The 57,671-nt window shown below is 65.8% G+C and carries 51 protein-coding genes and 1 pseudogene (2 of these 52 only partly in view); 23 read left to right on the top strand and 29 right to left on the bottom strand.

What is annotated here, in order from left to right:
* The 8 genes from FOS14_RS18655 to FOS14_RS18620 form a co-directional block, all read right to left on the bottom strand.
* Positions 1-2,113 carry the 5' portion of an NADH-quinone oxidoreductase subunit G gene (locus FOS14_RS18655; protein ID WP_143772319.1) on the bottom strand. The gene continues 356 nt to the left of window position 1, outside the view, so only the first 2,113 of its 2,469 coding nucleotides appear in the window; it begins with the start codon at positions 2,111-2,113; its stop codon lies beyond the left edge, outside the window.
* Positions 2,110-3,399, bottom strand: coding sequence for an NADH-quinone oxidoreductase subunit NuoF (nuoF, locus tag FOS14_RS18650; RefSeq protein ID WP_143772318.1), 1,290 nt, complete (start codon positions 3,397-3,399; stop codon positions 2,110-2,112). Before nuoF ends, FOS14_RS18655 begins: the two co-directional genes overlap by 4 nt.
* Position 3,400: 1 nt before the next feature.
* Positions 3,401-4,180 (bottom strand): NADH-quinone oxidoreductase subunit NuoE, encoded by a 780-nt coding sequence (gene nuoE / locus FOS14_RS18645; protein ID WP_143772317.1) that lies wholly within the window; start codon positions 4,178-4,180, stop codon positions 3,401-3,403.
* Positions 4,180-5,529, bottom strand: a complete 1,350-nt coding sequence (gene nuoD / locus FOS14_RS18640) for an NADH dehydrogenase (quinone) subunit D (protein ID WP_143772316.1) — start codon at positions 5,527-5,529, stop codon at positions 4,180-4,182. The genes nuoE and nuoD overlap by 1 nt, the downstream gene beginning before the upstream one ends.
* Complete coding sequence (locus tag FOS14_RS18635) at positions 5,529-6,194, bottom strand: NADH-quinone oxidoreductase subunit C (RefSeq protein WP_143772315.1); 666 nt, start codon at positions 6,192-6,194, stop codon at positions 5,529-5,531. The genes nuoD and FOS14_RS18635 overlap by 1 nt, the downstream gene beginning before the upstream one ends.
* Entirely contained in the window at positions 6,191-6,745 is a 555-nt protein-coding gene (locus FOS14_RS18630) for an NADH-quinone oxidoreductase subunit B family protein (protein ID WP_143772314.1), read from the bottom strand. The genes FOS14_RS18635 and FOS14_RS18630 overlap by 4 nt, the downstream gene beginning before the upstream one ends.
* Before the next feature lie 50 nt (positions 6,746-6,795).
* Positions 6,796-7,155, bottom strand: coding sequence for an NADH-quinone oxidoreductase subunit A (locus tag FOS14_RS18625; protein ID WP_143772313.1), 360 nt, complete (start codon positions 7,153-7,155; stop codon positions 6,796-6,798).
* A gap of 95 nt (positions 7,156-7,250) precedes the next feature.
* Complete coding sequence (locus tag FOS14_RS18620) at positions 7,251-7,679, bottom strand: response regulator transcription factor (RefSeq protein WP_143772312.1); 429 nt, start codon at positions 7,677-7,679, stop codon at positions 7,251-7,253.
* 231 nt (positions 7,680-7,910) lie between these two features.
* Between FOS14_RS18620 and FOS14_RS18615 the strand changes: the two genes are divergently transcribed.
* From FOS14_RS18615 to FOS14_RS18595, 5 genes are all read left to right on the top strand, one after another.
* Positions 7,911-9,497 (top strand): FMN-binding glutamate synthase family protein, encoded by a 1,587-nt coding sequence (locus FOS14_RS18615; RefSeq protein ID WP_143772311.1) that lies wholly within the window; start codon positions 7,911-7,913, stop codon positions 9,495-9,497.
* Positions 9,498-9,561: 64 nt separating this feature from the next.
* The gene (locus FOS14_RS18610; RefSeq protein ID WP_143772310.1) at positions 9,562-13,479 is read left to right on the top strand and encodes an AAA domain-containing protein; all 3,918 of its coding nucleotides are present in this window, start codon (positions 9,562-9,564) and stop codon (positions 13,477-13,479) included.
* Between the two features lie 18 nt (positions 13,480-13,497).
* A complete protein-coding gene (locus FOS14_RS18605) occupies positions 13,498-14,580 on the top strand; it encodes an ATP-dependent DNA ligase (RefSeq protein ID WP_143772309.1) in 1,083 nt (360 codons plus the stop codon).
* Entirely contained in the window at positions 14,577-15,581 is a 1,005-nt protein-coding gene (gene ligD, locus FOS14_RS18600) for a non-homologous end-joining DNA ligase (RefSeq protein WP_143772308.1), read from the top strand. Before FOS14_RS18605 ends, ligD begins: the two co-directional genes overlap by 4 nt.
* 565 nt (positions 15,582-16,146) lie before the next feature.
* Positions 16,147-16,347, top strand: coding sequence for a CsbD family protein (locus FOS14_RS18595; protein WP_255450452.1), 201 nt, complete (start codon positions 16,147-16,149; stop codon positions 16,345-16,347).
* Between the two features lie 85 nt (positions 16,348-16,432).
* Here FOS14_RS18595 and FOS14_RS18590 read toward each other — a convergent pair whose 3' ends face one another.
* Both FOS14_RS18590 and FOS14_RS18585 read right to left on the bottom strand, forming a co-directional pair.
* Positions 16,433-16,822 (bottom strand): VOC family protein, encoded by a 390-nt coding sequence (locus FOS14_RS18590; RefSeq protein ID WP_143772306.1) that lies wholly within the window; start codon positions 16,820-16,822, stop codon positions 16,433-16,435.
* A 55-nt stretch (positions 16,823-16,877) separates the two neighbouring features.
* Positions 16,878-17,642 carry an NRDE family protein gene (locus FOS14_RS18585; RefSeq protein ID WP_143772305.1) on the bottom strand — a complete coding sequence of 255 codons (765 nt, stop codon included), beginning with the start codon at positions 17,640-17,642 and terminating at the stop codon, positions 16,878-16,880.
* Positions 17,643-17,719: 77 nt separating this feature from the next.
* Here FOS14_RS18585 and FOS14_RS18580 point away from each other — a divergent pair.
* From FOS14_RS18580 to FOS14_RS18560, 5 genes and pseudogenes are all read left to right on the top strand, one after another.
* A pseudogene (locus FOS14_RS18580) lies at positions 17,720-18,858 on the top strand (LLM class flavin-dependent oxidoreductase).
* A gap of 2 nt (positions 18,859-18,860) precedes the next feature.
* Positions 18,861-19,595 (top strand): CE1759 family FMN reductase, encoded by a 735-nt coding sequence (locus FOS14_RS18575; RefSeq protein ID WP_143772304.1) that lies wholly within the window; start codon positions 18,861-18,863, stop codon positions 19,593-19,595.
* 18 nt (positions 19,596-19,613) lie between these two features.
* The gene (locus tag FOS14_RS18570; RefSeq protein ID WP_255450451.1) at positions 19,614-20,381 is read left to right on the top strand and encodes a thioesterase II family protein; all 768 of its coding nucleotides are present in this window, start codon (positions 19,614-19,616) and stop codon (positions 20,379-20,381) included.
* Complete coding sequence (locus FOS14_RS18565) at positions 20,378-21,799, top strand: SDR family NAD(P)-dependent oxidoreductase (protein ID WP_143772303.1); 1,422 nt, start codon at positions 20,378-20,380, stop codon at positions 21,797-21,799. The genes FOS14_RS18570 and FOS14_RS18565 overlap by 4 nt, the downstream gene beginning before the upstream one ends.
* Positions 21,800-21,829: 30 nt before the next feature.
* A complete protein-coding gene (locus FOS14_RS18560; RefSeq protein ID WP_143772302.1) occupies positions 21,830-23,326 on the top strand; it encodes a glutamate-cysteine ligase family protein in 1,497 nt (498 codons plus the stop codon).
* On the opposite strand, the gene FOS14_RS18555 is transcribed toward FOS14_RS18560, so the two are convergent.
* Genes FOS14_RS18555 through FOS14_RS24815 form a run of 3 tightly spaced genes read right to left on the bottom strand, consistent with a single transcriptional unit; the run spans position 23,308 to position 25,572 of the window.
* A complete protein-coding gene (locus FOS14_RS18555; RefSeq protein WP_143772301.1) occupies positions 23,308-24,072 on the bottom strand; it encodes a MerR family transcriptional regulator in 765 nt (254 codons plus the stop codon). The genes FOS14_RS18560 and FOS14_RS18555 overlap by 19 nt on opposite strands.
* Positions 24,073-24,103: 31 nt before the next feature.
* Positions 24,104-24,625 carry a hypothetical protein gene (locus FOS14_RS18550; protein ID WP_185981828.1) on the bottom strand — a complete coding sequence of 174 codons (522 nt, stop codon included), beginning with the start codon at positions 24,623-24,625 and terminating at the stop codon, positions 24,104-24,106.
* On the bottom strand, positions 24,622-25,572 hold the full coding sequence (locus FOS14_RS24815; protein WP_185981827.1) for a ferritin-like domain-containing protein: 951 nt from the start codon (positions 25,570-25,572) through the stop codon (positions 24,622-24,624). The genes FOS14_RS18550 and FOS14_RS24815 overlap by 4 nt, the downstream gene beginning before the upstream one ends.
* Before the next feature lie 114 nt (positions 25,573-25,686).
* On the opposite strand from FOS14_RS24815, the gene FOS14_RS18545 reads away from it, so the two are divergent.
* The 3 genes from FOS14_RS18545 (at position 25,687) to FOS14_RS18535 (ending at position 29,182) form a co-directional block, all read left to right on the top strand.
* The gene (locus tag FOS14_RS18545; RefSeq protein WP_143772299.1) at positions 25,687-26,751 is read left to right on the top strand and encodes a nucleoside hydrolase; all 1,065 of its coding nucleotides are present in this window, start codon (positions 25,687-25,689) and stop codon (positions 26,749-26,751) included.
* A 136-nt stretch (positions 26,752-26,887) separates the two neighbouring features.
* Positions 26,888-27,790, top strand: a complete 903-nt coding sequence (locus FOS14_RS18540; RefSeq protein ID WP_143772298.1) for an amidohydrolase family protein — start codon at positions 26,888-26,890, stop codon at positions 27,788-27,790.
* 39 nt (positions 27,791-27,829) lie between these two features.
* A complete protein-coding gene (locus FOS14_RS18535) occupies positions 27,830-29,182 on the top strand; it encodes a wax ester/triacylglycerol synthase family O-acyltransferase (RefSeq protein ID WP_143772297.1) in 1,353 nt (450 codons plus the stop codon).
* 7 nt (positions 29,183-29,189) lie between these two features.
* Here FOS14_RS18535 and meaB read toward each other — a convergent pair whose 3' ends face one another.
* The 3 genes from meaB to mutA form a co-directional block, all read right to left on the bottom strand.
* Positions 29,190-30,188, bottom strand: coding sequence for a methylmalonyl Co-A mutase-associated GTPase MeaB (meaB, locus tag FOS14_RS18530; RefSeq protein ID WP_143772296.1), 999 nt, complete (start codon positions 30,186-30,188; stop codon positions 29,190-29,192).
* 62 nt (positions 30,189-30,250) lie between these two features.
* On the bottom strand, positions 30,251-32,509 hold the full coding sequence (gene scpA, locus FOS14_RS18525) for a methylmalonyl-CoA mutase (protein WP_143772295.1): 2,259 nt from the start codon (positions 32,507-32,509) through the stop codon (positions 30,251-30,253).
* Positions 32,506-34,356 (bottom strand): methylmalonyl-CoA mutase small subunit, encoded by a 1,851-nt coding sequence (gene mutA / locus FOS14_RS18520; RefSeq protein ID WP_255450450.1) that lies wholly within the window; start codon positions 34,354-34,356, stop codon positions 32,506-32,508. The genes scpA and mutA overlap by 4 nt, the downstream gene beginning before the upstream one ends.
* Before the next feature lie 72 nt (positions 34,357-34,428).
* Between mutA and FOS14_RS18515 the strand changes: the two genes are divergently transcribed.
* Genes FOS14_RS18515 through FOS14_RS18505 form a run of 3 tightly spaced genes read left to right on the top strand, consistent with a single transcriptional unit; the run spans position 34,429 to position 36,296 of the window.
* Positions 34,429-35,142 (top strand): TVP38/TMEM64 family protein, encoded by a 714-nt coding sequence (locus FOS14_RS18515; RefSeq protein WP_255450449.1) that lies wholly within the window; start codon positions 34,429-34,431, stop codon positions 35,140-35,142.
* 60 nt (positions 35,143-35,202) lie between these two features.
* The gene (locus FOS14_RS18510) at positions 35,203-35,787 is read left to right on the top strand and encodes a hypothetical protein (protein ID WP_143772294.1); all 585 of its coding nucleotides are present in this window, start codon (positions 35,203-35,205) and stop codon (positions 35,785-35,787) included.
* Positions 35,784-36,296 carry a hypothetical protein gene (locus tag FOS14_RS18505; RefSeq protein WP_143772293.1) on the top strand — a complete coding sequence of 171 codons (513 nt, stop codon included), beginning with the start codon at positions 35,784-35,786 and terminating at the stop codon, positions 36,294-36,296. The genes FOS14_RS18510 and FOS14_RS18505 overlap by 4 nt, the downstream gene beginning before the upstream one ends.
* Positions 36,297-36,299: 3 nt before the next feature.
* On the opposite strand, the gene FOS14_RS18500 is transcribed toward FOS14_RS18505, so the two are convergent.
* The 3 genes from FOS14_RS18500 to FOS14_RS18490 form a co-directional block, all read right to left on the bottom strand.
* Positions 36,300-37,451 (bottom strand): SPFH domain-containing protein, encoded by a 1,152-nt coding sequence (locus FOS14_RS18500; RefSeq protein WP_143772292.1) that lies wholly within the window; start codon positions 37,449-37,451, stop codon positions 36,300-36,302.
* On the bottom strand, positions 37,451-37,882 hold the full coding sequence (locus FOS14_RS18495) for an NfeD family protein (RefSeq protein WP_143772291.1): 432 nt from the start codon (positions 37,880-37,882) through the stop codon (positions 37,451-37,453). Before FOS14_RS18495 ends, FOS14_RS18500 begins: the two co-directional genes overlap by 1 nt.
* 95 nt (positions 37,883-37,977) lie before the next feature.
* On the bottom strand, positions 37,978-38,796 hold the full coding sequence (locus tag FOS14_RS18490) for a DUF3097 domain-containing protein (protein ID WP_143772290.1): 819 nt from the start codon (positions 38,794-38,796) through the stop codon (positions 37,978-37,980).
* Between the two features lie 67 nt (positions 38,797-38,863).
* Here FOS14_RS18490 and FOS14_RS18485 point away from each other — a divergent pair, with 67 nt between their 5' ends.
* Positions 38,864-39,658, top strand: coding sequence for a hypothetical protein (locus FOS14_RS18485; RefSeq protein ID WP_143772289.1), 795 nt, complete (start codon positions 38,864-38,866; stop codon positions 39,656-39,658).
* Here the strand turns inward: FOS14_RS18485 and FOS14_RS18480 are convergent, their stop codons facing one another.
* The 8 genes from FOS14_RS18480 to FOS14_RS18445 all read right to left on the bottom strand — a co-directional run bounded on the left by FOS14_RS18480 (position 39,659) and on the right by FOS14_RS18445 (position 48,428).
* Complete coding sequence (locus tag FOS14_RS18480; protein ID WP_143772288.1) at positions 39,659-40,693, bottom strand: ferrochelatase; 1,035 nt, start codon at positions 40,691-40,693, stop codon at positions 39,659-39,661.
* Between the two features lie 8 nt (positions 40,694-40,701).
* A complete protein-coding gene (gene inhA, locus FOS14_RS18475; RefSeq protein WP_143772287.1) occupies positions 40,702-41,538 on the bottom strand; it encodes an NADH-dependent enoyl-ACP reductase InhA in 837 nt (278 codons plus the stop codon).
* Positions 41,539-41,598: 60 nt separating this feature from the next.
* A complete protein-coding gene (fabG1, locus tag FOS14_RS18470; protein ID WP_143772286.1) occupies positions 41,599-42,318 on the bottom strand; it encodes a 3-oxoacyl-ACP reductase FabG1 in 720 nt (239 codons plus the stop codon).
* Positions 42,319-42,360: 42 nt separating this feature from the next.
* Positions 42,361-43,356 (bottom strand): VWA domain-containing protein, encoded by a 996-nt coding sequence (locus FOS14_RS18465; RefSeq protein ID WP_143772285.1) that lies wholly within the window; start codon positions 43,354-43,356, stop codon positions 42,361-42,363.
* A 106-nt stretch (positions 43,357-43,462) separates the two neighbouring features.
* The gene (locus tag FOS14_RS18460; RefSeq protein WP_255450454.1) at positions 43,463-44,359 is read right to left on the bottom strand and encodes a DUF58 domain-containing protein; all 897 of its coding nucleotides are present in this window, start codon (positions 44,357-44,359) and stop codon (positions 43,463-43,465) included.
* Positions 44,360-44,463: 104 nt separating this feature from the next.
* Positions 44,464-45,633 carry an AAA family ATPase gene (locus tag FOS14_RS18455; RefSeq protein WP_370512259.1) on the bottom strand — a complete coding sequence of 390 codons (1,170 nt, stop codon included), beginning with the start codon at positions 45,631-45,633 and terminating at the stop codon, positions 44,464-44,466.
* 208 nt (positions 45,634-45,841) lie between these two features.
* Positions 45,842-47,419 (bottom strand): NlpC/P60 family protein, encoded by a 1,578-nt coding sequence (locus tag FOS14_RS18450; RefSeq protein WP_370512258.1) that lies wholly within the window; start codon positions 47,417-47,419, stop codon positions 45,842-45,844.
* A 394-nt stretch (positions 47,420-47,813) separates the two neighbouring features.
* Positions 47,814-48,428, bottom strand: coding sequence for a DUF6676 family protein (locus tag FOS14_RS18445; protein WP_185981825.1), 615 nt, complete (start codon positions 48,426-48,428; stop codon positions 47,814-47,816).
* Between the two features lie 289 nt (positions 48,429-48,717).
* Between FOS14_RS18445 and acnA the strand changes: the two genes are divergently transcribed.
* Together acnA and FOS14_RS18435 are read left to right on the top strand one after the other, a co-directional pair.
* Positions 48,718-51,519: an aconitate hydratase AcnA gene (acnA, locus tag FOS14_RS18440; protein ID WP_143772283.1), complete on the top strand. Its 2,802-nt coding sequence runs from the start codon at positions 48,718-48,720 to the stop codon at positions 51,517-51,519.
* A gap of 131 nt (positions 51,520-51,650) precedes the next feature.
* Positions 51,651-52,238, top strand: coding sequence for a TetR/AcrR family transcriptional regulator (locus FOS14_RS18435; RefSeq protein ID WP_143772282.1), 588 nt, complete (start codon positions 51,651-51,653; stop codon positions 52,236-52,238).
* Between the two features lie 93 nt (positions 52,239-52,331).
* Here the strand turns inward: FOS14_RS18435 and FOS14_RS18430 are convergent, their stop codons facing one another.
* Together FOS14_RS18430 and FOS14_RS18425 are read right to left on the bottom strand one after the other, a co-directional pair.
* Entirely contained in the window at positions 52,332-52,556 is a 225-nt protein-coding gene (locus FOS14_RS18430) for a helix-turn-helix domain-containing protein (RefSeq protein WP_143772281.1), read from the bottom strand.
* Between the two features lie 92 nt (positions 52,557-52,648).
* The gene (locus FOS14_RS18425; protein ID WP_143772280.1) at positions 52,649-54,280 is read right to left on the bottom strand and encodes an ABC-F family ATP-binding cassette domain-containing protein; all 1,632 of its coding nucleotides are present in this window, start codon (positions 54,278-54,280) and stop codon (positions 52,649-52,651) included.
* 112 nt (positions 54,281-54,392) lie between these two features.
* Between FOS14_RS18425 and FOS14_RS18420 the strand changes: the two genes are divergently transcribed.
* The 4 genes from FOS14_RS18420 to FOS14_RS18405 all read left to right on the top strand — a co-directional run.
* Positions 54,393-55,154, top strand: a complete 762-nt coding sequence (locus FOS14_RS18420) for an SDR family oxidoreductase (protein WP_143772279.1) — start codon at positions 54,393-54,395, stop codon at positions 55,152-55,154.
* Positions 55,155-55,244: 90 nt separating this feature from the next.
* Positions 55,245-56,408, top strand: coding sequence for a lycopene cyclase family protein (locus tag FOS14_RS18415; protein WP_143772278.1), 1,164 nt, complete (start codon positions 55,245-55,247; stop codon positions 56,406-56,408).
* The gene (locus tag FOS14_RS18410; RefSeq protein WP_143772277.1) at positions 56,405-57,316 is read left to right on the top strand and encodes a Ku protein; all 912 of its coding nucleotides are present in this window, start codon (positions 56,405-56,407) and stop codon (positions 57,314-57,316) included. The genes FOS14_RS18415 and FOS14_RS18410 overlap by 4 nt, the downstream gene beginning before the upstream one ends.
* A gap of 23 nt (positions 57,317-57,339) precedes the next feature.
* A protein-coding gene (locus tag FOS14_RS18405; RefSeq protein ID WP_143772276.1) for an SRPBCC family protein crosses the window boundary here: on the top strand, positions 57,340-57,671 show its 5' portion. The gene runs 133 nt beyond the window's last position; only the first 332 of its 465 coding nucleotides appear in the window; it begins with the start codon at positions 57,340-57,342; the stop codon falls past the right edge of the window.

Below are 57,671 nucleotides of genomic sequence, written 5' to 3'. Positions count from 1 at the left end.
CGAGCACCGCTTGACCGCGGCGAAGCGTAGGCCGCGGAGCCGATTCGGCGGTCGGTGCGGGCGGTCGGGCGCCGTCCCAGGCGCCCAGCGCGGCGAGTTCGGCGCGGGCGGCCGCAGCAGTCGGAATCCCGAGCGCCAAACCCATCTCGTCGGCGAGCGCCGACAGCACACGCAGATCCGACATGGCACCGGGAACTCGCAGTGCCTCGGGAAACTCGCGCAGCCTCCCCTCCCAGTCCATGAACGTTCCAGCCTTGTTGACCACGGCGGCGACCGGAAGCACCACGTCGGCGAGATCGGTGACGGCACTGCGCCGCAACTCGAGGCTGACCACGAATCCCGCGGCGTCTACGGCTGCGGCGGCGGCTGCTGGATCAGGCAAGTCGGCCAGCTCGACGCCACCGACAACCAACGCCTCGAGATCCCCACTGGCAACTGCCTCGAGGATCCCGGCGGTGTCACGACCGGGATCGACCGGCAGCGGTACACCCCAAACCTGCTCGACCTGTTCGCGGGCGGCGGAGTCGCTGACCGGCCTGCCGCCCGGCAGCAGCGCCGGCAACGCACCCGCTTCGAGCGCGCCCCGCTCACCCGCCCGTCGCGGCACCCAACCGATCCGCGCGCCGGTTTGCGCACACAGCCGAGAAACCGCGGCAAAGCCGCCGGGACTGGCCGCGACTCGCTCACCGACCAGCACCACCGCCCCCGACTTGCGCATCAACCCGGCAAGCTCGGGATCGTCCAGCGCCGCGTCGAGCGCTGCCGGTTCGCCACCGGGTGGCGATTTGATCAGTCGGCCGTACAGCTTTTCGAGCCCGCGGCTGGCGAAGGACGCGATCGAATAGACAGGCAACGCGCGGCTGCGCGCGGCCTTGCGCAGGCGCAGAAAAACGATCGGCGATTCGTCCTCGGGCTCGAACCCGACCAGCACCACCACGGGTGCAGCCGCAAGATCGGCGTAGGTCAGCGTCATCGGTTGGCCGGCGACGTGGGCGGCCAGGAACTGCGCTTCCTCGTCGGAGTGCGCCCGGCTACGGAAGTCGATATCATTGGCGCGCAGGGCAATTCGAGCGAATTTGGCGTACGCGTAGGCGTCCTCGAGGGTGCTGCGTCCCCCGACCAGCACCCCGGTGCGCTCACGGGCCGCCAGCAAACCTTGCGCCGCGACCGCCAGCGCCTCCGACCACGACGCTGGCGCCAACTCACCGTTCGCCCCGCGAACCTGCGGAGTCGTGATCCGGTCAGGTTGGGTGGCGTAGGTGAAGGCCCACCGGCCCTTGTCGCAGTTCCATTCCTCGTTGACGTCCGGGTCGTCGCCGGCGAGACGACGCAGCACATAGCCGCGTCGATGATCGGTGCGCTGCGCACACCCGCTCGCGCAGTGCTCGCACACGCTCGGGGTGGACACCAGGTCGAACGGGCGGGCGCGGAACCGGTAGGAGGCGCCGGTCAGCGCACCGACCGGACAGATCTGCACAGTGTTACCCGAAAAGTACGACTCGAACGGCTCCGCGTCCGGCGTCACCCCATGCGACTCGAGGCCACCCGCGTAGATGCCGACCTGCTGCTGCGCGCCGCGCTCCACCATGTCGATGAACGGATCGCCGGCGATCTGCTGGGAGAACCGGGTGCACCGCGCGCACAGCACACACCGCTCCCGGTCCAGCAGCACCTGTGCGGAAATGCTGATCGGCTTGGGAAACGTGCGTTTGACGTCGACGAACCGCGATTCGGCGGAACCGGTCGACATTGCCTGGTTCTGTAGCGGGCACTCGCCGCCCTTGTCGCACACCGGACAGTCCAGGGGGTGGTTGATGAGCAGCAACTCCATCACCCCGCGCTGCGCCTTCTCCGCGGCCGCCGAGGTGAACTGGGTGTGCACCACCATCCCGTCGGTCGCGACAGTGGTGCACGACGCCAACGGTTTTCGCTGTCCCTCCACCTCCACGAGGCACTGCCGGCAGGCTCCGACCGGATCCAGCAGGGGGTGATCGCAGAACCGCGGGATCTGGACGCCAATCTGCTCGGCAGCACGAATCACCAACGTGCCCTTGGGTACCTGCAGTTCGACCCCGTCAATGGTAATGGTCACCAGGTCATCGGCCACCGTCATGCACCCCCGCTCAACATCGACCGTGCCGGATCGAACGGACACCCACCGTCGAAGTGCGCGAGATACTCCTCGCGAAAATACTTCAGCGAGGACATGATCGGGCTCGCGGCGCCGTCACCGAGTGCGCAGAACGACTTACCCAGGATGTTGTCCGAAACGTCGAACAACTTCTCCAGGTCGGCGTCATCAGCCACCCCGCGCTCGACCCGTTCCAGGATCTGCACCAGCCAGTACGTGCCCTCGCGACACGGCGTGCATTTACCGCAGGACTCATGCGCGTAAAACTCCGTCCAACGCAACACCGCCCGAACCACACACGTCGTCTCGTCGAAGATCTGCAATGCCTTGGTGCCCAGCATCGAACCGGCAGCGCCGACGCCCTCGTAGTCGAGCGGGACATCGAGGTGCGCCGTGGTCAAGATCGGCGTGGAGGAACCACCCGGCGTCCAGAACTTCAACCGGTGCCCCGCCCGCACCCCACCGGCATAGTCGAGAAGTTCGCGCAGCGTGATGCCAAGCGGCGCTTCATATTGCCCGGGCCGGGTGACGTGCCCGGACAGCGAGTAAATGGTGAATCCCGGCGACTTCTCGGTGCCCATGGAGCGGAACCAGTCCATACCGTTGCGCAGGATGAACGGCACGCTGGCAATGGATTCCACGTTGTTGACCACCGTCGGGCACGCGTAGAGCCCGGCGACCGCGGGGAACGGCGGGCGCAATCGCGGTTGGCCGCGGCGACCTTCGAGCGAATCCAGCAGCGCTGTTTCCTCACCGCAAATGTACGCGCCCGCGCCAGCATGCACGACAATGTCGAGGTCGAAGTCGGAGCCGAGCACCGATCGACCGAGATAGCCTGCCGCGTAAGCCTCGGCAACGGCTTGCTGCAGTCGGCGCAGGACCGGGACCACCTCGCCGCGCACGTAGATGAACGCCTGATGACACCCGATCGCGTAGGCGGCGATGACCACACCCTCGATCAATGTGTGCGGACTGGCCATCAGCAGCGGAATGTCTTTGCAGGTCCCCGGTTCGGACTCGTCGGCATTGACCACGAGGAACCGTGGCTTGGCAATGTTTTTCGGGATGAACGACCACTTGGTTCCAGTCGGGAATCCGGCGCCGCCGCGGCCGCGTAACCCGGCGTCCTTGACGGTGGTCATGACCTCGTCGGGGGTCATTGTCAGCGCCGTGCGCAAGCCGTCGTAGCCGCCGTGGTTCTGATAGGTCTGCAGCGTCCAGGATTGCGGGGAGTCCCAGTGCCGGGTGAGGACGGGGGTCAGCGGCACGTCACGCTCCTTCCCTCTTGGGAGGATTCGGGGCAGCCATGCCGCGTTCGTGCGCAACCTCGAGCCCGGCCAGCGTGGCCGGGCCTGCCGTGTGCTGCTCCTCCGCGCGTCCGTCGGGGAAGCCGGCCAGCAACCGCGCGGTCTCCCGGAACGTACACACCGCAGCACCCCGACTCGGGCTTACCTGCTCGCCCGAACGCAGCGAATCCACCAGCGCGCGAGCTGATTCCGCAGTCTGATTGTCGAAGAACTCCCAGTTGACCATCACCACCGGGGCGTAGTCGCAGGCCGCGTTGCATTCCACGTGATCCAGCGTGATGGCACCGTCATCGGTGGTCTGCCCCGGCTCGATGTTCAGGTGTTGTTGCAAGGCAGTCAGTATCGCGTCGCCGCCCATGATCGCGCACAGCGTGTTGGTGCACACGCCCACGTAGTACGTGCCCGTCGGCTCTCGGCGGTACATGGAGTAAAAACTCGCGACAGCGGTAACCTCCGCCGCGGTCAAACCCAGTTGGGTCGCACAGAATTCCATGCCGGCCGGCGTGAGATAGCCGTCTTCGGACTGCACCAGGTGCAACAGCGGCAGCAGTGCCGAGCGACGGGCCGTCGGTGGGAGGCCGGGTTCGGTGCCGGACGGGTATCGAGCGAGGATTTCCTTGGCGTCCACCTCGAGTCGGGCCCGCACGTCGGCCGGGTAGCTGCGTGGCGCATCGACCGGTGGCCGGGTGCCGAGTTCCACGAAGACCGGCCCGCTCGGGCCCGCATTCTGATTGTGCGGCATCAGCGATCCACCCCGCCCATCACTGGGTCGATACTGGCCACCGCCGCAATGACATCGGCAACCATCCCGCCCTCGCACATCGCCGCTACCGCTTGCAGATTCGTGAACGACGGGTCACGGAAGTGCACGCGATACGGCCGGGTGCCACCGTCACTGACCATGTGCACGCCGGTCTCGCCGCGGGGTGATTCGACCGCCACGTACACCTGTCCCGCCGGCACTCGCAGGCCCTCGGTGACCAGCTTGAAGTGATGGATCAGCGCTTCCATCGAGGTACCCATGATGGTGCGGATGTGGCTGAGCGAGTTGCCCAATCCATCCGGACCCAACGCCAGATCTGCCGGCCAGGCGACTTTCTTGTCATCGATCATCACCGGCCCAGGCCGTAGCCGGTCCAGGCACTGCTCCACAATCTTCAGCGATTCGTACATCTCCTTGATCCGAATGAGATAGCGCCCGTAGGCATCACAGCCCTGATCAGTGATCACGTTGAACTCGTAGTTCTCATATCCGCAGTAGGGCTGCGACTTTCGCAGATCGTGCGGCAGGCCGGTGGCCCGCAGAATCGGCCCGGTGACGCCGAGCGCCATACAACCGGTCAGATCCAGGTACCCGATGCCCTGGGTGCGCGCCTTCCAGATGTAGTTCTCGTTGAGCAGATTCTCCATGTCCCGCAGGCGCTTCGGCATCAGCTCCAGCAGGTCGCGCACCTTGCGCACCCCGTCGGGCGGCAGGTCCTGCGAGAGCCCGCCGGGGCGGACGTAGGCATGATTCATCCGCAGGCCGGTGATGGTTTCGAACACGTCGAGCACGAGCTCGCGTTCCCGGAAACCGAACAGCATCGCGGTGACCGCGCCGAGTTCCATTCCGCCGGTGGCCAACGCGACCAGGTGCGAGGAGATCCGGTTGAGCTCCATCATCATCACCCGGATCACCGTGGCCCGCTCCGGGATTCGATCCGTGATGTCGAGCAGCTTTTCGACGGCCAGGCAGTAGGCGGTCTCGTTGAAGAACGGTGAAAGGTAGTCCATCCGAGTCACGAACGTGACGCCCTGAATCCAGTTTCGGTACTCGAGGTTTTTCTCGATCCCGGTGTGCAGGTAGCCGATTCCGCATCGCGCCTCGGTGACGGTCTCGCCTTCGATCTCGAGGATCAACCGCAGCACGCCGTGGGTGGAGGGGTGCTGCGGACCCATGTTGACGACGATCCGCTCCTCGCCTGCCGCGGCGTCGACAATCTCGTCCCAGTCTTGTCCGATAGAGGTGTAAGTGGTGGCGCCTGAACTGGGCGCTGCCGGGTCGGCAGCTGTCCGCCCCGGCACCGCGGGGTCACGTGGTTTTTCGCTCATCAGTTGTAAGCCCTCCGCTCATCGGGCGGCGGGATCTGAGCGCCCTTGTACTCCACCGGGATACCGCCCAGCGGGTAGTCCTTGCGCTGCGGATGACCGTCCCAGTCGTCGGGCATCTCGATCCGCACCAGCGCCGGATGGCCGTCGAAGACGATGCCGAAGAAGTCGTAGGTTTCCCGTTCGTGCCAGTCGGTCGTCGGATACACCGAATACAGGGACGGCATATGCGGGTCGGCATCCGGCACGGCCACCTCGAGGCGCACCCGCCGGTTGTGGGTGATGGACATCAGCGGATACACCGCGTGCAGCTCGCGTCCGGTTTCCTCCGGGTAATGCACGCCGCTGACACCGAGGCACAGTTCGAAACGTAGGTCCGGGTGATCGCGCAAAGTCTGTGCGACGAGCGGGAGACGTTCCGGACGGACGTAAAAGGTGATCTCATCCCGGAAGACGAGGGTCTTCTCCAGGGCGTCGGAAGCTTCGGCCTGCTCCAGCGCCGCCTCCAGCACATCGGCAATCTCGTCGAAGTATCCGCCGTAGGGCCGTTCGGTGCCGCCGGGCAGTTTCACCGGCCGGACCAGGCGGCCGTAGCCGGAGGTATCGCCGGTGTCCCGCGCGCCGAACATGCCCCGCCGGACGCCGATCACTTCGCCGTCGTCACTCATCGCAACAACCCGCGCATCTCGATGGTGGTCGGCGACTGCAATGCCGCTGCTTCGGCGGCCTTGACGGCTTCGGCGCGATCGACGCCGAGCGGTGCATGGGCAATCTTTTCGTGCAGCATCAGGATCGCGTTCAGCAGCATTTCCGGCCGCGGTGGGCAACCGGGCAGGTAGATGTCGACCGGCACCACGTGGTCGACGCCCTGCACGATCGCGTAGTTGTTGAACATTCCGCCCGAAGATGCGCAAACGCCCATAGCGAGCACCCATTTCGGCTCGACCATCTGGTCGTAAATCTGGCGCAGCACCGGCGCCATCTTCTGGCTGACCCGCCCGGCCACGATCATCAGGTCCGCCTGCCGCGGGGACGCGCGGAACGCCTCCATGCCGAAGCGCGCGATGTCATAGCGACCGGCGCCTGTCGCCATCATCTCGATGGCGCAGCACGCCAGGCCGAACGTCACCGGCCACAGCGAGCCCTTACGGACATAGCCGGCCAGCGACTCCACCGTGCTCAACAGGATGCCGCTCGGAAGTTTCTCCTCCAGACCCATGACCGCCCGCGCTCACTCTCTCCTGACCCGACGCCGCCACACCGTGCTGCTCATTCCCAACTGAGCCCTCCCCGCCGCCACTCGTAGGCGTAGGCAACCGACACGTTGACAATGAACAAGATCATCGCGACGAGACCGAAGGTGCCGAGCGCATCGAAATGCACCGCCCACGGGTACAGGAAGACGATTTCGATGTCGAAGATGATGAACAGCATGGCGGTCAGGTAGAACTTGACCGGAAATCGGCTCGCGCCTACCGGCTGGGGCGCGGGTTCGATGCCGCACTCATAGGCCTCGAGTTTGGCACGGTTGTACCGCTTAGGCCCGACGAGTGAGGCAACGACGACCGAAAAGACAGCAAAGCCCACCGCGACCGCACCGAGCACCAAAATGGGCACGTACACGTTCATGCGTTGCTCCTGCTCCGACGCCTGTGTCGTCACACGAACTGCCAGTTACACGAACCGCTGAGATCACCTGCGTCAGGTGATCTCTAACACACACCCTACGGCGAAGTCGTTCGCCTCGCTTCTCTTTCGTCCGGCGCGTCCGACGCCGTCAAAACGCCTACTACGGCGTCGGTCAGCTCGATCGGATCGAGGGGATGCGGCACCGCGGCGTCGGCGCGCGACCACCGAGCCAGCCAGGCGTCGTCGCGCCGGCCGGTCAGCACCACGATCGGCGGACAGGGATCCAGCTCGTCGCGAAGCTGCTTGGCCAGTCCCATTCCACCCGTAGGCGTGGCCTCACCATCCAAAATCGCCAGGTCGACACCGCCGGCATCCATGTGCTCGATGACGACCGGCCCGGTGGCCACCTCGAGGTACTCGAACTCGCCGAGCCGCTGATCGGGGCGCTTGCCGAGCGCAAGCTTCACCTGTTCGCGGGTCTGGGCGTCGTCGCTGTAGACAAGAACGCGAAGCGTTGCGGTCACGACGCCGATGCTAGTGACGGTGCACCCGACGCGCGCTGTTTCGCCGCCACCCGCTGTGTCGCGGTCGCCGCGCGCTGCTTTGCGCCGCCGCAGATATGCCACGACATGCGCCTGCGCAATGTCGCGCGCGGCGGCCACCCGACGCCGGATCGCAACCTCAACCGGCCAGGCAACCGCGCCTGGCCGACTACCGTGGCAACGTTCGCAGCGTCGTTGGGCAAGGATTGAGTCGTGCTGAGGTTTCTCGTTGTCGGTTTTGCCGCGGTCGCGCTACTTGTCGTAGGGGTTGCCGCGGCGATCGGATCGTGGGCCTGGTGGCTGCTCCTCGCGCTGCTGGCGGGCCTGGTCGCGACCGGCATCTATGACCTGGTGCAGCGCCGCCACTCGGTGCTGCGCAACTATCCGGTCCTGGGCCACCTGCGATATCTGCTGGAGAGCCTGCGACCGGAATTGCAGCAGTACTTCATCGAGCGGAATTTCGACGGCCGCCCGTTCGACCGCGACACCCGAACCGTCATTTACGAGCGGGCCAAGGGAATTCACGGGGAACTGTCCTTCGGCACCGAACGCGACATCGAGGTCGTCGGTTATGAGTACCTGGTTCATTCCACGTTGCCGGTTCCGCAACCCGAGCAGCCACCGCGGGTACTCATCGGCGGCCCGGACTGTACGCAGCCCTATTCGATGTCGTTGCTGAATGTGTCGGCCATGAGCTTCGGAGCGCTGTCCGCAAATGCCTTGCAGGCGTTGAACCGCGGCGCCGCACTCGGTGGCTTCGCCCACGACACCGGCGAGGGCGGCCTCACGCCGTATCACCTCTCCGGCGGCGGTGATCTGGTATGGGAGATCGGCTCCGGCTACTTCGGCACACGCACCGACGACGGCCGGTTCGATCCTGCACAGTTCGCCGAGAAGGTCTCACACGACCAGATCAAGGCGGTGTCGCTGAAATTGAGCCAGGGAGCCAAGCCCGGCGTCGGCGGTGTTTTGCCGGCCGCGAAGGTCAGCGCGGAGATCGCCCGCTACCGCGGCGTGCCACAGGGCGAGAAATGCGTGAGCCCGGCATGGCATTCGGCATTCAGTACACCGCGCGAGATGGTGCAGTTCGTGGCGGAGATGCGCAACCTTGCCAACGGTAAGCCGGTGGGCATCAAGCTGTGCGTCGGCTCGCGGGTCGACGTCCTTGCGATGTGCAAGGCCATGATCGCCGAGGGCACCGCACCCGACTTCATCATCGTCGATGGCGCCGAAGGCGGCACTGCCGCAGCGCCGCTGGAGTACGAGGATCATGTCGGGCTACCGCTGACCGACGGCCTGATGACGGTGCACAATGCCCTCGTCGGAACCGGATTACGCGATCGGATCAAGATCGGCGCGAGCGGCAAAGTCGCGGCCGGAAACGACATCGTGAAGCGACTGATTCAGGGCGCCGACTACACCAACGCGGCGCGGGCCATGATGATGGCCATCGGATGCATCCAGGCACAGCGCTGCCACACCAATACCTGCCCGGTCGGGGTGGCGACCCAGGACCCCAAGCGCACCCGCGCACTCGATGTCGCCGACAAAAGCGTGCGAGTTCAGCGGTACCACGCCAGCACGGTGGCGCAGGCCATGCAGTTGATGGCGTCACTCGGCGTCTCCGACCCCGCGCAGCTGAGCCCATACATGTTGCGCAAGAAGGTGACTGCGACCGTTGTGCGGTCCTACGCGGAACTCTACGAATGGCTCGAGCCGGGACAATTGCTCGACGACCCGCCACTGAACTGGCGTACCGACTGGCAATTGGCCGACCCGGACAGTTTCCGACCGGCCTGACCGGCACGGCGAGCTCGAGCGACTCCCCTGCCCCGCCGGGCGCACCGATCGTAGGCTTGCTCGGGTGGAGACAGCAGGCCAGTCGTCGAGTCGACGTGCCGACCTCGTTCGCGCCGCCGTGGGCACGTGGCGCGGCCAGTTGATCGACCTCAGCTGGCGCAACCAACTGCTCTATTACCGCGATCTGCGCTACGGCACGCTCGACCTCGCGGACGCGGATTTCGTGATGGTCGAGCAACTGTTGGGCGGCAAGTCCGTGCGTCTTTCCCGGATGTTTCGGCGCAGCCTGTTCGCGGATCGACTCAAGCGGGCCCGGACCATCCGCAACAAGGCCCGCGAGGCGTCCGAGGAACGCGGCATAGCGATCGGTTACCTCGCCGTGGGTATGGCGACGTGGACCAACCCCCAGGGCGCCGCGGTACCGGCCGCACCAATCCTGTTGCAGGAGGCGGTCATTACTGCAACCGGTGCGGCCGAGGACGACTTCGAGATAGACCTCGCCGGCGATCCGCACGTCAATCCCGCACTGGTGCACCTGCTCGACGAGCAATTCCATGTGCGGCTGGAGGCAACCGCTGTGCAGGGCGCGCTCGAGGACGGAATCGCCAGCCCGGCAGCGATTTTCGACATCATCAGGGTTGCTGCGGCGGAGGTACCGGGATTCTCGATCGGCGAGCGGCGGGTGCTCGGGACCTTTTCCTACACCAAGCTGCCCATGGTTCACGACCTCGCGAACAACGTCGATGCCCTGATCCGCCACGACGTCGTCGCCGCCATCGCCGGTGATCGCGCTGCCGCCGACGCGATCGCGGCTGCCGGAGCCGACGTGGAACTCGACGAACCGGACCGGCTGTCACCCGATGACGAGTACCTGGTGCTCGATGCCGACTCATCGCAGAGCTACGTGATCAACGCCGCGGTGGCGGGTCAATCGATGGTGGTGTCCGGGCCGCCGGGAACGGGCAAGAGCCAAACTATCGCCAACCTCATCGCCACGCTGGTCGCGCAGGGGCAAAGCGTGCTGTTCGTCGCCGAGAAACGGGCGGCCATCTCGGCGGTGCTGGATCGGCTCGGCCGAGTCGGACTGGGCGACATTGCCTTCGATGTCCACGACGGCGGCGGTGCACGGGCCGCCATGATCGCCGCGCTCACCGCCGGCTTCACGCGTCCACCCCGCGCGAATGCGTCCGTCGGTGCGCAACTGGAGGTCCGCCGCCGCCAGCTCAACGCTCATGACACCGCCATGAACGGTCCCCGATCACCCTGGGGGATCAGTGTTTTCGCCGGGCACGAGGCGCTGCTGGGACTCACCGAGCGATTCGGCAATGCGGCGGTCACCGAGATTCGTTTCGGCCCGCGCGAAATCGTGGCTATGGACGAGGCCACCGCTTCAATCGTTCGCGAGGAGCTGCGCGAATACGCGAACCTCGGCGGGTTGAGCTTGTCGGTTCGCGATTCGCCGTGGGCCGGCGCACCGGTGGTCACCACCGAGCAGGCCGAGCACGCCCTGCAGGTGGCCACCCGCCTGCGCAGCGCGACCGTGCCCGAAACCTGGCAGGCGCTCGACGAGGTCGCCGCCCAGAGCGGACTGCGGCCGCCGGCCACACTCGCCGGCTGGCGAACGCTGCTGCAGCTCTTCGACCGGACCGCGGAGATCCTCACCACGCTGGACACGGTCGTGTGGTCGACAGACCTGGCACAACTGGTGGCGGCGACGGCGTCACGAAGTCAGCGACGCGCGCTGGGCGACTTCGACGGCAAGGTCGGCGAGTTGCGCGCTGCCGCGAACCGGCTGTGGTTGTTGCCGGACAAGCCGCCGCGCAAGCAATTGCACCGCACACTTGTCCGCGCGCACGAGCTGGCGACCGAGTGGTCCGGCGTGACGACCGCGGGGGTGCCGAAGCTGCCCACCGCATTGCCCACCGCCACCGCCAAGTTTGCCGAACTCGACAGCGAGCTCGACGAGCTCGCCGCGCTGTTGCCGTGGCTGGACATGACGCACCTGCCCCGCCCGCAATTGGCCCAGACGGTCGAGGCGCTCGCCCACGATGCGCGCACGTTGCATGCGCTGCCGCGGATGAACACCTTGGCGGCCACGTTCAGTGCGCTCGGCATGGATCCACTGCTGGCCCAGATGCGTTCGCGCCGTGCCGATCCCGACCTTGCCGTGGCAATGTATGACAGTTGCTGGTTTTCGTCCGTCCTCGATCAGGTCAGCTTCGACGATCCGGTGGTCGCGACATTCAACGGCGCGCTCCACGACCTGCACGCCGAGCAATTCCGCGCCGCCGACGCAGCGCACATCCGGACGTCGGCGGCCCGGGTGCTCGACAAGGCCGTGCGGCATCTGGAAACTGTTGCCGCCCAGCACCCGGAGCAGCAGCGGGTCGTCACCGGCCAGGCCGCCCGCAAGCGTGGTCACCTCTCACTGCGGCAATTGTTCAGTGCCGCACCGGACATGCTGACGGCACTCAAGCCATGCTGGGCGATGAGCCCACTGGTGGTGAGTCAGCTGCTACCCGGTGATCGGCCCTACTTCGACGTGGTCGTCTTCGACGAAGCCAGCCAAATCGTGCCCGCCGACGCCATTTCCGCGATTTCACGGGCCCGCCGGGTGATCGTCGCCGGAGACAACAAGCAGCTGCCGCCGACGCAGTTCTTCGCGGTGGACAGTGAAGACAAGGCCGAACAGGTGATCAACGACGACGGCAGTATCAACCTTGCGCTGACAATCGGTTTCGAATCGATCCTCGATGTCCTCACCGCAGCGTTGGGCGCGACCCGAGTCCGCTCGCTCACCTGGCACTATCGCAGCCGCGACGAACGGCTGATCGCGTTCTCCAACTCGTGGGTGTACGGCAATTCGCTCACCACCTTCCCCGGGGTCTCCGGAAGCGATTGCCTCAGCCACGAATTGGTGCGCCAGCAGCGCGGCGGCGCGGATGAGGACAGCGCCGCCGCCGAGGTCGAGCGGGTGGTGGCCATGGTGTTGCAGCACGCCAAGACGCGACCGCACGAATCGCTGGGCGTGATCACCATGGGCATCAACCACATGGAACGCATCGATGCGCGCCTCCGCGAGAAATTGCGTGCGCGGCCGAGCCTGCGCGGGTTCTTCGACGAACCCGCCGGCGAACCGTTCTTCGTGAAGAATCTCGAGCGCGTTCAGGGCGACGAGCGCGACGCGATCATCTTGTCGATCGGTTATGCAAAGCGCGCAGACGGTAGCCTGAGCCACAACTTCGGCCCGCTCAATCAGGAAGGCGGCCATCGGCGTTTGAATGTCGCCATCACTCGCGCCCGGTCGCGAATGACGCTGGTCAGCTCGTTCAGCCACACCGACATGGATCCCGAACGCAGCACCGCTCCGGGGGTCGCGATGCTGCGTGCCTACCTGCGCTACACGCGAAACCGCGGCGAAGTAGGCAACGAAACAGCAGAGCATGCCACGCAATTGAGCCCGTTCGAGGTATCTGTGCGGGACAAGCTCACGGCCGCGGGTATGCCCGTCGTGCCGCAGTACGGGGTGGCCGGCGATCACATCGGCTTCGCGATCGCCGACTCACGCCGGCCCGACGCGATGGTCCTCGCGGTGGAAGCAGACACCGCCGCCTATCACTGCGCGGCCACCGTACGCGATCGGGACAGGTTGCGACAGGAGCAGCTACAGCGACTCGGCTGGGGCTATCACCGGTTCTGGTCGGCGGACTGGTTCATCGACTCCGCCGGTTGCGTGGCGCGGGCGCAGGCGGCGTACGTGCGCGCGCTCGGCACCGAAGTGGCACCGGGTCGCCCGGTCACCGACTACACCGACGGTGAGTTGGTGCTCATCCTGCAAAACATCGTCGCGGACGGTAAGCCGCGCACCGATGATGAACTGTTCAAGGAATTCATGGCGGCACTGGGATTCGCCAAGAAGGGACAGCGAATCAGGGCTGCCTTCGAACGCGCAGCCGGTTATGCCCGGATCGGCCGGGGCTGAGGGCATAGCATCGACGTCGTGCAGCTACCAGTGATGCCGCCCGTGAAACCGATGCTGGCCAAGGCCACGCCGGAGGTGCCACGCGAACCCGGCCTGTGCTACGAACCGAAATGGGATGGATTCCGGTGCATCGTGTTTCGCGACGGCGACGAAATCGAGCTCGGCTCCCGCAACGACCGGCCCTTGACCCGCTACTTCCCGGAACTCGTGGACTTGCTGGCCGAAGCGCTGCCGCAGCGCTGCGTGGTGGACGGCGAGATCGTCATCGTCACCGAGCGCGGCCTCGACTTCGACCTCCTGCAAAACCGCCTGCATCCAGCCGCGTCCCGGGTGAACAAACTGGCGAAAGAAACGCCGGCCAGCTTCGTCGCGTTCGACCTGCTGGCCCTCGGTGACGAGGATCTGACGCCCCGGCCGTTTTCCGAACGTCGCCAACGGCTCTCGGAGATCCTCGACGACAAGCTGGCGCGGGTGCACCTCACGCCGATCACCGATGACCCGGACGTGGCCCAGGACTGGTTCACCCGCTTCGAGGGCGCCGGCTTCGACGGCGTCATGGTCAAAGCCGCCGATCAGCGTTACCAGCAGGACAAGCGGGTGATGCTCAAGGTCAAACACGAGCGCACCGCCGATTGCGTCGTGGCCGGCTTCCGCTGGCACAAGGACGGCGCCGGCGTCGGCTCGCTGCTGCTGGGCCTCTACGACGACGCGGGACGGCTCAATCACGTGGGTGTGGCTGCCAGTTTCACCGCGGCCTACCGGCGCAAGCTGGTGGACGAGCTGGCGCCGCTACGGGAAAACGCCCTGGACGGACATCCGTGGCGGGAATGGGCCGACGCCCAGGCACACGCTTCCGGGCGGCTTCCCGGTGGCGTCAGTCGGTGGACCGGCGACAAAGACCTGTCCTGGCAACCGCTGCGGCCCGAACTGGTGGCAGAGGTGCGCTATGAGCACCTGCAGTCCGGACGGTTCCGCCACGGTGGCCGACTGGTCCGGTTCCGGCCCGACCGGCAACCGGAATCGTGTACCTATGCCCAACTCAACGAGGTGGCGCCAGCTGAACTGGCCGACATCTTCGGCACCAGCGGGCTCGCGCGATGACCGACGCGGTGACCATCGCCAGCGATGGCGTCGAGGTCGCTATCTCGAACCCCGACAAAGAGTATTTCAGCGCACGTGGCGAAACGAAGCTCGACCTGGTGCGGTTCTACCAGTCCATCGAGAAGCCGTTGCTGACGGCGCTCGGCGGACGTCCACTGCTCATGGAGCGCTATCCCGAGGGCGCGAGCGGAAAGTCGTTCTTCCAGAAGCGAGTTCCCAAGTCCGCACCCGATTGGCTGGAAACCACGGTGGTTTCCACCCCGAACGGCACTACCAGCGACGCGCTCGTCGCGAAAGACCTTGCCCACATTTTGTGGGCAGTCAACCTGGGCTGCATCGGTTTTCACGTCTGGCCCTACCACGCGGCCACGCCGGAGTCGACCGACCAGCTGCGCATCGATCTCGATCCCTCACCAGGGGTCGGTTACGAACAGTTGCGCGCGGGCGCCTGGAAAACGAAGGCATTGCTGGACGAGCTCGGAATTACCGCCCACATAAAGACATCCGGGTCCCGCGGTCTGCACATCTATGCGGCACTACAGCCTGGCTGGGACGGGTTTGCGGTGCGAGCGGCGGCCGTGGCGCTGGCCCGCGAGCTCGAACGTCGCCACCCTGATGAGATGACGGCCCAGTGGTGGAAGGAAGAACGCGGCACGCGCGTATTCGTCGACTTCAACCAGAACGCGCCGCACAAAACGGTTTTCGGCGCCTGGTGTGTGCGCCCGCGAGTCGGCGCACAAGTGTCGACGCCGATCGCCTGGGACGAACTCGATTCGGTCGATCCGGCAGAGCTCACGATCGCGACCGTTGGTCAACGCGTGGCCGAGCACGGTGACCCCTGGGCACAGATGTCGGCAGATCCGCAATCCATCGAACCGCTGTTGGAAATGTCGGCGCGCGACATGGCCAACGGCATGATGGACGCGCCGTGGCCGCCGGTGTACCCGAAGATGCCGAACGAGCCACCGCGCGTGGCACCGAGTCGGGCCAAGAAGATCTGAGCACCTCCAGCGTGCCGCTGGGACCGCACTAGCTTCCCCCTCCGGTCCCAGCGGCACTGGTGTGCATCGGCGTTGACCGATGCGAGCCTTATCGTCCTGCCGACAGGCAGTCCCAGCGTTTGCCCCGGCACGCCCCCGATCGACCGCGCCAGGGATCCAAGCCGCTGCGACTACCCGCGACACTCGCCGTATGCAGCGGCAAGACGTCGAGCAAGAGCGAGCCACGTGGTAGTAGCTGCTGATTTGCTCGAAGTCCAATGTAAAGACGGTCTTTACTCGGCTCAAGCAAATGTGCGGGCACTAACGACGCGAGGCGTATCGTGCGCGGCGTCACAATTGCGCTCACGCCCGCCAGCCACCATCTCGCGTGCCGCAACTGAGCGAACGAAAGTTCTTGCTATAGACGAGATCCCGTCGATCGACCCGACTCTTGTTGGATCTGTTGCACGAGGGGCAGGGCCGGCACTTTTAGGTCGCGACGACCAGGTGTTTGCGTTTCGACGCGATTGGGAACAGTCGTTACGGGCAGTGAAGGATCTGTCCATACGCAACGAGAGGACACATCGTGAGCGCATTTTCGGACAAGGCAGAAGAGTTCAAGGGCCGCGCCAAGGAAGCCGCGGGTGATGTCGCGGGCGACAGCGACCTCAAGTCCGAGGGCAAAACGGATCAGGCGTCCTCGAACGTCAAGCAGAAGATCGGGGACGTGGCTGACAAGGCAAAGGACGCCGCCGACTCGGTGCGAGACAAGCTGAGCGGCAACTAGATCAGTAACCAACCGGGTGCCTCGACAAGATCGAGGCACCCGGTTGGTTCGTTTCTGTATCAGCCCGCGGCGAGATCGTCAGGTCTTATTGCGATGCATTCCATACGGCAAGACAGAACGGATGGCCCGCGGGGTCCAGCAGGACCCGCCACTTGTCGCCGCCCGGCTGTTCGTCGGGACGTTGCGCACCGAGTTCGATCGCACGTTGCTCGGCCGCGGCGATGTCGTCGACACTCAGATCGAGATGAAATTGCTTGCGGCCGTTGTCCGGCCACTGGGGACGGACATAGTCGTCGGTCTTTCCGAACCCGAGCGCCGGCCCACTGCCACTACTTACCATCGTGGCGGCGTCGTCTTCGTAGGTGACTTCCCAGCCCAGCAAGCTGGAATAGAACTTGGCCATCGCCCGCGGATCGTCACAGTCGATGGTCACCATCGCCAGGGTTGTGTTTGCCTTCTTGTTCGCGTCAGTCATGACATCAACGCTACGAGCGAGCAACCGCGCGAGTCTTGAAAAAACCCGACAGCATTTACCGCAGCATTGCCTCGAATCGTTCTGCACCCGTCTGCGCCGCGTTGTCGAATCGCCGCTCTTCGATGTCGGATTCACCCGTCTCGCGAACGCGCAGCACGGTGGATGAGTTGGTGCCGTACTCGGGTGAGCGAATGAACGGCGGCGAGACCGTTCGTTCGAGTTCGAGAGGAATACCCGTTTGCGGCAGATCCGTGTCGTCGGGACGGTCGGTGTCGGCGAGCAGGCGGAAATACTCCTCGACGTCGGAGTCGTCCGCCACCGCAGCACTGAACCGCTGCTTTGTCCGGACCACTTTCGGCCACGGCGTATCGAGCGCCGCGTTGGACACGCCGTAGATGCCTGGCCCGAGCTCGGTCGGAGATCCGTTGCGGTTGCTGTACCACCACAGTGATAGGCCGTCGGAGGCCAGCAAGTTGAAGCCGTTGTACTGATCTGCGCGGTCGGCGAGTTCGGTCAGAAACGCGCCGCAGTCGAGGTCGCTGCACAGAAAGTCGACCGGAATCTCTCCCCGCGTTCGGGCATCGGGAACGGTTCGGCCGGGCTCGCGGACGTTGGTGATCGCGGCAAACCGCCCGTCGTCACGCAGCCCCATCCATGTCCCGCAGCCTCCCGGTGAGACATCGCGGCCGGCCAGAATGCTGCAATCCTGCGGCCACCAGTGCATGGGCACGGATGCGCGGGCATAGAACTCGTCGCGGTTGGCAGCAACGACGAGCCGATACGTCGAGTTCGGGCGCCACGCCGCCACGATCAGGCACATGGCCCCATTCTGCAGGAATAGGACCGGACCGCGGTCCGTTACATTAGTTGACAGTTCAACTACTTGGAGGTTTGAACATGCAGTTCGGCGTTTTCACCGTCGGCGACGTCACCGTCGACCCGACCACCGGCGTCGCCCCCACCGAAGCCGAGCGCATACAGGCAATGCTGAAGATCGCCGTCAAGGCCGAGGAAGCGGGCCTCGACGTGTTTGCGACCGGTGAACACCACAATCCCCCGTTCGTGCCGTCCTCGCCGACCACGATGCTCGGCTGGATCGCCGCCCGCACCGAAAAATTGCAGCTCTCGACGGCGACAACCCTGATCACTACAAACGACCCCGTCAAGATCGCCGAGGACTACGCGATGTTGCAGCATGTTTCCGGCGGTCGCGTCGATCTGATGATGGGCCGCGGCAACACCGGTCCGGTCTACCCGTGGTTCGGCCAGGACATTCGCAAGGCATTCCGCTGGCGGTCGAGAATTACCACCTGCTGCGCCGCTTGTGGCGGGAACGGGTAGTCGACTGGCAGGGCCAGTTCCGGACGCCGTTGCAGAGCTTCACAGCCACGCCCGCGCCGCTGGACGGCACGCCGCCGTTCGTGTGGCACGGTTCGATCCGCTCACCGGAAATTGCCGAGCAGGCCGCCTACTACGGCGATGGCTTCTTCCACAACAACATCTTCTGGAACAAGGAACACACCGAGCAGATGGTTCGGCTGTATCGGCAGCGGTTCGAGCACTACGGCCACGGCTCGGCCGACCAGGCGATCGTCGGTCTCGGTGGGCAGGTGTTCATGGCCGAAACCGAGGTCGCGGCGAAGAAGTTCTTCCGGCCCTACTTCGACAATGCGCCGGTCTACGGTCACGGCCCGTCGCTCGAGGAATTCAGCGAGATGACGCCGCTGACCGTCGGCACACCCGAGCAGGTGATCGAGCGGACGCTGGCCTTCGCCGACTACGCCGGTGATTATCAGCGTCAGCTGTTTCTGCTCGACCATGCCGGGCTGCCGATCGACGCGGTGCTCGAGCAGATCGAGATTCTGGGCAGCGAAGTCGTTCCGGTGCTGCGCAAGGAGTTCGAACTGCGCCGGCCGTCGGACGTGCCGAGCGACCCGCCCACACACGCATCGCTGGTCGCCGCAGGCCCCGACTCACCGCATCACCTGGTCGAGCCCGCCCGCGCCCTGGTCGCCGCACAAACGTCCCAGGAGTAACCGTGAGTCGCAGCATTGTTGTCCTTACCGCCGGTATATCGCAGCCCTCGTCCACCCGGCTGTTGGCAGATCAGCTCGCTGAGGCCGCCTCCGTAGCGGTCAGTGCGCGCGGTGAATCGCTCGACGTCGACGTCATCGAACTGCGGGAGTTGGCGAGTGACCTCGCGACAACTGTGACCACCGGTGTACCGACCCGGTCGGTCATGCAGGCTCGGGAGCGGATTTCCGACGCCGACGGCGTCATCGTCGTCACTCCGGTGTTCGCGGCGAGCTACAGCGGTCTGTTCAAGATGTTCATTGATGTGTTGGACCCAGAGGCGCTGAACGGCATGCCCGTTCTCATCGGCGCGACCGCCGGGACACCGCGGCATTCTCTGGTCCTCGACCACGCACTACGGCCCTTGTTCAGCTACCTGCGCGCCGTCGTCGTGACGACGGGAGTGTTCGCGGCAACCGAAGACTTCGGCGACGCCGCCTTGACCGACCGGATCGGGCGAGCGACCGCCGAGTTCGGTGCGCTGGTGGTGGCGGAGCCGACCGGCGTCGGCGGGCTCGGGCCGGTCGGACCAACTAGTCGACGATCCGACGGTGCCGTGAGCCCGGCTTCGCCGCCCCGGCGGCGATCCGACAGTGCCGAAACCCCGGATCCGCCGCCCCGGCGGCGATCCGGCAATGCCCTCGGCTCGGTAACCCCGTTCGCCGAACTGTTGGCCGCACATAACGGACAGCCGCGCTAGGGCGCTACCGTTTCACGGGTGAGCACCGCAATACCGCAGTCGGAATGGATCCGCCGCTTCCGCCCGACGCCGAATGCCCGGCATACCTTGATGTGCTTTCCGCACGGCGGCGGTGCGGCCGGCGCCTACCGCACTCTGGCGGCCGCGCTCGCACCCGACATCGAGACCGTCGCAGTGCAATATCCCGGCCGTCAGGACCGCATTGCCGAGCCCTTCGTCACCGACATCACCACACTGGCCGATCACGCCGTGTGCGGACTGCCGGGAAGTTTCAACCGGCCCCTAGCGATTTTCGGCCACAGCATGGGCGCCACCGTCGCCTTCGAGGCTGCGCGCATGCTGACCGAACGCCGCAGGCCTCCGGTGGCGTTGTTCGTGTCGGGTCGGCCAGCACCCGACTTCGTCGAAACCCAAACGCTGCACCTGGACTCGGACGCAGCGATCCTCGACGAAATGCGTCGGCTGGGCGGCCCGGAGTCGGAAACCATCGACATGCTCGTGGAAAACCCCGCGCTCGCGGAAATGGTGCTGCCGTACGTTCGCGCCGACTATCAGGCCGTCGAAACTTACCGGCTGCAGCCGGGCGCGGAACTGACGTGTCCGATCGTTGCCTTGCTGTCCACCGAGGATCCGACGACCACCGAGGAGCAGATGCGTGCCTGGGCGGCGCACACGAGCGGACCGTTTCAACTCCACACGTTCGGTGGCGGTCACTTCTACCTGGAGTCGCACCTGCCCAAGATCGCCGGCGTGATCAAGGACCAGCTCGAAAGTTCCGTGCCGTGACCGCACGTCTTGATCCCGACGACTTGGCGACGTGTCTTCGGGTACTCGCAGCAGCGGGCGAACTCGACTCCGACCACCCTGACTCGGTCACGGTGCAGCGCGCGGTCGGCCATATGTTCAAAAGGCTTAAGCGCAGCCGTCGCGCCGCCGCGCGCAACGCGGTATCTGCCGCCGACAGCGCGGTCATCGCCGCCACTGCTACCGGTTCGCCTGATCGCATCGACGATGAGACCAACGGAATCCCGCTGAGCTCCACGGCGACCGGAGCCAGCGCGGGAACGCTGATCCGGCCCCGCCCCTGCTACATCTGCAAGAAGCGCTACACCCACGTCGACGCCTTCTACCACCAGCTCTGCCCGGACTGCGCGGCGATGAGCCATGCCAAACGCGACGCCCGCACCGACCTGGCGGGCCGGCGCGCGCTGCTGACCGGTGGTCGGGCGAAGATCGGCATGTACATCGCGCTGCGACTGCTGCGCGACGGCGCAGAAACCACCATCACCACGCGCTTTCCGCACGACGCGGCGCGCCGATTCGCCTCGATGCCCGACAGCAACGATTGGCTGCACCGCTTGCATATCGTCGGCATCGACCTGCGTGACCCCGCGCAGGTGGTCGCCCTCGCCGATTCTGTTGCGGCGCAAGGCCCGTTGGACGTTCTTATCAACAATGCCGCCCAAACCGTGCGGCGCCCGCCCGACTCCTACGCCGCGCTGGTCGCCGCCGAGAATGCGCCACTGCCAATAGGGATGCCCGCTGCCATCACCACATTCGGCAAGACCATGCAGCGCCATCCCGCGCTCGCTTCGACCCTGCCCGACTCCGTGGCCGCGCACGTGAGCGAACTCGCGCTCGTGGCCGGCTCTGCCGCACCACAACGCATTTCGGCGGGAATCGCGATCGACGCCGGCGGCCTGGTACCGGACCTGGCCGATACCAACAGCTGGGTACAGACCGTCGGGGCCGTCGACCCCGTCGAACTGCTCGAGGTACAGCTGTGCAATTCCGTCGCGCCGTTCATCCTCGTCTCACGGCTGCGCCCGGCACTCGCCGCGGCCGCGGCGAACCGCAAGTACGTGGTGAACGTGTCGGCGATGGAAGGCCAGTTCGGGCGCGGCTACAAGGGCCCCGGCCATCCGCACACCAACATGGCCAAAGCAGCGCTGAACATGCTCACCCGCACCAGCGCCGCGGAGATGTTCGACACCGACCGCATTCTCATGACTGCCGTGGATACCGGTTGGATCACCGATGAGCGGCCGCATCCCACCAAGATCAGGCTGGCCGAAGAGGGCTTCCACGCACCGCTCGACCTGGTGGACGGCGCCGCCCGGGTCTACGACCCGATCGTTCAAGGCGAGAGCGGCGTCGACCTGTACGGCTGCTTCCTCAAGGACTATCAGCCGTCCGCCTGGTAACGATTGCCCGGACTGGGTACGTTCGGCGGTATGGGCGACGACGTCGAACTGCGTAAGTTCACCCGGCAGGACCGGCAGCGGTTCCGATCCAAAGTGCACGAATGCCTCGATGCGCTTGCGATCATGCTCTCCGACGGCCACTTCGAAGTGGCCGAACCCAAGATCGGGATGGAGATCGAACTCAACATCATCGACAACGATATGCAGCCGGCGATGGCGAACGCCGCGGTGCTCGACGCGATCGCCGACCCGGATTTTCAGACCGAGCTTGGCCAGTTCAATATCGAGATCAACGTCGCACCACGGCCTTTGCGGAACAACAATATTCGCGCTCTCGAAGCCGACTTGCGCCGGTCGCTGGACTCCGCGGATGCGCGGGCGCGCTCGGTGGGGTCACGACTGGCGATGATCGGCATGCTTCCGACGTTGCGTGAGAAGCACTTCGAACACCGCTGGATTTCCGCCAACCCACGCTACGACCTGCTCAACCAACAGATTTTCGCCGCCCGCGGCGAAGACATCGAACTCAATATTTCCGGCGTGCGACTACCCGGACACGAAGCCCCCGAAGAACTCTCCGCGATTTATGACACCATTCTCGCCGAAGCTGCCTGCACGTCGGTGCAGCTACATCTGCAGGTCGCGCCGGAATGCTTTGCCACCTACTGGAATGCGGCCCAGGTACTGGCCGGCGTCCAGGTCGCGCTCGCCGCCAACTCCCCCTTCTTCGCCGGCCGCGCCCTGTGGCACGAAACCCGGATACCGGTGTTCGAGCAGGCCACCGACACTCGACCACCGGAGCTGCAGAACCAGGGCGTACGCCCGCGGGTGTGGTTCGGCGAGCGCTGGATCACCTCGATTTTCGATCTCTTCGAAGAGAATTCGCGCTACTTCCCCGCCCTGCTGCCGGTCTGCACCGACGAGGATCCGATGGCCATGCTCGCCCGCGGCGAGGCACCGGCGCTGGCCGAGTTGAAGCTGCACAACGGGACGGTATACCGGTGGAACCGACCTATCTACGACATCGCCGGTGGCCGTTACCATTTGCGGCTCGAGAATCGAGTCCTCGCCACCGGCCCGTCGATCGTCGACACGCTGGCCGACGCCGCGTTCTACTACGGGGCATTGAAATCGTTGGCGGAGGCGGACCGCCCGCTGTGGACGCAGATGTCGTTCGACGCCGCGGAAGAGAATCTGCACTCCGCGGCCCGCAGCGGCTTTGAATCCCGGTTGTACTGGCCCGAAGTCGGGTGGGTGAGCCCGCAGGAGTTGGTATTGCGGCGGTTGCTACCGATGGCGCACGCCGGATTGGAAGCCTATGGCGTCAGCGCCGAGGCGCGGGACCGCTATCTAGGAGTCATCGAGGGCCGCTGCCTGAACCGGCAATCCGGCTCCACCTGGCAGCGCGAGGCGGTCGTAGCGCGCGAGCGCGCTGGTGACAGCCGGGAGCAGGCACTGGCCGGGATGCTCGCCGACTACCTGATCCATATGCACGAGGGCCAGCCGGTTCACACCTGGTCGTGGTGAGTGTCGGCTTCCGTGGATTCACCCGCTGCCGCGGCCAAGTAAGCGCCCAGTTCGCTCTGCAGGTTCTCATCGAGGGCACGAGCCAGCACCGAATGCACCGCCCGAACGCCGAGTTCCCGCCACTGGGTGAGCATCGCGGCTGTCTCTGCGATCTCGGTGTTGGATTGCGGCAGCCAGCCCTTGCCGTGGCGATCGACGATGTGGCGTTCCGCGGCCCGGATCAACAGCCGCGCAAGGCTGTCCACGCGGTCGGCGAGTGCTTCGTAGATGCTCACGACGGACGGCAAGTCATAGCCATAGGAATTCAGTTCCACGAACGTTTCGACCAGCTGCTGATCAGTGAAAACCACTGTCTCACCGTGTACTTCGGCGAGTCCTAGCTTCTCCAAACGCTCGATCATCCCGGACTGCTCGGTGCCGAGGAACTGCTCGACAAGGGGTATCGGCACCTCGAGCGTTTCGTTACCGGAGAAACTGGCCATCACCGCATGCTGCAGCCCGAGGACTTCGGTGAGGTCCTTCCCGGTTTCCCAGCTGGTGATGAAATCGGCGATGTGGGCTGTCGTAAAGCCTCGCTGCAGCAACGCGTCGATGATCTTCAGTCGCTCCCGGTGGGTGTCGTCGTAAATAGCCGCGCGACCGTCGCGCCGGATCGGGGGCGGCAGCAGACCGCGCTCCTGGTAGGCGCGAACGTTGCGGGTTGTCGTTCCGGCGGCGCGCGCGAGATCGTCGATGCGATACTCCACTCGACGCCCCCTTCCGCTGCCCTGCTTTTGTTCAGCGTAGCGGTCGGGAATGCCGTCGTTGAACAGCGGCTGCGCGGTCCGCGAACACAATGCAATCACATTGATGCTCAATACCTTCCACCGTCCGGATCCCCCGCGCGGTGACGGTGGCGATGGGCCAACTGATGAGCTTGCAATTGTCGCGTTGCAGCGCCGCGTAGTAGTCGTTGCTGAACTGCAGCGGCGCGCTGCGAGCACGGGGATCGGGAGTCAGCTGTCTGCGCAGCCACGGGTCGTGCACTTTGGCGCGCAGGTGCACTCTTCCGATCACCTCGGTCGCCGGCATCCAGCGCGGTAGTCGTCTCGCGACACCGCCGACGCGCGGGAGCACCCAACCGGGCGTCTCCTGGAACACCTTCACCTCGGCAGCCCGCCTGACCAGTACCGGAAGCAATTGCGCCGCATTGCTGCCGGAAGCGATGACGGCAACTCGTTTACCGGTGAAGTCGTAGTCGGTGGTCGTGACGATATCGCCGGCGAACGTTGCGAGTCCGGGCACGTGGGTATCGCTCACGACACGGCCTTGTAGGTGAGTTCCCTGGCCCAACTCGGTTGCGGCGGCAGGATCGCGTCCGGTACCAGCGCCGTCGCCTTCACCAGCGCGTCGGCAACCAGGTGATAGGGATGGCGCCGGTTGATCACCATGCCGGCATGCGCCTTGACTACCTGATACATCGGCAGTCGGCGCGCGTATCTGCTGCGCTCACCGACCGCCTTATAGCGGCGCATTGCCGCGTACAGCTTTTCCTCGTCGACACCCATCGCAACGATGTTGTCGCGCATCCGATTCAGTAGCGGCACGTAACTGAGGACGCCGATCAGCAGCGACGGCTTGAGCCAGCCACCGACGAAATCGATCATCAAGCGACGGGCCTGAGCGTGGCCCAGCAAGTCCATGACGGCATAATCCGTTGCCAGATGGCGTGATTCGTCGGCATTGATGCGCCGGAAGACCTCTTGGGCTACCGGATCGGCGATCTCGTCGGTGACAAACTTGATGAGCGCGCCGTCGAGCGCCACCTCCAGCATCGGAATCACCGTGCCCAAGAACGACAACGACATGCCGTCGGCGTATCTGTCGAGGAACTCGATAACCAGCTTCACGTTGACGTTCGGTTCCGGGATCGTGTCGCCGTCGAGCATCCCCCACCGCCGCATCAAGGCGAGTTCGGCGTTCGCGTGTTTCTGTTCTTCGGCATGGAAGTGGCGGTAGATCTCGGCCAGGGTCTCTGTCGGCGCCTTGCGGGCCATCGCGGCGAACCCGCGGGCGCCGACGTTTTCGATCCACATCAGATCCGCCATGAACGGCGCGAGACGCCGGTGCAGGTCTGGCGAAATCGTCTCTGCCCCCGGGCCCTCCCAGTCGATGTCCGCGAGCGCCCACTGGCGGGCCTTGATCTTGGCGAGCATGGCGTCGAAGTCGAAGGTTGCGGTGGTCGTCGTTGACCCGTTGATACCCATAGTTAAGGATCAATCAGCTATGCGCCAGTTGTCAATGGCTCATTTACGCACGGCGTGAAGGCGGGCGCCGAACCGTTATTTCAAACCATCGCGCGCCTGGCAGCATGGAACAGCGTGGATACAACCAAGCTGATCGTGGACGTCGACACCGGAATCGACGACTCGCTCGCGCTGTTGTTCCTGCTCGCCAACGCGGAGGCGGAAATACTCGGCATCGCCAGCACCGCCGGGAACGTTCCCGCGCAGCAAGTCGCCGCCAACAACCTCGCGTGGCTGGATCTGTGCCGCTCGCCGGACATCGAGGTAGCGGTCGGTTCACCGGTCCCGCTCGTGATTCCGCTGCGCACGACAGAGGATACGCACGGACCGCAGGGCATCGGCCATGCCGTGCTGCCCAGGTCTGACCGAACGGTCTCGTCCCGCTCGGCGGCGCAACTGTGGGTCGATCTCGCGCGCGAAAACGCCGGTGTCGCTGTGGGATTGGTGACGGGCCCGCTGACCAACCTGGCACTGGCCGTCCGCGCCGAGCCGGAACTGCCATCCCTGCTACGGCGTCTCGTGATCATGGGCGGCGCCTTCAATTACGCGGGCAACACCACGCCTACTACCGAGTGGAACATCTCGGTGGACCCCGAGGCGGCCAAGGTGGTATTCGACGCCTTCGGCGCGGCCGATCGGCGTCCGATCGTGTGCGCGCTGGATCTCACTGAAACCATCGCCATGACACCCGACCATGTGCGACGACTCGCCCAGCGCGCCGGCAGCGCGCCCGAGGAGGCGATAGCCGAGACCGACGCCTCGACCGTCCGATCGCAAGCAAGCAACCCCGTCGTGCGGCACTTCAGCGACGCGGTGCGGTTCTACATGGAGTTTCATCGGGATCACCAGCAAGGATTTATCGCGCACATGCACGATCCGTTCGCCGCGGCGGTCGCGCTGGACCCAGGGTTGGTGCAGACACGGCCGGCGACCGTGGATGTCGAGCTCGCGGGCACACTCACCCGCGGGATGACTGTCGCGGATTGGGCGGGGATGTGGGGGCGCCGCCCCAACGCCGAGATCGCGTGCCGGACCGATCCAGCGGCCTTCTTCGAGATGTTGATAGAACGGGTAGGAGCGTTCGCGGGACGCCTCTACCCGGGTGCGGGTGTCCCGCACAAACACAGGAGGCGACGATGAGCCAGAATCGTGCGCTCATCGGCGCCGACCGGGTGCGGGTGTCCCGCAAAAACACAGGAGGTGACGATGAGCCAGAATCGTGCGCTCATCGGCGCCGACCGGGTGCGGGTGCCCCGCAAAGACACAGGAGGCGACGATGAGCGCAGTCAGTGACGACGCAGGGTCCGTAAGTTCCCTGCTCGCCGACGCGTCCCTGCCTGGCATCGTCGACGTACACACCCACTTCATGCCCGACCGGGTCATGCGGAAGGTATGGGCCTATTTCGACTCGGCCGGACCGTTGATCGGACGCGAGTGGCCCATTCGGTACCGCGCCGACGAGGCTGCGCGCGTGGCGCAGCTGCGGGAGTTCGGTGTTGTCGCATTCAGCTCCCTCGTCTACCCGCACAAGCCGGACATGGCCGCGTGGCTGAACGCCTGGGCGCGCGACTTTGCCGCGCGGACACCGGATTGCCTACCCACCGCGACGTTCTACCCGGAGCCGACCGCCGTCGACTACGTGACGGACGCGCTGGACGCGGGCGCGGTGATCTTCAAGGCGCACATCCAGGTCGGCGACTATCCGCCGGATGATCCCCACCTGGACAAGGTATGGGGGCTGCTAGCCGATGCCTCGGTGCCGACCGTGATCCATTGCGGCTCCGGTCCGACGCCGGGCAGGTTCACCGGTCCCGGGCCGGTGGCGACCGTGCTGGCACGACACCCGCAGCTCCGGCTGATCGTGGCCCACATGGGCACTCCCGAATACCGCGAATTCATCGACTTGGCTACGGAATTCGCGGGTGTCTATCTGGATACCACCATGTCGTTCACCGATTTCTCCGAGGCGACACAACCGTTCCCGCGCGACCTCGTACCGCGACTGCGTGACATCGGCGACCGAATTCTCTTCGGCAGCGATTTCCCCAACATTCCCTACCCGTACGCGCACGCGCTCGAGGCGCTGCGCCGCCTGGACCTCGGTGACGACTGGCTGCGCGCGGTGTGTTGGGACAATCCACAACGGTTACTGCCCATCCGGTTACCCAACGCCAGCTGACTGCGGTCTAATCAATCCGGCACACATTGGAGGTCGAGGATGAAATTGCTCAGCCCGGTCGACACGATGTTCCTGCGGATGGAGTCGCAGCGCACCCCGATGCACATCGGCGCGCTACTGACGTTCACTTTGCCGGACAACGCCGACGATAACTTCGTTCGCGAACTGCACCACACCTTTTCCCAGTTGTCGTTTCTGCCGTTTCCCTTCGACAGCGTCGTCGCCGGCGGCGTGCTGGGACCCGTCGCGCCGGCGTGGCAGCCAGTGCAACCCGATCCGGACTATCACGTGCGTCTGCTCGCGCTGCCCCGGCCAGGTTCGGACCGGGATCTGGGCACTCTGGTGGCGCGGCTGCACTCCAATCCGCTGGACATGAGCAGGCCGCTGTGGGAGGCACACATCATCGAAGGGCTCTCCGGAAATCGCTTCGCGATGTACTTCAAGGCCCATCACTGCGCGGTCGACGGGCTCGGCGCGGTCAACACGATCAAGAAATGGTTGAGCACGAGCCCCACGGAATACATCGCGCCCGACGATTCGCGTGACGAACCCGAAAACCCGGAGACCGGTCTGATCGACGCGCAGACCACTGCGTTGCTGCAACGGGTCGCCAACGGCACGCTGGCTGCCGGTGAACTCGCCCAGCGACTCGTCGGAATGGCCCGCGGCGCAAACAGTTCGGTGCGTTCGGCGTTGCACACCCCACGCGCACCCTTCAATACCGCGCTGACCCAGCAGCGCCGTCTCGCGGTCGCGGTGCTGGAGTTGCCCCGGCTGCGTGCCATCGCCCGCGCGACCGCGACGACCGTCAACGACGTGACGCTCGCGATCTGCGGCGCGGCGGTGCGCCGCTACCTCATCGAGCAGGACGCGCTGCCCGAGCAGAGCCTCACCGCGTCGGTACCGGTCGGCTTCGAGCGCGACGAGGACACGCTCAACGCCGCAACGGGATTCGTGTGCCCACTGGGCACTGACGAGACCGACGTGCTGATGCGGCTGGCCATGATCAACGCGGTAACGTCGCGCGGTAAGAAGGAATTACTTGCCATGTCACCGAACGCGCTTCAGCACCACACACTGCTGGGTTTGCTGCCGCTGGCGGTCGGGCAGCGCACCGGCGCCCTTACCCGCATGCCGCCGCTGTTCAACTTCACAGTGTCCAACGTGGTGCTGTCCAAACAACCGCTGTATCTCAATGGGGCACAGCTGGAACTCATTGTGCCGGTGTCTTTCCTGTGCGATGGCTACGGTCTGAACGTGACCTTGGTCGGCTACACCGACAAGGTGGTCCTGGGTCTGGTCGGCTGCCGCGACACCATCCCGCACCTGCAGAAGTTGGCCGTATACGCGCAGGATGCGTTGGCGGAATTGGAGAAGGCGGCGCTGGGGTAATTGCCTCTCAGTCGCCGTCAAAGGCGTCCAGGATTTGCTGTGCACCAAGTGCAGCGGTGAGTTCGCCGTTGCGCACCTGCGACTCGATGTCGCGACGCACGGCCTTGACCGCGGCATTGTCGGCCAGCCGGCGCAGGAGTTGTTCCTGCACCATCGACCACAGCCAATCGACCTGCTGCCGCCGGCGTTTGTCGTCGAACTCACCGGCGTCGGTCAGGACTTGCTGGTGGCGCAGCACCGTCTCCCAGAACTCGTCCAGGCCATCACCTTTGAGCCCGCTCATGGTGAGGACCGGTGGACGCCACAGTGCGTCGTGCGGATAGATCAGCCGCACCGCGCTGGACAGCTCACGGGCGGCGACGCGAGCGTCGGGCAAATGCTCACCGTCGGCTTTGTTGACGGCGATGACGTCGGCGAGCTCGAGCACGCCCTTCTTGATGCCCTGCAACTGATCTCCGGTGCGGGCCAGGGTGAGGAAGCAGAAGCAATCGACCATGTTGGACACGGCGACCTCGGACTGGCCGACGCCGACTGTCTCCACGAGGATGACGTCATAGCCCGCGGCCTCGAGCAGCACGATCGTCTCCCGCGTCGCCTTGGCCACTCCCCCGAGCGTTCCCGCCGTGGGCGACGGGCGGATGAAGGCGTCGCGGTGCACGGCGAGACGAGCCATCCGCGTCTTGTCGCCCAGGATCGAGCCGCCGGTCCGCGTCGATGACGGATCGACGGCCAACACGGCCACTCGATGTCCCTGCTCGATCAAGTGGATTCCGAAGGCGTCGATGAACGTCGACTTGCCCACACCGGGAACACCGGTGATGCCGATGCGATGGGACGCCCCCGAGTCCGGGAGCAGTTCGAGCAGCAGTTCCTGGGCGCGGGCGCGGTGATCGGCACGGGTCGATTCGACCAGTGTGATCGCACGCGCCAGCGCGGCCCGCTCGTTGTTGCGCACCGCCTTGGCAAGTTCGGCGATGTCGACGTGCCCGCTCGATGAGCTAGTCATTTTCCACACCGATCGGGCCAATTTGCGTGGAAAACGACTAATTCGGTGAACCTAGGCGACAACTACGCCTCGCCCAGGTTGTAGCCCAACTGGTCGGCGAGCTTGTGCAGCAGCCCCATCGCGGCCTCGGCGATGACTGTGCCCGGCGGGAAAATCGCCGCCGCACCGGCCTGATAGAGCTCATCGAAATCGCCGGGCGGGATGACGCCGCCGACGATCACCATGATGTCCGGTCGGCCCACGTCTGCCAGCGCCTGACGCAACGCCGGCACCAGCGTCAGGTGACCGGCAGCTAGCGACGAAACCCCGACCACGTGGACGTCGTTGTCGGCGGCCTGATGGGCCACCTCCTCCGGCGTCTGGAACAGCGGGCCGACGTCGACGTCGAAGCCGATGTCGGCGAAGGCGGTGGCAATCACCTTCTGGCCGCGGTCGTGGCCGTCCTGGCCCATCTTGGCGACCAGGATGCGCGGTCGACGCCCATCCTGCTCGGCGAAGCGCTCGACGAGTTCGGTTGCGCTACTGATATTCCCCTGCTTTCCGGCCTCATCGCGATACACGCCGCTGATCGTGCGGATCTCAGCCTGGTGCCGCCCGTACACCTTCTCGAGGGCGTCGGAAATTTCCCCGACCGTGGCCTTGGCCCGAGCCGCGTCGATCGCCAACGCGAGCAGGTTCGTCTCCATGCTGCGCTCACCCGACTCCGCCGCCCGGGTAAGCGCGTCGAGCGCGGCCTGCACGGCGTGCGGATCCCGTTCGGCGCGCAGCCGCTGCAACTTGTCGAGCTGCTCGGCACGAACCTTGGAGTTCTCGACCTTGAGCACCTCGATGGCATCGAGTTCGTCCGGCACGTACTTGTTTACGCCGACCAGCGGCTGTCGGCCGGAATCGATGCGGGCCTGGGTGCGCGCGGCGGCTTCCTCGATACGCAGCTTCGGAATGCCGTCGTCGATCGCCTGCGCCATCCCGCCGTGCTGCTCTACCTCGGCGATGTGCTTACGTGCGCGTTCGGCCAACTGGTGGGTGAGCCATTCGACGTAATAGGAACCGCCCCACGGGTCTATCGGGCGGGTGGTGCCGGACTCCTGCTGGAGCAACAGCTGGGTGTTGCGTGCGATGCGCGCGGAGAAGTCGGTGGGCAGCGCCAGCGCCTCGTCGAGGGCATTGGTGTGCAGCGACTGGGTGTGGCCCTGGGTCGCGGCCATGGCCTCGACGCAGGTGCGCGCGACATTGTTGAAGACGTCCTGGGCGGTCAGCGACCAGCCCGACGTCTGCGAATGCGTCCGCAGCGACAGCGATTTCGAGTTCTTCGGCTCGAACTGGGCGACCAACTCGCTCCACAGCAGCCGCGCCGCACGCAGCTTGGCGACCTCCATGAAGAAGTTCATCCCGATGCCCCAGAAGAACGACAACCGCGGGGCGAACGCGTCGATGTCCATGCCGGCGGCCAGTCCCGCGCGGATGTACTCCACGCCGTCGGCGAGGGTGTAGGCGAGTTCCAGGTCGGCCGTCGCGCCGGCTTCCTGAATGTGATAGCCGGAGATGGAGATCGAGTTGAACTTCGGCATTTTCGCGCTGGTGTAGGCGAAGATGTCGGAGATGATCCGCATGGAGGGCTTCGGCGGATAGATGTAGGTGTTGCGGACCATGAACTCCTTGAGAATGTCGTTCTGAATGGTCCCGGCCAACTGCTCCGGCGGCACGCCCTGCTCTTCGGCAGCAACGACATACAGCGCCAGAATCGGTAGCACGGCGCCGTTCATCGTCATCGACACGCTCACCTTGCCGAGCGGGATGTGATCGAACAGCTGGCGCATGTCCAGGATGGAATCGATTGCCACGCCGGCCATTCCGACATCGCCCTGCACCCGCGGGTGGTCCGAATCGTACCCGCGGTGGGTGGCCAGGTCGAACGCCACCGACAGGCCCTTCTGACCGGCGGCGAGGTTGCGACGGTAGAAGGCATTCGAGTCGGCGGCCGTGGAGAAACCGGCGTACTGGCGGATGGTCCACGGCTGATTGACGTACATCGTCGGGTACGGCCCGCGCAGGAACGGCACCGCACCCGGGAAACTGTCCACCGGATAGCCGGCGGCGGCGGCCTCGTCGCGGTCCGCCTTCGTGTAGACGGGTTTGACGTCGATGCCTTCCGGCGTCGACCACACCACCTGATCGGCGGTGTAACCGTTTGCCGCAGCGCCCTTTTCGATGAAGTCGCGAACGTTCTCGGCGGTCGGCGCAGTGGGCGGCTGTGAACTGCGATCCGTCAGCGGGACGTCGGCAAAGCTGCCGATCGTGTGCTTGATGTCGCGGGTGGTCATTTCGCCCCCAGGTAGTCGAGCAGCTCGGACAGGGCCGCGACCGCATCGATGCGTGCGGTGAGAAAGCCGTCGGGACGGTCGGTTCCGGTGGCCTGCGCAAAGACCTTCTCCGGTCCGGCGACCAGAACCCGGTCGATGCCGGCCGAGCGCAACGCCTGCACGGCCTCCGGTCCATCCGTGGTGTAGCGCGGATCGCTGCCGCACAACACGGCCGTCGTGGCGCCGACCTCGCGAACCACGTCGCCGATCGTCGTGGGATCGAATATCCCGGCGTTGTGATGCTCGATTCCGCCAGAGGCCAACAGATTCACCGCAAACGTCGCGCGGACGTTGTGTTCGGCGACCGGACCCAACGGCACCAGCAGGATCTTCGGTCGAGCACCGGTCGCGGACAGGTGCGCGTCCGAGCGGTCCCGTAACGCCTCGAATGCCGCCGCATAGCGCGCGACGCCGGGCAGCGCGGTACCGGCCGCGAGGGGCTTCTCACCGATATTGGGAAACTCGTTGACCCCCGTGACCGCCGTTTTGCGGTGCGCGACGTCGGATTCGCGCTGCCGCCGTGTCGCGGCGATGCGTTCGGCAATCAGGCCCGATTCGAGTGCGACGGTATAGCCGCCGGACGCCTCGATCTCTTGCACGAACTGCCACGCCGACTCGGCCAGATCGGCCGTGAGGGTTTCCACATGCCAGGAACCGGCGCCCGGATCGACCACGCGACCGAGGTGGGACTCCTCCAGCAACAGCAGTTGTGTGTTGCGCGCAATTCGGGCGGCGAAGGTCGGTGACGTCTCGCGGGCCTCGGCGGGCAACGCTGCGTCGAACGGCAGGACGGTGATGACGTCGGCTCCGCCGATGCCGGCGCCGAACGCCGCCAGGGTGGTGCGCAGCATGTTGACCCACGGATCGCGCTGGGTCATCATCGCCGCCGACGTGACCGCGTGCTGGGGCGCATCGCCGAACTCCGAGGCACCGCATACCTGGGCCACCCGCGCCCACAATTGCCGAGCCGCCCGGAACTTCGCGATGGTCAAGAACTGGTCATCGGTCGCGGCAAAGCGGAACTCGATTTGGCGCATCGCCGCAGAGATCGACAGCCCACTGTCGGTCAGTGCCCGCAGGTAGTCCAGGCCCGCCGCGACCGCTGCTCCCAGTTCCTGGGCGTCGGCCGCGCCCGCGTTGTGGAACACGGTCGCATCGACGGTGAACGTGCGGACGGTTTCCATCCGCTCGACCGCCGCGGCCGCCAACTCGACGGCCGCGGCCAGGTCGATATCAGGCGCGGCGGCGAAGGCACTGGTCAGCGGGGACGCTCCCAAAGCCACCACGATGTCGGCACGGTTACCCACCCCGTCAGCGCCGGCGCGATGATCGAGTAACGAAAAAAGTTCGCGGGCAGCCGCCTCGGTCGCCGGTCCGGCTTCCACGGTGAGCGGCGCCAGGTCGAGCAGCACCCCGTCCAGCACCCGCGGCAGATCCGCCACACCGATACCGTCGCCGACGCGCAGCCAGATTGCGCTGACGCCATTGTTGAGGGCATCGAGGACTGCGCGATTCACTGCGGCCGGGTCGTCGCCGTCGAATCGCGCGCTGACGAGCCAGCCGCGATTCACATCCCGATGCGGGTCGCGCCCCCGCACAAAGGGGAACTCGCCCGGCAGCGCCGGCTCGGGCAGCTCGTCCAAGGCCGTATAGAGCGGTGCGATGGTGACACCGTCGTACGTGGTGGACGCGAGGAGGCTTTCCGGATCGGCGGGAAGTTCGCTCGGGTCTACTTTGCGGGCCTTGGCCAGCACGCCGGCAACAGCGCGTTGCCACGCGGCGTGGGCAGCAGGCAATTCATCAGACACGTGCTGATGCTAACTGTCATCCACGACACGATTTTTCCTGGCCAGGGGTACTGGCGAGTAACCTGGGTCCTCGTGCGCCAACGACTTCGCGATCCACGGCTGCTGTTCGTGATCGTCGGAGTTGTTGCCCTCTTCGTTGCGGCGGTTTTCATTCCGCTGCCCAGTGTCGAGCAAGTCAGATCCTGGGCACAGTCGGTCGGTCCGGCATTTCCGCTGCTCTTCTTCGTTGCGCACGCGCTCATCACCGTGGCGCCGTTCCCCCGGACAGCCTTCACGTTCACCGCGGGCGTCCTCTTCGGACCGCTGCTGGGAATCACGATCGCGGTCTCGGCGACGACGATCAGCGCAGTACTGGCGCTCTGGCTGGTGCGCGCGATAGGTCGGGAAGCGGTCGCCGCCAGGCTGACCCATCCAGCCGTGCAGGCCATCGACACCCGCCTGGCGCGACGCGGCTGGCTCGCCGTCGGATCCCTGCGGCTCATCGCTGCGGTGCCTTTTTCGCTGATCAACTACTGCTGCGGCGTATCCGCCGTACGGGCAGTGCCGTTCGTGCTGGCCACGATCGTGGGCGTGATTCCGGGAACCATCGGCGTCGTCGTCCTCGGTGACGCACTTTCGGGAGGCACCAACCCGGCGCTGTTGGCGCTGTCGGCCATCTGCATCGCCGTCGGCGTCGCCGGACTGGCAATCGATGCCAAGCTGGGTGACGGCGGACTCGTTGCGGGAGTCGATCCGGTCGAGGCCGACAGTCGTCTGACACACGATCAGACAAGTCATCAGCCTTGAATGTAGCTAGTCAAGTCTTATGCCTTGATTTACTTGGGTAAAGCTAATAGGCTCGACACTATGTTCGTGCTGACCGTCGACCAGCGAAGCAGCAGACGCAACGCCGATCTGGTGCCGGAACTTTTGGCCGACCTCGCCGGAAAACCCATGCTGCGGGCGTTCGAACGCACCGCCGGGGACGAGGTGCAGGGCGTCACCGACAATCCCGCCACCGCAGTCGATGTCGCGCTCGACCTGGTGCGCCGCGGCAACTGGCGGGTGGGAATCGGGGTGGGCCCGGTCGAAACGCCGCTGCCGCCGGTCACCCGTGCCGGCCGTGGCCCGGCGTTCGAAGCCGCCCGCGCCGCGGTGACCCGCGCGAAAAACTCACCGACCGGCTTGGCGGTCGAGGGCGTCAACTCCCCCGCTGTCGCCGACGCCGAAGCGGCCTTGAACCTGCTCGCCGAGTTGCTCGGCCGACGAACCGAGCAGGGACACGCCGCGGTGGCGCAGATGCGCGCCGGACGAAATCAGTCGGAGGCTGCCGCTAATCTCGGCATCACCAAACAGGCCATGTCGCAACGGCTCGCCGCCGCCGGCTGGCATGTGGAGAACCCCGGGCGCACGCTCGCCGCACGACTACTGAGTGAGGCAGATACCGAATGACGATCGCGGTGCTGATACTGCTCGGCGTCGCCGCCGTCGCACCAATGGTGTTAAGTCTGCGGCTGTTTCCCGCATGGCTCGCGCCGGCCAGCGGTATTGCCGCCATCGCGGCCGCGGCGATTGTCGGCACCCAGGTGCCGAAGGTGCACGGTTTCGCGTTGGGCGCACTGCTGCTGCTTGTGGTTGCCGCGGCGGCGCTCGGCGGTATCCCCATGGCACCCAGTGCATTTCGAATCGCGCGCTGGCAGCCGGACGCGGGCGAGGTCGGCACCGCGGCCGGCCCGCTGCACGGGGGTCGCATCATCGGAATCCTCGAGCGCGCAGCTGTCGCAGCAACCGTCCTCGCCGGCTGGCCGGAAGGCATGGCCATCGTGCTGGCCGTAAAGGGACTGGCCCGCTACCCGGAGTTGCGCGCGCCGCACGCGTCGGAGCAGTTCATCATCGGCACCTTCACCAGCGTCCTGTGGGCATTGTGCGCGGCGGGGATTGGACGCGGACTGCTGACCTGACGACTACTGCGGCGGCTGCCACGGCTGCGGTGGATTGTGGTGAAGGTGCTCGTAGGGAGCCTCAACCGGCTGCCGGGCCACCGCCTCCGCCGCCCGCACCGCCTGCTCGATGGCCGGGTCCGTCTTGGTTTCGAACCAATCCGCCACCTCGTCCGAATCATCCTCGGGCCGTGGCAGATCGGCACCATCGCCGTTCGACTCATACCGGAAGACGCCGTCCTCACCGGCAGTGGCGAACTGCTTGGCAAAGCCCTGCAAGGCCTGCCCGAAGTCGCTCGGCACAATCCAGATCTTGTTGGCGTCGCCCTGGGCCATCTGCGGCAGTGTCTGCAGATACTGATACGCCAACAGCTCGGGCGTGGGCTTACCGGATTTGATTGCGGCGAAAACCTTTTCGATCGCCTTCGCCTGCCCCTGGGCCTGCAGGTACTTGGCCGCCCGTTCACCCTGGGCCCGCAAAATCCTGGATTGCCGTTCACCCTCGGCCGAAAGGATCGCGGCTTGCTTGGCACCCTCGGCAGCCAGGATCTGGCTCTGTTTGGCGCCCTCGGCGGTCTTGATGGACGATTCGCGCTGACCCTCCGCGGTCAGGATCATGGCGCGCTTTTCGCGGTCGGCCTTCATCTGCTTTTCCATCGACTCCTGGATGGACGGCGGCGGGTCGATGCTCTTGAGCTCCACCCGAGCCACCCGCAATCCCCACCGCCCGGTCGCCTCATCGAGCACGCCGCGCAACTGGCCGTTGATGGCGTCCCGGGAGGTCAACGTGTCCTCCAGAGTCATGCCGCCAACCACGTTTCGCAGCGTTGTCACCGTCAATTGCTCAACCGCCGCAATGTAGTTGCTGATTTCGTAGACCGCAGCCTGCGGATTGGTCACCTGGAAGTACACGACCGTGTCGATGTGCAATGTCAGGTTGTCCTGGGTGATCACGGGCTGCGGCGCAAACGACACGACACGTTCGCGGAGGTCGACCTTGGCACGGATCCGATCGACGAACGGCACCAGGAACGTCAACTGGCCGGAAACCGTCTTCGAATACCGGCCGAGGCGCTCGATCACCGCTGCCTCAGCCTGCGGAATCAAGGCGATTGCCTTGAACACCACGATCGCGATGAACACGACGATCACGATCAACACAATGAGCGCAGCCACTACGGCCCCTTCCAGACAACGGCGGTAGCGCCGTCGATTTTCATCACCGTCACGGTCGTTCCGGGCGGATAGACCTCGGTGGCGTCGAGTGGACGCGCGGTCCATACGTCGCCGTCGAGTTTGACGCGACCGGCATGCTCGGCGACCTCTTCGAGTACCAGCGCCTGCTTGCCGGGCAACGCCGCGACATTGGTCGGCGTGTGCGGCGGTGCGGCAAAGCGCCGCAACAACATTGGGCGTACGCCGAGCACCAGTGCCACGGAAACCACGGCGAACACAATGGCGTCGACCCATACGGCCGCATCCGTGATCCCGCTGAAACCGGCGGTCGCGAGTGCCCCGCCGGCCAGCATCAGCAGGAAGAAATCACCGGTGAGCGCCTCGGCAGCGGCCAGCAGCACACCGGCTACCAGCCAGATCAGCGCAACCACAGCGCATCTCCACGCATCACAGGTGTCACTGTAGTCAGCATTCGCCGGAACTGCAGCGCGAGTGAACCCGACTAATCGGGCGCACTCGTGATCAGCTAATCGGGAGCCGTCACGAAGTCGACGAGCCGCTCCACCGCGCCAATCAACGGCGCCTCGAGGTCCTTGTACGAGTTGACCGCCGCATAGACGCGCCGCCAGCCGTCCTGGGGACTTCCCCACCCGAGTCTGCGGCAGACGCCCGTCTTCCAGTCCTCGCCCCGCGGCACGTGCGGCCACTCGTTGATACCAACGGCCTTGGGCCGTACCGCCTCCCAGACATCGATAAAGGGATGGCCGGTCACCATGACGTACGGCCCCAGCCCGGTGGTCAGGTGCGATTCCTTCGAACCGGTCACCAAGTGATCGACCAGCACCCCGACCTTCTGCCCCGGCCCGGGGTTGAACTCGGTCAGCCGCTGCGCCAAGTTGTCGAGACCTTCCAGGTGTTCCACGACAACGCCTTCCACGCGCAGGTCATGGCCCCAGACCCGCTCCACGATGGCGGCGTCGTGAATTCCTTCCACCCAGATCCGGCTCGGCAGCGCGACCCGGGCACGCAGATTGTCGACCCTGGTCGATCCCGACGCGGATCGGGTGACCTGCTTGGCTGGCACAGCCTTGGGCCGCACCAGGGTGACCGGCTTGCCATCGAGCAGGAATGCGGCCGGGCGCATCGCGAACAACCGAGTCTTGCCGCGGCGGTCCTCGAGCCTGACGAAATCGCCGTCATAGGTGCGATCGAAGCCCACCACAGCCCCGCAGAAACCGGTCGCGGCGTCCTCGACCACCAAATCACGCTCGGCCGCGACCTCTGGCGGCGGTGTCTTCTTGCGCCGCTGATGTCCGGCATAAATGTCGCCATATCGCACAGTCACGGCCGACCACGCTAGCGACGCACCTCACCCACGCGCCCGCCGCCACGCCGACCTATGCTCGATGGTTATGGGTTACCCGAGCATGTCGCTGGCCTCGTGGGCCAAGTCGTGGCTCGCTGGGGAAGCATCGCCGGACGATCTGGTAGACGCGTTGCACGAGTGGGCGCCACTGCACGTGGTTCGAGCGTCCGATCCGGTGGTTGCCGGCCGGGTCGGCATCGAGTGGCCGGACCCTGAAATCGACGGAATCACCGTGCTGATCAAGACCATTCGCGCTGGTGCGGGTGGCACAGCAGGCGGCTTGCGACTGATCCTGCCGGCGCCCGGCGATGTGCGCGGCCTGCCTCCCGGAACCGGTTTCGCTTCCGCGGCATTGGCGGCCGGCGAAGGGGTGCTGCTCGGCACCGGTGGAGCGGCCGGCACCGGGATCGTGCCGACACCCAGCGGCGCCGACGTGCTCGAGTGGTCGTGCTTCGACACCCCGATCCCCTTGGCTGTCGACGACGAGACACTCGGCGACATCGAGTACCGCTTGCGTGCGGCAGTCCGCGACGCGGCCGATGTGGTGGCCTCGGTGCACCGCACCGCAATCGCCAACCGCGACTTCGATGTTCGTGGGGCAATCGAAGATGAACTCGCCGAACTCCACCACCACCGGCTGCCGGAGTCGCTCTCGCCACGCGCGCGGCGGGTGCTGGATTCGGCCGACCAGCTTGCCGCCATCCTCACCGTGGCGAAAACGGCGTCGGTGTCCAGCCCGACAAGCTTGTCAGCCAACACTATTCAGGATGAGACGCTGCGCCCGCTGTGGGACGCCATCCGGCTTGCGCGGATGGCTGCCGTGAATTCTGGGGATCGCTAACTAATCAGCGCCGCAGCATTGTGCCGCGCACGGCAGTCCGTCGACGGTGGCGCCGTAAGCCGGCTCGCTGCCGAGTCGGCGCGATGGAATACCTTCAAGCTGTTCGCGAATCAACTCGACGACCATGCCTGCGAACCGCCGGTCGGTCCCCGGGGTAGCGGCTCGCGTGAAGGCGACACCGAGTTCTGCTGCGCGAGTAGCCAGTTCGTTGTCCAGATCCCACACCACTTCCAGGTGGTCGGAGACAAAGCCGACCGGACAAACCGCCACTGCGTCGATCCCCTTGGCGGCCAGCGCCTCCAGGTGGTCGCCGATATCCGGTTCGAGCCAGGGCACCTGCGGCGGCCCGGAGCGAGACTGCCAGACCACGTCGTAGTCGGAAATGCCGGCTGCGGTGGCGGCGAGCCGCGCGGCCTCGGTCACCTGACGGCTGTAGAGCCGGCCACCGTCGGCGGGCGGGCCGGCCTGTTCGTTCGCCGCGACGGGAATCGAGTGGGCGGTGAAAACCACGCGCGCGCGTTCGCGTCGATCCGCGGGCAGCGCCGCGAGGGCCTGGCTTATCGCGTCGGCGACCGCAGCGACGAACAGTGGATGATCGTAGTACTGACGTAGCTTTCGGAGCTGCGGGGCTGCGGGCCCGACGCTGGCGCGAGCGCGGGCAATGTCTTCGTCGTACTGCCGACAGCCGGAATACCCGCCCCAGGCCGAGGTGGGAAACGCCAGTGCCGAACCGATCCCGTCGGCTCTCATGGTCGAGACGGTGTCTTCGACCAGCGGGTGCCAGTTGCGGTTGCCGAAGTACACCGGCAATTCGATTCCGGCCGCGGCGAGTTCGGTTTCGATATCGGCGATCAGCCGGCGGTTCAGCTCGTTGATCGGCGATCGGCCGCCGAAGTGCAGGTAGTGCTGGGCCACCTCTTCGAGGCGGGCGCGCGGCACTCCCCTGCCCCGAGTGACGTTCTCCAGAAACGGCATGACGTCCTCGGGTCTTTCCGGACCACCGAAGGAGAGCAGCAGCAGCGCTTGGTAAGTCACCTCGCCGGTCAAGCTGTCGCGAAGTTCTCCGGTAGCCAGGTGTTGTGGCTGGCGCCGCCGTCGACGTAGACGATCGAGCCAGTGGTACCGGGCAGCCAGTCGGAAAGCAGGGCGACGATGGATTTGGCGACGACCGTCGGGTCGTCGACGTTCCATCCGATCGGCGCGGCGCCGTTCCAGTAGTCGTTGAGCTGATTGAGCTGCTTGGCGTCATCAGTCGCGGTGCCGGCGATGGCCTTCGCGGCCAGCGTCTTGATCGGGCCCGCCGCAACCAGGTTCGAGCGAATCTTCTTGGCCTCGCCCACTTCCCGCGCCACGTAGCGGTTCACGGACTCGAGGGCGGCCTTGGCCACGCCCATCCAGTTGTAGTACGGCATGGCGGTGCGCGGGTCGAAGTCCATGCCGACGATCGAGCCGCGCTCGTTCATGACGGGCAGTACAGCTCGGGCCAGCGACGCGTAGCTCCATGCCGAAATCTGGAACGCACGCGCAGCGTCCTCCCCCGGGCCGTCGAGGAACGGCACGGCGTCGGGGCCCATCAGCGTCTTCGGAGCTTGTGCGATCGAGTGCAAGACCCCGTCGATCCCCTCGGGCGCGAGTTCCCGGATCTTGTCCGCAAGTGCGTTGAGATCATCCTCGCTGGTTACGTCGAGGCCGATGGCCGGGGGCACCTCTTTGGGAAGTCGCTTGGCGATGCGGTCGATGAGGCGGAGCCGCTCCGGGATGCCGGTAATGATCACCTTGGCCCCCTGGTCCTGGGCCATCGCGGCCGCATGGAATGCGATCGAGGAGTCCGTGATGATGCCGGTGATGAGAATGGTCTTGCCGTCGAGCAGTCCGCCCATTGCTGTGAATCTCCTGCCGAGAGTGCGAGTTGTCAGTGACCGCTTGTGTGGGACCGCCGGTTAGTGACCCATGCCCATGCCGCCGTCGACCGGGATGACGGCGCCGGTGATGTAGTTCGCGTCGTCGGAGGCCAAGAAACTGATCGCCGCGGCAACTTCTTCCGCGTGACCCATTCGGCCCGCCGGAATGACCTTCAGCGCCATCTCACGCATCTCCTCGGTCATTTCGTCGCGCGTCATGTCGGTGTCGATCAGACCGGGCGCGACCACGTTCGCGGTGATGTTGCGGGAACCGATCTCTCGCGTGATGGCGCGCGCCATACCGACCAGCCCAGCCTTGGCGGCCGCATAGTTGATCTGGCCCGGCGCGCCCATCTGACCGACGACCGAGCCCAGGAAGATGATCCGGCCCCAGCGGGCGCGCAGCATGCCGCGGTTCGCGCGCTTGGCCACTCGATATGCGCCGGTGAGGTTCGCGTCCAGGACGCGGGTGAACTGGTCCTCGGACATCCGCATGAGCAAGGTGTTGTCGACGATGCCCGCGTTGGCCACCACCACTTCTACCGGACCTTGATGCGCTTCCACCTCGCTGAACGCACGGTCCACGGCTTCGCTGTCGGTGACATCGCATTGCACCCCGAACAGTCCGTCCGGAGCGCCCGAACCCCGGTGCGTCACAGCAACTTTGTGGCCGTCAGCGGCCAGCCGCTGCGCGACCGCAAGACCGATGCCGCGGTTGCCTCCGGTAACCAAAACCGAGCGTGAGGTGGTGTTCGACATAGGCACAACCTATCTGTTCATGTTCGTTGCTACGTAATCGCCTCAGGGCAAACGCTGCCGCAAGACCAGTGCCGACCCGATGCCGGCGGTGGTGGCCAGGACACCCAGGATCAGCCATGGTCGGCTGGCGTCACCGCGGGTCATCTCGTAGCCGATCTGCTCCTCGAGTGTGTCGTAGACCTTGTTGAGTTCCTCGAGACTCGATGCGGTGAAGAACTCGCCGCCGGACAACTGCGCGATCTCCTTCAGCGACGGATCGTCGACCGGCACGGGTACTCGCTCCGAGCCGCCGGACTGGTTCGGGATCTGCACCGTCCCGTAACTCGTCCCGAACGAAATGGTCGAAATCGGCACGCCACGCTGTTTGGCTACCCGGGCAGCGGTGTAACCACCGCGCGGATCGTCGGGGCTCTGCGGCACCGTCTGCTTGCCGTCCGACATCAGCACGATCCGCGCAGGTGGCGGCTCGGTAGCGCCGCCGAGCACGTCACCCAGCGTCTGAATCGATTGCAGCGCGGTGAAAATGCCTTCGCCCGTTGCGGTGCGTTCACTCAACTGCAAGTGGTCGACGGCGGCCTTGGTCGCGTCGCGACTCGTTGTCGGCGACACCAAAACCGATGCCGTGCCGGCAAACGCCACGAGGCCGAGGTTGATACCAGACGTCAATCCCTCCGCGAACGACTTGCCTGCTTGTTGGGCGACGACGAGCCGACTGGGTTTGACGTCGGTGGCCTCCATCGACAACGACACGTCCATGACCAGCATCACCGTCGCGCGATTGCGGGGAATCTTCTTGGCCTTGGTTGGGCCGGCCAGGGCGACGGTGAACATCAGCAATCCGATCAGCAGCAGCGCCATCGGCAGGTGGCGCAGCCGACTCGGCCGCGCCGGCGCCACCTTCTCCAGCAAATCCATGTTGGTGAAGCGCAGCAGTTGCTTGTGTCGGCGACGCTGCACCACCGCATAACCGACGATGAGCAGAGCGACGACAAGCAGAAACGCCAGCCAGACGGGCGCAGCGAACTGCGAAAGTGTCATGCGCCGACCGCCGAGGCGCTGCGCGGCGTGAGCATCGCAACGAGTACCGCAGCGCAGCGAGGAACGCAGTGAGGAGCGGAGCGCCGGGCAGTGACTGGCGTTAAAGTCACTGCCGGGGCACCCTGTTCGCCGGCGCGCCGAAGTTGTGCCGCCTGGTGGACACGAACCGAACGACGTCGGTGATCCAGTCCCGGTCGGTCCGCAGCGTCAGCACGGGCGCTCCGCAACTGCGCAGCGACTGCTCGACCTGCTCACGGTGGCGGGCGGCCGCTTCGGCGAAATCGGCGCGTAGCTGGGGGCTGACCGTGAATTCGCGGGTTCGTCCGCTTTCCGGGTCGTGCAGCACCACGTCACCGACGTCCGGCAGTTCCAGGTCGCGTGGGTCGAGCACCTCCACGGCGAGCAGGTCGTGGCGTGCCGAGATGGCCCGCAGGGATCGCCGCCAATCGATCGGGCCGAGAAAGTCGCTGATGACCACGGCGAGACCGCGTTTGCGCTGCGGCCGGCGAAGGGCCTCGATCGCACTTTTCAGGTCGCCGCGCACGCCGTCCGGGGCGTGTGGCGTCGTAGCGATCTTGCGCAGCATGGACTGCGCGTGAGTGCGGCCGCTGCGTGCCGGTATCCGGATGGTTTGGTGTCCGGTGGCCACGATGGCGCCGATCCGGTTGCCGCCGCCGCTAGTCAGGTGGGTGACGGCAGCCGCGGCAGCAACGACGAGGTCGCGCTTCTCGCAGCCGGCCGTTCCGAAGTCGAGGCTCGCCGACAGATCGGCGACCAGCCACGTTTCCAACTCGCGGTCGGCCACCATCTGCCGCACGTGCGGGTGGGTCGTACGCGCGGTGACCGACCAGTCCATTTGCCGAACGTCGTCGCCCGGCTGGTACAGCCGCGCGTCACCAGGCTCCGAACCCGGCCCGGGGATCAGACCGAGATGCTCGCCGTGCAGCACCCCGTCGAGCTTGCGCCGCACGGTGAGCTCAAGCGTGCGCAACGCGGCAGACAGCCGCGGGTCATTGAGCTCGCCGGAGTGAAACGACGGCGGAGCATGCGAAGGCCGTTGCGTGGGGCCGCCGAGCGAGCGGCGCCACCAAGGCGCGGCGTCGTCGGTCACCGTGGCTTGCTATTGCTGTTCTGTCCAGGACCGCCCGCCGGCGCTGGCTCCTGCGGTTGTTGCGGCGCCGGTCCGGGCGAGCTCTGCGGGTACGAACCACTCGGCTGTCCTGGATGCGGAGCCTGTTGTTGCGCAACGGCTTGCGCAGCGACCTGGGGCAGGCCAACGGTCTGCAAGACGCGGGTGATGACGTCATCCGGCGAGATCTCGTCCGCCAGCGCGTCATACGACAGCACAAGGCGGTGCCGAAGTACGTCCGGCATGATCTCGAGAACGTCCTGCGGCACGACATAGTCGCGGCCACGCAGCAGCGCCAGGCCGCGTGCGGCGGAAATGATGCCGAGGCTCGCTCGTGGCGAAGCGCCGTAGGCGATCCAGCCCGCAACGTCGTCCAGACCGACCTGAGCGGGATTGCGCGTCGCCGCGATGACCCGGACCACGTAGTCGACGAGCGCGTGGTGGACGAAAACGCCACTGGCTACCTTCTGCAGGCGGACCAGCTCAGCGGGGTCCAAGATCTGCTTGGCCACCGGCGGTGCGACGCCCATGCGGTAGACGATCTCGCGTTCCTCCTCGACGGACGGATAGTCGACCACGACCTTGAAAAGGAACCGGTCGCGTTGCGCCTCCGGGAGCGGGTAGACGCCCTCGCTTTCGATGGGGTTCTGCGTGGCCATGACCAAAAACGGGTCCGGCATCCGGTAGGTCTTGCCGCCGATGGAGACATGGCGCTCCGCCATGACTTCGAGCAACGCGGACTGCACCTTGGCCGGGGCACGGTTGATCTCGTCGGCAAGGACAAAGTTGGCCACTACCGGGCCCAGTTCGGTGTCGAACTCTTCGCGTCCCTGGCGGTAGATCCGGGTACCGATGAGGTCGGTCGGCACCAGGTCGGGAGTGAACTGAACCCGCGAGAAGGATCCGCCGACGACCTTGGCGAACGTCTCGACAGCGAGTGTCTTGGCGATGCCCGGCACACCTTCGAGGAGCACGTGGCCGCGCGCGAGTACGCCGACCAAAAGCCGCTCGACGAGCCGGTCCTGGCCGACGATCACCCGCTTGACTTCGTAGATCGCCTTTTCCAGGGTCTGCACGTCGTGCGCCAGGTTGTCGCTTGCGACACCCGCCTCCCGTGCTTGCTGCGTCGCCTGGTCGGTTGCCGTCACCAAGAATCCACCGCTTTCACCATCGAAGTCCCAGAAGTCGCCGCGCTGCGGAGAGCGAAGGGGCCGACTCGCTGCATCCACCCAACTATTCCAGGTGTTGTCCAACTCCGCCGCAATCAACCCCCACGCGCGCCGCGATCATGAGCAAATCGGGCAAAGGCTCTCGGCCTTCACCCGGATTTGCCCATGATCAGGTAGCGATGTCGGCCTACGAGTCGACCATTCGGACGACATTCGGCATCATCCCGCCGTAGCGGACCGGCGAGATCTTGACGACGTCACCGGATTCTGGAGCCTCCAGCATCTTGCCGTCGCCGAGGTAGAGCGCCACATGTTCGCTGCCGTTGGCTCCCCAGAACAGCATGTCGCCGCGTTTCATTTGCGACGACGGCACCTGCTCGCCCGCCGTGTACTGGTAGCCGCTGTAGTGCGGCAGGGAGATGCCGATGCCGGCGAATGCGTAGACCATCAGTCCCGAACAGTCGAACCCGACCTTTTTGTAGTCGCCGTAGCTGTCCGCGACGCCGCCGTCATGGATGCCCAGCGTCGGCCCGTTTTCGTCCCCGCCGCCCCAGGAGTAGGGCACGCCCAGTTGCGAGAGGCCGCGATTGACCACGGTTTCCACCGCTGTGCTACCGGTCACGGTCGGGACCATCGACTTGCTACCCGACGACTTCTTCTTCGAACTCGGCGCCGCGGCCTCGATGGCGCTGTTATCGGAGTCCGTGCTGTCCGTGCTGTCCGTACTGTCGGAGTCTTGGTCATCGAGTGAAGTATGCGAGCGTTCGCCGCTGGCGAGTTCCGCAGCCCGGTCTCGCGCGGCCTGATCGGCGGCGACCTTCGCGGCCGCCTCGAGCGCAATCTTCTTGGCGGCCTCCGCCGCAGCCGCTTGGGCCGCCTGTTCGGCCTTCTGCTGGTTGTCCCAAGCGACGTAGGCATCTCGTTGCCCCTCGAGGCCGTTGACGCTGTTCTTGGCCGCATCGAGTTGGGACTGCGCAGCATCGCGCTGCTGCTCGATCTGCTGCTTCTTGGCCATCTCGTCCTGGACGGCCTGTTGGACGGTCGCGATCGCCTGCTCGGCGGCGGTCTTCTTCGCTTCGGCGTCGGCCTCCGCGGCGTCCGCCTGCTGCTTGGCCTCGCGGGCCTGCGAGTTCTTGTTCGCCTCTTCCAGCTGTGACCGCTGTAAGTCGTCCATGACGGACTGCTGCTTCTTGGTCATCAGGTCCATCAACTGCACCCTGTCGAGCACGTCCTGCGGAGTTCCGGAACCCAAAAACGAAGCAACCGAGGCTATTCCGCCATTGCCCTCGGTATAGAGCTGCGAGGCGTAACTGTCGAACTTCTGCCGCGCCTGCTCAATGACCGCGCCGGCCGCAGCTAGGGCTTGCTGGGTGGTGCCGACCGCCGACGCAGCGACGTCGGCGGCACTGCGGGCATTCTGGAGGTCGACCAGCGCCTTGTTGACTTGCTCGCGCTTCGCCGCGACAGCGGCATTGAGTTGGGCAAGTTGCTGATTGGCATTCGCGACCTGGTTGATCAAGTCACCGACGGCCCCGAGTTGCTGCTGCACCTGAGCGCTCGCCTGCGCGATGTCGTTGTCGGACGGGTTCGGCGGCGGTGGCGGCACGGCAGCGCCTTGACCGGGCGCCGCAAGGGCGACCACCGTCACCGCGCAGAGGCTGACCATGCCGCGCCCGGCGGCCCGAAACGCACGCGCACGCGGTCTGAGCAGGCCCCGGGCCCGGACGCGGCGCGGCGTCCGGCGGGTCGAGGATCCGCCTGCCATGGATCTGTCCGGCCTCACTGAACTCTCCCTCGCTTGGCACAACCGTCTCCAAGGGGAAAGAGGACGCACACCGGCAACTTCCGCTGTCTTGGACAACGCCAGCAACAGCCGGATCAAAGACAACGCTTATATACAACGTGTTCGTGGCGACACTTCTTCCCCAAGAGTGTCAGAGGCACCGTACGACACATTCCGCACTGATGAAACTCTTGTCACAAAATCACAATGGCGTAATTTATGGCTTCTACCTGCGGATTCGCGTCGGCTACGAGGCACGTATGCCGTGGTCAGACGGGGTTTCCGAAAGCTGTGAGCGCATCACCGAAGACGGGGAGCGTTATCAAACTGTGCCCGTGTCGCTCGACGGCACGCCGAAAAGAGGGGGTCCAGGCGGTTATCGCAGCGCCGGATCGGACTGCCGAGGCGCGACGGCATCGGCCTGTTCGGTGTTCGTCTGCTGCGCCGGTGGCTGAGGCTTCGCACGCTTTGCGCGGCGCACCTTCACCCAGTACAGACCGCCGGTCGCCGCGATCGCCGCCGCGAACACCGCACAGCTGAGCGCTGTCCACGGCAACGTCGGCCCGATGAGGGTGTGCACGAAGTTGTTCGCCGAGAGCTCGGTGTTTCCGCCGTGATTCTTGGCCGGATCCTCGGCCTTCTCGAGACGCACCCGACTGATGGAATCGCTGTAGGTGCCCACCCAGTCGGGACTGAACACCACGACGGTGCCGTGCTCCTGCTTCCCGACGGTGGTGGCCAGGTCACGCAGGTCGGCGTCGCGCCGGGGATTGCGGTCGATGACGACGATGCTCAGGTTGATGCCGTGATCGCGGGCCTCGCGCGTCAGCGCGACGAGTTCGTCGTGTGTCGCTGCCGGCGCGGAGACGTGATCCGCGCGCAGTTGCGCGACGATCTTGCCGACATCGACATTGGGCGGGAGTTCGGCTGCCGCCGGGGTGAAAGCCCGGGAGACCGCGGGCGCTGGGACGCTCTCATGAGTGGTGGGCATAAAGCCACCGGTGAGGGCAACAACAGGCGCAGACACTGAGATCTTTTCGTCGGGAGGTCGTCGTTCCCAAGCACCTTACGTGACGAATCCGCGCGCGAGCGCGAAGCCCGAACGCTAGGTTGCGACGAGGGGGTCGTTTTCGGCCCGAAATTTCATAGGACAAGCGTACTGTTAGAGTGAAGTCCGGAGGTTCGTCCGCCTGTTTGCCCCAGGTGATGGAGAATCCGCGGACCTCGCCTGGCCGCCGACACAGCCCTGTCGGCGGCAATCACCGACGAGTGGAGCTGACGTGACGACAAGCACTGATTCGTTCGGCGCCAAGGGAACCCTTGAGGTTGGAGACAAGTCTTACGAGATTTTCCGACTCTCGGCCGTGCCCGGCACCGAAAAACTTCCCTACGCGCTCAAGGTATTGGCAGAGAACCTGCTGCGCACCGAGGACGGCGCGAACATCACCGCCGACCACATCCGCGCGATCGCGGACTGGGATCCCTCGGCCGAGCCGAGCATCGAAATCCAGTTCACCCCTGCCCGCGTCATCATGCAGGACTTCACCGGTGTGCCGTGCGTGGTCGACCTCGCCACCATGCGCGAGGCGGTCTCGGCGCTGGGCGGCGACCCGGAAAAGGTCAACCCACTCTCCCCCGCCGAGATGGTCATCGACCACTCGGTGATCCTCGACGTCTTCGGCACCGCCGACGCGTTCGAACGCAACGTCGAACTCGAATACCAGCGCAACGGTGAGCGCTACCAGTTCCTGCGCTGGGGCCAGGGCGCATTCGACGACTTCAAGGTCGTCCCGCCCGGTACCGGCATCGTGCACCAGGTCAACATCGAATACCTCGCACGCACGGTCATGGTGCGCAACGGGCAGGCGTACCCGGACACCTGCGTCGGCACCGACTCGCACACCACCATGGTCAACGGCCTGGGCGTGCTGGGCTGGGGCGTCGGCGGTATCGAGGCCGAGGCGGCCATGCTGGGCCAGCCGGTGTCGATGCTCATCCCGCGCGTGGTCGGCTTCAAGCTCACCGGTGAGATTCAGCCGGGCGTGACCGCCACCGACGTCGTCCTCACGGTCACCGACATGCTGCGCAAGCACGGCGTGGTCGGCAAGTTCGTCGAGTTCTACGGCCAGGGCGTGGCCGAGGTGCCGCTGGCCAACCGCGCCACGCTGGGCAACATGAGCCCCGAATTCGGCTCCACCGCGGCGATCTTCCCGATCGACGACGAGACGATCAATTACCTGCGCCTTACAGGCCGCTCCGACGAGCAACTCGCGCTCGTCGAGGCCTACGCCAAGGAACAGGGCATGTGGCACGACCCGGCGCACGAGCCCGTCTACTCCGAATACCTCGAACTCGACCTGAGCACCGTGGTCCCGTCGATCGCCGGGCCGAAGCGTCCGCAGGACCGGATCCTGTTGTCGGAATCCAAGGCTGCGTTCCGCAGGGACATCCTGAACTACACCGACGATGCGGGATCAGCACCGCACTCGCAGTTGGACGAGGCGCTCGAAGAGTCCTTCCCCGCCAGCGACCCGGCCGAGCTGAGCTTCGCCGACGACGGAGCCGTGGTGCCGACTGCTGCCAACGGCAGCAACGGCCGTCCGTCCAAGCCGGTCAAGGTCAGCTCCGAAGACCGCGGTGAGTTCATCCTCGACCACGGTGCCGTCGTCGTCGCGGGCATCACGTCGTGCACCAACACGTCGAACCCGTCGGTGATGATCGGTGCCGCGCTGCTCGCCCGCAACGCCGTCGAAAAGGGCCTCGCGACCAAGCCGTGGGTCAAGACCAACATGGCGCCCGGCTCGCAGGTGGTCACCGACTACTACGAGAAGGCCGGCCTGTGGCCGTACCTCGAGAAGCTCGGCTTCTACCTCGGTGGATACGGCTGCACCACGTGCATCGGCAACACCGGCCCACTGCCGGACGAGATCTCCAAGGCCGTCAACGACAACGACCTTTCTGTCACCGCCGTGCTGTCCGGCAACCGCAACTTCGAGGGTCGCATCTCCCCCGACGTGAAGATGAACTACCTGGCGTCGCCGCCGCTGGTCATCGCCTACGCGCTCGCCGGGACGATGGACTTCGACTTCGAGAATGACGCGCTCGGCAAGGACACCGAGGGCAACGACGTCTTCCTGCGCGACATCTGGCCGTCGGCTCAGGAAATCGACGACACCATCAAGTCGGCGATCAGCCAGGAGATGTTCACCAAGTCCTACGCCGATGTGTTCAAGGGCGACGAGCGCTGGCGCAACCTGCCGACACCCGAGGGCAATACCTTTGCCTGGGATGAGAACTCGACGTACGTCCGCAAGGCGCCGTACTTCGACGGCATGACGCGCGAGCCGGAGCCCGTTACCGACATCAAGGGCGCGCGCGTCCTCGCGCTGCTCGGCGACTCGGTGACCACCGACCACATCTCGCCGGCCGGCGCGATCAAACCTGGCACCCCGGCCGCGCAGTACTTGGACGAACACGGCGTGGAGCGCAAGGACTACAACTCGTTGGGCTCGCGGCGCGGCAACCACGAGGTGATGATCCGCGGCACCTTCGCCAACATCCGGCTGCGCAACCAGCTGCTCGACGACGTCTCGGGCGGCTACACGCGCGACTTCACCCAGGACGGCGGTCCGCAGGCGTTCATCTACGACGCGTCGGTGAACTACCAGAAGGCCGGTATCCCGCTGGTGGTGTTGGGCGGCAAGGAGTATGGCTCCGGCTCGTCGCGCGACTGGGCTGCCAAGGGCACGGTGCTGCTCGGCGTCAAGGCCGTCATCACCGAGTCGTTCGAGCGCATCCACCGCTCGAACCTGATCGGCATGGGCGTGATTCCGCTGCAGTTCCCGCAGGGTGAGTCGGCCGAGTCGCTGGGCCTGGATGGCACCGAGGTGTTCGACATCGAGGGCATCGAGGAGCTGAACAACGGCAAAACGCCCAAGACGGTGCACGTCACGGCCACAAAGGAGGGCGGCGACAAGGTCGAGTTCGACGCGGTTGTCCGCATCGACACCCCCGGTGAAGCCGACTACTACCGCAACGGTGGCATTCTGCAGTACGTGCTGCGGAACATGATCGGTAGCTGAGCCGGTCGCAGTTGCCGCTGTCTCGTTGCCTCTTTCGGAAGCAGGGGTCCCCTACTGGCCGCTACGCGCAGTAGGGGACCCCTGCTTCCGGGCAATCAGAGCACACCCGCCGACATGACTGGAGCGAACCAGTGCCGAAGGTGAGCGAGGACCACCTCGCCGCACGCCGCGCCCAAATTCTCGACGGCGCGCGCCGATGCTTTGCCGAATACGGCTACGAGGGCGCCACTGTGCGCCGACTCGAAGAAGTCACCGGACTCTCGCGCGGTGCGATATTCCACCACTTCCGCGACAAGGACGCGCTGTTTCTCGCGTTGGCCCAGGAGGACGCCGAGCGGATGGCCGAGGTGGCGGCCACCCAGGGTCTGGTCCAGGTGATGCGGGACATGCTGACTCATCCGGAGCAATTCGATTGGCTCGGAACGCGTTTGGAGATTGCACGCCGGCTACGCAACGATCCCGAGTTCCGGCGTGGCTGGACTCAGCGCTCAGCGGAACTCACCGACGCGACGCTGGCACGGTTGGAGCGACAAAAGGCCGCGGGCCGGTTGCGTGACGATCTGCCGACGGATGTCCTGCTGGGCTATCTCGATCTGGTGTTGGACGGATTGATCGCGCGGATCGCCTCCGGCCATGCGGGGGAAAATCTGTCGGCAGTCCTGGACCTGGTCGAGGAGTCGGTGCGCCGACACGACAGCCGCAATGGCTCGGGCGCCTAGCCGCCGCGCGCGCTCTTGCTGTCCCGCAGCACGTTCGAGGCTCGCGCCGCAGCAAGAACGCGCGCGGCGAGAGGATGAGCGGGGCACCCGGCCCTACGCCGGTGCGTGTTTGCGGCGGTTGGCACCGCCGCGCCCGCGCAGTTGCACATGCGACTCCACCAAGACGTTATGAATGAAGCCGTACGAACGCCCGGTCTCCTTGGCCAGAGATCGGATGCTGGCGCCCGCCTCGTATTGTTTCTTCAGCAAGCTCTGCAATTTGCCGCGCGATTCTCCGGTCACACGAGCACCTTTGGGGAGAGCTGATTCTTCGCCCATGGTGGTCCTCCAGACACCCGATCAGCGTCCTTCAAGGCTAGATCACACCAGCTGCGGTGATCAAGAAAACCGCAGATCAGGCGGTAAAAACTTCAAGCAAGCTGAATCAACTCGAGGTAGTCGCGCGACCAGTGGTCCTCGGTGCCGTCGGGCAGCAGGATCACCCGCTCTGGCGAGAGCGCTTCGGCGGCCCCGGGATCGTGGGTGACCAGCACGACCGCGCCTGCATAGCTGCGCAGCGCGTCGAGCACCTGCTCGCGCGAGATCGGGTCGAGGTTGTTGGTGGGCTCGTCGAGTAACAGCACGTTCGCGGCCGAGGACACCAATCCGGCGAGCGCGAGTCGCGTCTTCTCACCACCGGAGAGGGTGCCCGCGGGCTGCTCCAACTGCGGGCCACTGAACATGAACGCGCCGAGCAAGCCGCGCAGGTCCTGCTCACCCGCATCGGGCGCGGCGTGGCGGATGTTCTCCCAGACGGTGGCTTCGTCGTCGAGAGTGTCGTGCTCCTGGGCGAAGTAACCAATCTTCAGCCCATGACCCGGTACCAGGTTTCCTGCGGTCGGGTTCTCGACACCGGCCAGCAGGCGCAGCAGCGTCGTCTTGCCGGCACCGTTGAGGCCCAGCACCACCACGCGACTTCCCCGGTCGATCGCGAGGTCCACGCCGGTGAAGATCTCCAGCGAGCCGTAGACCTTGGTCAGGTTCTCCGCCATCAACGGGGTCTTGCCGCAGGCGGCCGGCGACGGGAACTTGATACGAGCGACCTTGTCGGCCACCCGAACGTCGTCGAGTTCGGCCAGCAGACGGTCGGCACGCTTGACCATGTTCTGGGCGGCAACGGCTTTGGTGGCCTTCGCGCCCAGCTTGGCGGCCTGCGCCTTCAGTGCCGAGGCTTTCTTTTCCGCGTTGGCGCGCTCGCGGCGGCGACGCTGTTCATCGGTGGCGCGGGCATCGAGATACTTCTGCCAGCCCATGTTGTAGACATCGGCCTCGCCGCGCACCGCGTCGAGGAACCACACCCGGTTGACGACGGCGGCGAGCAATTCGACGTCGTGGCTAATGACGATCAGTCCACCGTCGTGGTTCTGCAGAAAGCCACGCAGCCAGGTGATCGAGTCGGCATCGAGGTGGTTGGTCGGCTCGTCGAGCAGCAGCGTGGTGCCGGAACGCCCGCCGCTGCCGTCGGAGGCGGCAAAGAGAATGCGCGCAAGTTCGACGCGGCGGCGCTGACCGCCCGACAGGGTCCGCAGCGTTTGGCCGAGCACCCGATCCGGCAGCCCCAGGCTGTTGCAGATCCGCGCGGCCTCACTTTCGGCCACGTAGCCACCGAGCGCGGAGAAACGTTCCTCCAGTTGCCCGTACGCCTTGACCGCGCGCTCGCGTTCGGCGTCGTCGGCCACCTCGGCCATCAGCAACTGCTGCTTTTCCATCTTGCGCAGCAGCGTGTCGAGCCCACGAGCGGACAGCACCCGATCCTTGGCCAGGACGTCCAGATCACCCTCGCGCGGGTCCTGCGGCAGGTATCCGACCTCGTTCGACCGCACGATCGTTCCCGCGTAGGGCTCCCCTTCACCCGCCAGGATGCGCATGGTGGTGGTCTTGCCGGCACCATTGCGCCCGACCAGCCCGATGCGGTCGCCCGCCTGCACCCGCAACGCGGAACCGGGCGCGGACAGCAACGTGCGCACTCCAGCCCGGACTTCCAGGTCCGTCGCGGTGATCACAGTTGCTCTCCTGACCGATGCCAGTGCGAAACGCACATGAAGCATCGATTTTACCGTGCGGAGGCAGACTCCCCGGACGCTCAGCCAGGTGACTCCGCTAACGTTCGCACCCATGAGCAACCTCGACGGCCGCACGGCCCTCGTCACCGGCGCCAGCCGAGGTATCGGTAAGGCCATCGCCGCCCACCTGCTTGCCAGCGGCGCGAACGTGCTGATCACCGCCCGTAAACCGGAGCCGCTCGCCCAGGCCGCCAGCGACCTGGCCGCGCTCGGCCACCCCGGCCGGGTGGAGGCGTTGGCCGGCAATTCCGGTGACGCTCAAGCCCGCGCCGACGCCGTGGCGAAGGCCGTCGAAGAGTTCGGTTCGCTGGACATCCTGATCAACAACACCGGCATCAACCCGGTGTACGGCGACCTGATGACCGCCGACCTCGACGCAGTGCGCAAGATTTTCGACGTCAATGTGGTGGCCGCGCTCGGTTACGTGCAGGAAGCGCACAAGGCGTGGATGGGCGAACACGGCGGCGCCGTCGTCAACCTCGCCAGTGTCGCCGGCCTGCGCTCGACTGGGGTGATCGGCGCGTATGCGGCGTCGAAGGCAGCGCTGATCCGGCTGACCGAGGAGCTCGCGTGGCAGCTGGGGCCGAAGATCCGGGTGAACGCGGTCGCGCCGGCGGTGGTGAAGACCCAGTTCGCGACGGCGCTCTACGCGTCGGGCGAGGATGAAGCGGCTCGGCCCTACCCGATGAAGCGCCTGGGTGCGCCCGAGGACGTGGCCGAGTTGGTGGGCTTTCTGGTGTCGGATGCGGCGTCGTGGATCACCGGCGAGACCGTGCGGGTCGATGGTGGGCTGCTCGCTACCGGTGGGCTGTAACCCCACCCCCGCCGCGCGCCTCTTTGCGGTGTCGCACAGGCACTGGGGGGTGCGCCGCCGCAAAACCCCGCGCGGCAGTGGGGTGGTTAGGTGAACGCAGCCACCGACGTCGCCATCGTCGGGCTCGGGCCCGCCGGCCGCGCACTGGCGCACCGCTGCCTGCGCCACGGGCTGCGGGTCAGCGTGGTCGATCCGCACCCGAAGCGACGGTGGACGCCGACGTACGCCTGCTGGCTCGACGAGCTGCCATCCTGGATCGCGCCGGCGGTGATCGCCCAGACGATCGCCCACCCGGCGGTGTGGGCGAATCAGCGACGCGCTCTGGACAGGCCGTATTGCGTGTTGGACACGGCCGCTTTGCAGGACAGCCTCACACTTGACGGCGCCGACAGTTACGCCGCCACGGCCGTGGGACTCGACCGCCATACGGTGGCGCTCTCCTCCGGGGACGAACTGTCCGCGCAGCACGTGATCGACGCGCGCGGCGCCGCACCCGGGCCTGGCGTCGCCCAGCAGACGGCGTTCGGCGTGATCGTTTCCGCCGACCGCGCGCAACCCGTGCTCGACGGCCAGCAGGCGTGGTTCATGGACTGGCGCAACGACAATGGCGCCTCGCCCGGCGATCCTGCGTCGTTTCTGTACGCAATGCCGTTGAGCGACCGCAGAGTTCTGCTGGAGGAAACGAACCTGGTTGGCCGCCCGGCGCTCGGGTTACGAGAGCTGCAGCGCCGCTTGGGTGTTCGTCTGCGCAATCGCGGCTTGACGGTCGACGGAACCGAGCCGGTCGAGCGGGTGCGCATCGCCGTCGAACCGCCGCCCTCCGGTCCTGAAGGCGTGACCGCTTTCGGGGCGCGCGCCGGACTGATGCATCCCGGTACCGGCTACAGCGTGGCCGCGTCATTGCAGGCTGCCGATCGGTTCGCTCAGGCGTTGGCTGACGGCGCCGATCCCCACGCCATACTCTGGCCCCCGCGCGCTCGCGCCGTGCAGGCATTGCGCCGCGCGGGATTGCGTAGCCTGCTGGGTCTCGAACCTGGGCGCACCGCCGCATTTTTCGATGCCTTCTTCGCCTTGTCGCCTGCCCACCAGCGCGCCTACCTGTCCGACCGGTACAGCCTCGGCGGGACGGCGGCGGCAATGACCGCCCTATTCGCGGCACTCCCGGCGGACCTGCGCCGTACCGTCGCCTTCGCCACGATGCGGCGCCGCATTCACTCGCCTAATCGCCGCAATTCGACCATCATGGTGGAATGAGGTCGATTTGGAAGGGCTCCATCGCCTTCGGACTGGTCAATGTCCCGGTAAAGGTCTACACCGCCACCGAGGACCACGACATCAGGTTTCACCAGGTCCATGCCAAGGACGGCGGTCGCATCAAGTACGACCGGGTGTGCTCCGTTTGCGGTAAGTCGGTGCAGTACGCCGATATCGACCGGGCCTACGACTCCCCCGACGGTGAGCGCGTCATCCTCACCGACGAAGACTTCGCCAAACTGCCCGCCGCGGAGAAGCACGAGATCCCGGTGTTGCAGTTCGTTCCGTCCGAACAGATCGACCCGATCATGTTCGAGCGCAGCTATTACCTCGAACCGGATTCATCGACGCCGAAAGCCTATGTGCTGCTGGCAAAGACGCTCGAGAAGATCGACCAGACCGCGTTGGTGCACTTTACCCTCCGACAGAAGACCCGGCTGGCTGCACTGCGGGTCCGCGACGGCGTACTGGTGTTGCAAACCTTGTTGTGGCCGGACGAGATTCGCGCGGCCGAGTTCGAATCCCTCGAAGGGGTGGCCGAGCCGCGGCCGCAGGAACTCAAAATGGCTGAGACGCTTGTGGAAAGCATGTCCGGCGACTTCGAACCCTCCGAATACACCGACGACTACCAGATCGAGTTGCAGAAGATGCTCGACGAGACGATCGCCTCCGGTGGCAAGAAGGTGATCCCGGTGGCCGAGGTAGAGGAGGAAACCGAGGACGCCGAAGTGGTGGATCTCGTTGCGGCGCTGCAGCGCAGCGTCGAGGCCGCAGGCCGGCGTACCGATTCGACGGCCAAGGAAGCCCCGGCCAAGAAGCCCGCAGCCAAGAAGGCATCGGGCACCAAGTCGACCGCAAAGAAAGCGCCTGCCAAGAAGTCGGCGTCGCGTGCCCGAAAGGGCGCCTGAGGACGTCGAGTAGCGTTGTCGGCATGCATGATTCCGTCACAGTGCACATGGCTGCTGCGCCGCAGCAGATTTGGGAGCTGATCAGCGACGTCACCCGCGTCGGCGAATTCAGCCCGGAAACCTTCGGCGCGGAGTGGGTCGGCAAGTCGACCGGTCCGGCGCTCGGCGCGAAGTTCCGCGGGCACGTGAACCGCAACGGCTGGGGACTCAAGTACGCGACGGTGTGCCGTGTGGTCGAGTGCGAACCTGGTCGGTCCTTCGCCTTCACGGTGCTCGGGCCGCGCGGCGTGCCGATCAACACGTGGAGTTACCACCTCGAACCGGACGGCGACGGCACGAACGTCACCGAATCCTT

Source organism: Skermania sp. ID1734 (genome assembly GCF_007489285.1).
Classification (GTDB): Bacteria; Actinomycetota; Actinomycetes; order Mycobacteriales; family Mycobacteriaceae; genus ID1734.
Note: the sequence above shows the minus strand (reverse complement) of the source record. Positions and strands in the feature narration are given on the sequence as shown.

Excerpts from the sequence above, each read along its gene's own strand:
- nuoD (WP_143772316.1), bottom strand. The coding sequence starts at position 5,529 with ATGAGCGAAAAACCACGTGACCCCGCGGTGCCGGGGCGGACAGCTGCC.
- nuoE (WP_143772317.1), bottom strand. The coding sequence starts at position 4,180 with ATGCCGCACAATCAGAATGCGGGCCCGAGCGGGCCGGTCTTCGTGGAA.
- FOS14_RS18535 (WP_143772297.1), top strand. The coding sequence starts at position 27,830 with ATGAAATTGCTCAGCCCGGTCGACACGATGTTCCTGCGGATGGAGTCG.
- FOS14_RS18465 (WP_143772285.1), bottom strand. The coding sequence starts at position 43,356 with ATGACACTTTCGCAGTTCGCTGCGCCCGTCTGGCTGGCGTTTCTGCTT.
- FOS14_RS18410 (WP_143772277.1), top strand. The coding sequence starts at position 56,405 with ATGAGGTCGATTTGGAAGGGCTCCATCGCCTTCGGACTGGTCAATGTC.
- FOS14_RS18625 (WP_143772313.1), bottom strand. The coding sequence starts at position 7,155 with ATGAACGTGTACGTGCCCATTTTGGTGCTCGGTGCGGTCGCGGTGGGC.
- ligD (WP_143772308.1), top strand. The coding sequence starts at position 14,577 with ATGACCGACGCGGTGACCATCGCCAGCGATGGCGTCGAGGTCGCTATC.
- FOS14_RS18450 (WP_370512258.1), bottom strand. The coding sequence starts at position 47,419 with ATGGCAGGCGGATCCTCGACCCGCCGGACGCCGCGCCGCGTCCGGGCC.
- meaB (WP_143772296.1), bottom strand. The coding sequence starts at position 30,188 with ATGACTAGCTCATCGAGCGGGCACGTCGACATCGCCGAACTTGCCAAG.
- FOS14_RS18560 (WP_143772302.1), top strand. The coding sequence starts at position 21,830 with ATGGGCGACGACGTCGAACTGCGTAAGTTCACCCGGCAGGACCGGCAG.
- FOS14_RS24815 (WP_185981827.1), bottom strand. The coding sequence starts at position 25,572 with ATGGGTATCAACGGGTCAACGACGACCACCGCAACCTTCGACTTCGAC.
- FOS14_RS18540 (WP_143772298.1), top strand. The coding sequence starts at position 26,888 with ATGAGCGCAGTCAGTGACGACGCAGGGTCCGTAAGTTCCCTGCTCGCC.
- FOS14_RS18635 (WP_143772315.1), bottom strand. The coding sequence starts at position 6,194 with ATGAGTGACGACGGCGAAGTGATCGGCGTCCGGCGGGGCATGTTCGGC.
- scpA (WP_143772295.1), bottom strand. The coding sequence starts at position 32,509 with ATGACCACCCGCGACATCAAGCACACGATCGGCAGCTTTGCCGACGTC.
- FOS14_RS18590 (WP_143772306.1), bottom strand. The coding sequence starts at position 16,822 with ATGACTGACGCGAACAAGAAGGCAAACACAACCCTGGCGATGGTGACC.
- FOS14_RS18510 (WP_143772294.1), top strand. The coding sequence starts at position 35,203 with ATGTTCGTGCTGACCGTCGACCAGCGAAGCAGCAGACGCAACGCCGAT.
- fabG1 (WP_143772286.1), bottom strand. The coding sequence starts at position 42,318 with ATGTCGAACACCACCTCACGCTCGGTTTTGGTTACCGGAGGCAACCGC.
- FOS14_RS18445 (WP_185981825.1), bottom strand. The coding sequence starts at position 48,428 with ATGCCCACCACTCATGAGAGCGTCCCAGCGCCCGCGGTCTCCCGGGCT.
- FOS14_RS18585 (WP_143772305.1), bottom strand. The coding sequence starts at position 17,642 with ATGTGCCTGATCGTGGCGGCGTGGCGCCCGAACTCGACGTATCGGCTC.
- FOS14_RS18420 (WP_143772279.1), top strand. The coding sequence starts at position 54,393 with ATGAGCAACCTCGACGGCCGCACGGCCCTCGTCACCGGCGCCAGCCGA.
- FOS14_RS18505 (WP_143772293.1), top strand. The coding sequence starts at position 35,784 with ATGACGATCGCGGTGCTGATACTGCTCGGCGTCGCCGCCGTCGCACCA.
- FOS14_RS18430 (WP_143772281.1), bottom strand. The coding sequence starts at position 52,556 with ATGGGCGAAGAATCAGCTCTCCCCAAAGGTGCTCGTGTGACCGGAGAA.
- inhA (WP_143772287.1), bottom strand. The coding sequence starts at position 41,538 with ATGGGCGGACTGCTCGACGGCAAGACCATTCTCATCACCGGCATCATC.
- FOS14_RS18485 (WP_143772289.1), top strand. The coding sequence starts at position 38,864 with ATGGGTTACCCGAGCATGTCGCTGGCCTCGTGGGCCAAGTCGTGGCTC.
- FOS14_RS18630 (WP_143772314.1), bottom strand. The coding sequence starts at position 6,745 with ATGGGTCTGGAGGAGAAACTTCCGAGCGGCATCCTGTTGAGCACGGTG.